General features: G+C 31.0%; 49 protein-coding genes (2 of these 49 cut by a window edge). 30 read left to right on the top strand and 19 right to left on the bottom strand.

The features are described from left to right. Together hydA and HY951_01815 are read left to right on the top strand one after the other, a co-directional pair. Positions 1-893, top strand: the 3' portion of a protein-coding gene (gene hydA / locus HY951_01820; protein MBI5538769.1) for a dihydropyrimidinase. The gene continues 478 nt to the left of window position 1, outside the view; 893 of the gene's 1,371 nt are visible here — the last part of the coding sequence; its start codon lies beyond the left edge, outside the window; the stop codon is at positions 891-893. A gap of 196 nt (positions 894-1,089) precedes the next feature. Further along, positions 1,090-2,316 (top strand): CehA/McbA family metallohydrolase, encoded by a 1,227-nt coding sequence (locus HY951_01815; protein ID MBI5538768.1) that lies wholly within the window; start codon positions 1,090-1,092, stop codon positions 2,314-2,316. Positions 2,317-2,342: 26 nt separating this feature from the next. Here HY951_01815 and HY951_01810 read toward each other — a convergent pair whose 3' ends face one another. Further along, complete coding sequence (locus HY951_01810) at positions 2,343-3,266, bottom strand: M28 family peptidase (GenBank protein ID MBI5538767.1); 924 nt, start codon at positions 3,264-3,266, stop codon at positions 2,343-2,345. Between the two features lie 191 nt (positions 3,267-3,457). Between HY951_01810 and HY951_01805 the strand changes: the two genes are divergently transcribed. The 11 genes from HY951_01805 (at position 3,458) to HY951_01755 (ending at position 11,886) form a co-directional block, all read left to right on the top strand. Next, a complete protein-coding gene (locus HY951_01805; protein MBI5538766.1) occupies positions 3,458-4,021 on the top strand; it encodes a tyrosine-protein phosphatase in 564 nt (187 codons plus the stop codon). A gap of 10 nt (positions 4,022-4,031) precedes the next feature. Continuing rightward, positions 4,032-4,517 carry a GyrI-like domain-containing protein gene (locus tag HY951_01800; protein ID MBI5538765.1) on the top strand — a complete coding sequence of 162 codons (486 nt, stop codon included), beginning with the start codon at positions 4,032-4,034 and terminating at the stop codon, positions 4,515-4,517. 66 nt (positions 4,518-4,583) lie between these two features. Continuing rightward, complete coding sequence (locus HY951_01795) at positions 4,584-5,168, top strand: hypothetical protein (GenBank protein ID MBI5538764.1); 585 nt, start codon at positions 4,584-4,586, stop codon at positions 5,166-5,168. Between the two features lie 175 nt (positions 5,169-5,343). Next, entirely contained in the window at positions 5,344-6,450 is a 1,107-nt protein-coding gene (locus HY951_01790; GenBank protein MBI5538763.1) for a PKD domain-containing protein, read from the top strand. Between the two features lie 231 nt (positions 6,451-6,681). Beyond that, complete coding sequence (locus HY951_01785) at positions 6,682-7,605, top strand: TonB family protein (GenBank protein ID MBI5538762.1); 924 nt, start codon at positions 6,682-6,684, stop codon at positions 7,603-7,605. A gap of 63 nt (positions 7,606-7,668) precedes the next feature. Continuing rightward, positions 7,669-7,992 carry a hypothetical protein gene (locus HY951_01780; GenBank protein MBI5538761.1) on the top strand — a complete coding sequence of 108 codons (324 nt, stop codon included), beginning with the start codon at positions 7,669-7,671 and terminating at the stop codon, positions 7,990-7,992. Between the two features lie 31 nt (positions 7,993-8,023). Further along, entirely contained in the window at positions 8,024-8,650 is a 627-nt protein-coding gene (locus HY951_01775) for a hypothetical protein (protein MBI5538760.1), read from the top strand. A gap of 7 nt (positions 8,651-8,657) precedes the next feature. Further along, positions 8,658-9,155: a hypothetical protein gene (locus HY951_01770; protein ID MBI5538759.1), complete on the top strand. Its 498-nt coding sequence runs from the start codon at positions 8,658-8,660 to the stop codon at positions 9,153-9,155. A gap of 124 nt (positions 9,156-9,279) precedes the next feature. Then, positions 9,280-9,744, top strand: a complete 465-nt coding sequence (locus HY951_01765; protein ID MBI5538758.1) for a hypothetical protein — start codon at positions 9,280-9,282, stop codon at positions 9,742-9,744. 6 nt (positions 9,745-9,750) lie between these two features. Further along, entirely contained in the window at positions 9,751-10,215 is a 465-nt protein-coding gene (locus tag HY951_01760; protein MBI5538757.1) for a hypothetical protein, read from the top strand. Between the two features lie 99 nt (positions 10,216-10,314). Further along, a complete protein-coding gene (locus HY951_01755; GenBank protein ID MBI5538756.1) occupies positions 10,315-11,886 on the top strand; it encodes a T9SS type A sorting domain-containing protein in 1,572 nt (523 codons plus the stop codon). Positions 11,887-11,969: 83 nt separating this feature from the next. On the opposite strand, the gene ygeW is transcribed toward HY951_01755, so the two are convergent. From ygeW to HY951_01700, 11 genes are all read right to left on the bottom strand, one after another. Beyond that, the gene (gene ygeW, locus HY951_01750; protein ID MBI5538755.1) at positions 11,970-13,160 is read right to left on the bottom strand and encodes a knotted carbamoyltransferase YgeW; all 1,191 of its coding nucleotides are present in this window, start codon (positions 13,158-13,160) and stop codon (positions 11,970-11,972) included. 190 nt (positions 13,161-13,350) lie between these two features. Further along, a complete protein-coding gene (locus HY951_01745; protein ID MBI5538754.1) occupies positions 13,351-14,538 on the bottom strand; it encodes a YgeY family selenium metabolism-linked hydrolase in 1,188 nt (395 codons plus the stop codon). Between the two features lie 229 nt (positions 14,539-14,767). Further along, on the bottom strand, positions 14,768-17,095 hold the full coding sequence (xdhB, locus tag HY951_01740; GenBank protein ID MBI5538753.1) for a xanthine dehydrogenase molybdopterin binding subunit: 2,328 nt from the start codon (positions 17,093-17,095) through the stop codon (positions 14,768-14,770). A gap of 7 nt (positions 17,096-17,102) precedes the next feature. After that, on the bottom strand, positions 17,103-18,554 hold the full coding sequence (gene xdhA, locus HY951_01735) for a xanthine dehydrogenase small subunit (protein ID MBI5538752.1): 1,452 nt from the start codon (positions 18,552-18,554) through the stop codon (positions 17,103-17,105). 398 nt (positions 18,555-18,952) lie between these two features. Further along, complete coding sequence (locus HY951_01730; GenBank protein ID MBI5538751.1) at positions 18,953-19,417, bottom strand: aspartate carbamoyltransferase regulatory subunit; 465 nt, start codon at positions 19,415-19,417, stop codon at positions 18,953-18,955. Between the two features lie 15 nt (positions 19,418-19,432). After that, entirely contained in the window at positions 19,433-20,347 is a 915-nt protein-coding gene (gene pyrB, locus HY951_01725) for an aspartate carbamoyltransferase (GenBank protein ID MBI5538750.1), read from the bottom strand. A gap of 26 nt (positions 20,348-20,373) precedes the next feature. After that, entirely contained in the window at positions 20,374-21,288 is a 915-nt protein-coding gene (locus HY951_01720; protein MBI5538749.1) for an aminopeptidase, read from the bottom strand. Beyond that, entirely contained in the window at positions 21,263-21,892 is a 630-nt protein-coding gene (locus HY951_01715) for a YigZ family protein (protein ID MBI5538748.1), read from the bottom strand. The genes HY951_01720 and HY951_01715 overlap by 26 nt, the downstream gene beginning before the upstream one ends. Next, complete coding sequence (locus HY951_01710; GenBank protein MBI5538747.1) at positions 21,882-22,751, bottom strand: hypothetical protein; 870 nt, start codon at positions 22,749-22,751, stop codon at positions 21,882-21,884. The genes HY951_01715 and HY951_01710 overlap by 11 nt, the downstream gene beginning before the upstream one ends. Positions 22,752-22,802: 51 nt before the next feature. Further along, positions 22,803-24,233, bottom strand: a complete 1,431-nt coding sequence (gene dnaA / locus HY951_01705) for a chromosomal replication initiator protein DnaA (GenBank protein MBI5538746.1) — start codon at positions 24,231-24,233, stop codon at positions 22,803-22,805. Between the two features lie 370 nt (positions 24,234-24,603). Beyond that, complete coding sequence (locus HY951_01700) at positions 24,604-29,100, bottom strand: PKD domain-containing protein (protein MBI5538745.1); 4,497 nt, start codon at positions 29,098-29,100, stop codon at positions 24,604-24,606. Between the two features lie 157 nt (positions 29,101-29,257). On the opposite strand from HY951_01700, the gene HY951_01695 reads away from it, so the two are divergent. The 4 genes from HY951_01695 (at position 29,258) to HY951_01680 (ending at position 33,273) form a co-directional block, all read left to right on the top strand. Then, the gene (locus HY951_01695) at positions 29,258-30,268 is read left to right on the top strand and encodes a PorP/SprF family type IX secretion system membrane protein (protein MBI5538744.1); all 1,011 of its coding nucleotides are present in this window, start codon (positions 29,258-29,260) and stop codon (positions 30,266-30,268) included. After that, a complete protein-coding gene (locus HY951_01690; protein ID MBI5538743.1) occupies positions 30,253-32,406 on the top strand; it encodes an OmpA family protein in 2,154 nt (717 codons plus the stop codon). The genes HY951_01695 and HY951_01690 overlap by 16 nt, the downstream gene beginning before the upstream one ends. A gap of 133 nt (positions 32,407-32,539) precedes the next feature. Next, entirely contained in the window at positions 32,540-32,902 is a 363-nt protein-coding gene (locus HY951_01685; GenBank protein MBI5538742.1) for a hypothetical protein, read from the top strand. A 2-nt stretch (positions 32,903-32,904) separates the two neighbouring features. Beyond that, entirely contained in the window at positions 32,905-33,273 is a 369-nt protein-coding gene (locus tag HY951_01680) for a hypothetical protein (protein MBI5538741.1), read from the top strand. A gap of 360 nt (positions 33,274-33,633) precedes the next feature. Here the strand turns inward: HY951_01680 and HY951_01675 are convergent, their stop codons facing one another. From HY951_01675 to HY951_01660, 4 genes are all read right to left on the bottom strand, one after another. After that, a complete protein-coding gene (locus HY951_01675) occupies positions 33,634-34,701 on the bottom strand; it encodes a T9SS type A sorting domain-containing protein (protein MBI5538740.1) in 1,068 nt (355 codons plus the stop codon). Positions 34,702-34,819: 118 nt separating this feature from the next. Continuing rightward, entirely contained in the window at positions 34,820-35,653 is an 834-nt protein-coding gene (locus HY951_01670) for a hypothetical protein (protein ID MBI5538739.1), read from the bottom strand. 5 nt (positions 35,654-35,658) lie between these two features. Next, complete coding sequence (locus HY951_01665; protein MBI5538738.1) at positions 35,659-36,750, bottom strand: NUDIX domain-containing protein; 1,092 nt, start codon at positions 36,748-36,750, stop codon at positions 35,659-35,661. Between the two features lie 78 nt (positions 36,751-36,828). Beyond that, positions 36,829-38,058 carry a peptidase C1 gene (locus tag HY951_01660; GenBank protein MBI5538737.1) on the bottom strand — a complete coding sequence of 410 codons (1,230 nt, stop codon included), beginning with the start codon at positions 38,056-38,058 and terminating at the stop codon, positions 36,829-36,831. 475 nt (positions 38,059-38,533) lie between these two features. Between HY951_01660 and HY951_01655 the strand changes: the two genes are divergently transcribed. Next, entirely contained in the window at positions 38,534-39,169 is a 636-nt protein-coding gene (locus tag HY951_01655) for a hypothetical protein (GenBank protein MBI5538736.1), read from the top strand. Positions 39,170-39,171: 2 nt separating this feature from the next. Then, a complete protein-coding gene (locus tag HY951_01650; protein MBI5538735.1) occupies positions 39,172-40,347 on the top strand; it encodes a beta-lactamase family protein in 1,176 nt (391 codons plus the stop codon). Positions 40,348-40,521: 174 nt separating this feature from the next. Here the strand turns inward: HY951_01650 and HY951_01645 are convergent, their stop codons facing one another. Together HY951_01645 and HY951_01640 are read right to left on the bottom strand one after the other, a co-directional pair. Continuing rightward, positions 40,522-41,421, bottom strand: coding sequence for a pentapeptide repeat-containing protein (locus HY951_01645; protein MBI5538734.1), 900 nt, complete (start codon positions 41,419-41,421; stop codon positions 40,522-40,524). Between the two features lie 207 nt (positions 41,422-41,628). Then, entirely contained in the window at positions 41,629-42,543 is a 915-nt protein-coding gene (locus HY951_01640) for a T9SS type A sorting domain-containing protein (protein ID MBI5538733.1), read from the bottom strand. A gap of 228 nt (positions 42,544-42,771) precedes the next feature. Between HY951_01640 and HY951_01635 the strand changes: the two genes are divergently transcribed. The 7 genes from HY951_01635 (at position 42,772) to HY951_01605 (ending at position 50,266) form a co-directional block, all read left to right on the top strand. Next, complete coding sequence (locus HY951_01635) at positions 42,772-43,431, top strand: 1-acyl-sn-glycerol-3-phosphate acyltransferase (protein ID MBI5538732.1); 660 nt, start codon at positions 42,772-42,774, stop codon at positions 43,429-43,431. A 3-nt stretch (positions 43,432-43,434) separates the two neighbouring features. Then, positions 43,435-45,108, top strand: coding sequence for a hypothetical protein (locus tag HY951_01630; protein ID MBI5538731.1), 1,674 nt, complete (start codon positions 43,435-43,437; stop codon positions 45,106-45,108). A gap of 42 nt (positions 45,109-45,150) precedes the next feature. Then, positions 45,151-45,303 carry a hypothetical protein gene (locus HY951_01625; protein ID MBI5538730.1) on the top strand — a complete coding sequence of 51 codons (153 nt, stop codon included), beginning with the start codon at positions 45,151-45,153 and terminating at the stop codon, positions 45,301-45,303. Positions 45,304-45,642: 339 nt separating this feature from the next. After that, positions 45,643-45,930, top strand: a complete 288-nt coding sequence (locus HY951_01620) for a hypothetical protein (GenBank protein ID MBI5538729.1) — start codon at positions 45,643-45,645, stop codon at positions 45,928-45,930. Between the two features lie 107 nt (positions 45,931-46,037). Beyond that, positions 46,038-46,820 (top strand): hypothetical protein, encoded by a 783-nt coding sequence (locus tag HY951_01615; protein MBI5538728.1) that lies wholly within the window; start codon positions 46,038-46,040, stop codon positions 46,818-46,820. 158 nt (positions 46,821-46,978) lie between these two features. Next, positions 46,979-48,694, top strand: a complete 1,716-nt coding sequence (locus tag HY951_01610; GenBank protein ID MBI5538727.1) for a DUF4139 domain-containing protein — start codon at positions 46,979-46,981, stop codon at positions 48,692-48,694. A gap of 186 nt (positions 48,695-48,880) precedes the next feature. Further along, a complete protein-coding gene (locus HY951_01605; protein MBI5538726.1) occupies positions 48,881-50,266 on the top strand; it encodes a T9SS type A sorting domain-containing protein in 1,386 nt (461 codons plus the stop codon). 95 nt (positions 50,267-50,361) lie between these two features. Here HY951_01605 and HY951_01600 read toward each other — a convergent pair whose 3' ends face one another. Further along, positions 50,362-52,506, bottom strand: coding sequence for a DPP IV N-terminal domain-containing protein (locus HY951_01600; protein MBI5538725.1), 2,145 nt, complete (start codon positions 52,504-52,506; stop codon positions 50,362-50,364). Between the two features lie 290 nt (positions 52,507-52,796). On the opposite strand from HY951_01600, the gene HY951_01595 reads away from it, so the two are divergent. The 4 genes from HY951_01595 to HY951_01580 all read left to right on the top strand — a co-directional run. Beyond that, complete coding sequence (locus HY951_01595) at positions 52,797-53,729, top strand: M15 family metallopeptidase (protein ID MBI5538724.1); 933 nt, start codon at positions 52,797-52,799, stop codon at positions 53,727-53,729. A gap of 133 nt (positions 53,730-53,862) precedes the next feature. Continuing rightward, the gene (locus HY951_01590; GenBank protein ID MBI5538723.1) at positions 53,863-54,777 is read left to right on the top strand and encodes a hypothetical protein; all 915 of its coding nucleotides are present in this window, start codon (positions 53,863-53,865) and stop codon (positions 54,775-54,777) included. 12 nt (positions 54,778-54,789) lie between these two features. Beyond that, positions 54,790-55,218: a hypothetical protein gene (locus tag HY951_01585; GenBank protein MBI5538722.1), complete on the top strand. Its 429-nt coding sequence runs from the start codon at positions 54,790-54,792 to the stop codon at positions 55,216-55,218. A gap of 76 nt (positions 55,219-55,294) precedes the next feature. Then, a protein-coding gene (locus HY951_01580; GenBank protein ID MBI5538721.1) for an ATP-binding cassette domain-containing protein crosses the window boundary here: on the top strand, positions 55,295-57,671 show its 5' portion. The gene runs 743 nt beyond the window's last position; 2,377 of the gene's 3,120 nt are visible here — the first part of the coding sequence; its start codon is at positions 55,295-55,297; its stop codon lies off the right edge, out of view.

The raw sequence follows: 57,671 nt of genomic DNA, 5'->3' as shown, positions 1-57,671 counted from the left end.
GCATTGAAGCTGAAGAATTACGCAACATAATGCAAGTAGCTGCCGCGAATGAATTAATAATTACCGTTCATTGCGAAATGGGAGATGAAATAATAAAGTTGCAAAATAAATATATAACTGAAGGAAAAACAACACCAAAATATCACGCACTATCTCGTCCTGCAAGTGTTGAAGCAGAATCAGTAAAGCAAGTTGTACAAATAGCAAAAGAAACAGGATGCACTGTATATATAGTCCACACATCTGCTAAAGAATCTGTTGAAATAATAGAGCAGGCACAGATCAGCGGACAAAAGGTATTTTCTGAAACCTGCCCCCAATACTTATTACTTGATGATTCAGTATATGAGAATATGTTGCCAGATTCACTAAAATATGTAATAAGTCCACCCATACGATCAAAACAAGACCAAGTTAAATTATGGGAAGCAATAAATAATAACACTATACAGTTTATAGCCACCGATCATTGTCCGTTTAATACAAAAGGGCAAAAGGATAAAGGGGAAAGTGATTTTACGAAAATCCCCAATGGTGCAGGTGGAATTGAACATAGACTTGAATTGCTGTACACTTATGGAGTACTAGAAAATAAAATTTCTATAAACAAATTTGTAGAAATCACTTCAACTAATCCGGCTAAAATATTCGGCATTTATCCTCAGAAAGGTGAAATTACTGTTGGTTCCGATGCCGACATTGTAATATGGAATCCAAAAACAGAATCAACAATATCTGCAAAAACCCATCATCAAAACTGCGACTCAAATATATTTGAAGGAATGCAAACAAAAGGCAAAGCAGAATATGTTATCATAAATGGTGAAATTGCTATAGAAAAAGGAAAATATATTAAAAATAAAAGAAAAGGAAATTATTTAAAAAGAAATTGATAACAAATAAATTTTTTTAAAATATTACTAAACAAAAATAAATTGGCATAATTGATATTATTTCTTTAAATTAGCTAAATCAAAAAGTTACATTCACTATAACTTATTTTTTAAACTTTAAAATTAGAATATTATGTTTAAAAAATTATTTACAAATCGTATACTATTCGCTTTGTTCATAATATACTTATTCCCTTTGAAAACGATTGCCCAAGGAATATTTCAATCTTACTATGGCAATCTTCATTCTCACACATCCAATTCAGATGGCATGAATGAGCCACAGGATGCTTATAATTATGCAAGATATACAGCAGGACTTGATTTCTTAGCTGTATCAGACCATGTAGAGCAAATTGATTTTCTAGAATGGTATTACAATAAAAATGAAGCTGACAATGCAACAGTAAACGGAACTTTTGTAGCTATTGCCGGATGGGAATGGGGATCTCCACTACACGGGCATGTAAACGTTTTAAATACAACAAATATTATTAATGACATTACTGCATTATGGTATTATGAAGACTTTCCTGCTTTTATTAACTGGATTCTTAATAATTCTCCTGCCCTCGCACAATTTAATCATCCCGGAGACGAAGCATATTTCACAAACTGGAACGACTTTGAATACCTTAACACTACAACAGATATTGCCTTCCCTATAGTAGAGTTTCAAAACGTACAACAAGCTACAGACTGGTATGAATTTGCACTAAGAAAAGGGTGGCATTTATCACCGGTATGGAATCAGGATAATCATTCTGCAGATTGGGGAACAAAAAATGATGGCAGAGCAGGAATATGGGCTACAACTCTTTCAAGAAATTCTTTGTTTGAAGCAATAAGCGCAGGAAGAACCTTTGCAACAATGGATAAAAATGCTAAAATATGGATAGATTTAAACGGAGTGCCAATGGGTAGCCAACAACAAATTCAACCCTCTATGGCGCTTCACTTGAACTTATCTGATATGGATAATGAATCATGGTCTTCAATCGAATTAGTTACAAAAAACGGTGTAATAATGAATCTTGGCACACATAATGGAAATATCGATACAACTTTTAATTTAAATCTGACTAATGATGAATGGGTATTTATTCGGGCATTACAGGCAGATAATGATTACTTATGGTCTGCACCGGTTTATGTTACAGGAACTATTTTAAATAATTCAATAACATTACATGATAATGACATTAATATATTTCCAAATCCGACAAGCGATTTCTTTGTTATAAACACCGGCAATAAAGACAGCCACGTAATGATTTATGATGTTTTAGGTAATCTGGTTTATGAAGATTCAGCTAAAAAGCAATTTAATGTAAATTCAAAATATTTTATCACCGGAGTTTATATTGTAAATATTGTTATAGATAAACAAATCTTCACAAAAAAGCTAATAGTTTCAAAATAACAATTCAGCATCTACGCAAAAAAGCATTATAAGGTTAATACTTTTAATACAGATTCAATAACTAACGACATTCGCTTTATATCTAGCTTTTCAATAGTATCAGCTTTGGTATGGTAATTTAAATTTCTATAGAATGCAGTATCGGTAATCATTAACGCACTATAACCAAATATCCAATAGTTTAAATGATCCGAAAAATCAACACCTGGCAAAAACTTTGGACCTGTAAATGTTTTAGTTCTTACTATATTCTGGTGTTTAAATTTTCTATTAAATTTCCTTGTAAACGAACCACTGCAGAATTTCTTAACAACAGTTATGTAATTCCCTTTATTTCCATAAAATATCTTCAAAAATCCAACAGGATAATTCTGGGATTTCTTAATATCGGAAAAATACCCAATCATTTCAAGGCATATCATACCTTTCACAATAACTTTTTTATCATGTAAAGATTTGGCATGTATATAACTTCCCATTGATTCTGTTTTAAAGAATGGAGGCTCTTCTAGAGAATACGCTACAAGATCAATTCTATTTTTTAATTCAACACCTTTTAAATTTCTGGCAATTTCTAATAAACCTACAATACCTGTTGCATTATCATCGGCACCTTTTTGGTTTCCACACACATCGTAATGCGCACCAATTATTGTTCTGGGAGCATCCTCTGGACCAAATGAACAAATAATATTTTTATAAGTATTACCACCCTCAACCTGAAACTCTTGAACTTCTACCCTGGTACTTGTTTTTAGAAATTCAGTTTTAATATAATCTGCAACCTGATTAAGTACCTCAAGATTTACATAGTTTCTGGCATCTTTTGTTTCTACTATTGCTTTTAAGTCAGATTTTATACGCAAAGTATCTACGTTTTCGGCAAAAGAACAATTAAAGCTATATATAAAAACAAATAAACAAAAAATATATTTTAAGAACTTTAACATACTTATATGATACATCTTACAATAATATTATTTTAATTAAAACTTACATCAAATATATAAATTGTTTAAATGAAATATTTACATTATAACTAATAAATTTTTATCGATTTTTTTAATGCTATTTTGCTTTATTTCATCATTATTCTTAATTTTGATTAAGAATTACAATCGTAATTATTTGCAAATTACAAATGAAAAAATATTTAATTTATACCCTTTTAATTTTAATAACAGGCTGTAAAACTACAAATATTAGCATTAATAACAATTTACCAGATTGGGCTAATAAAATAGAAACAAAAGAACTTAACAATTTATACAAGATTGATGATAATTTATACCGATCTGAACAACCAGACAGAAAGGGCATGAAATATCTTGAAAGTGTCGGAATAAAAACAATCATAAATCTAAGAGATAAAAAAACTGATAAATGCGAAGCAAAGTACACAAAACTTGAATTGAAGCATATCCAAATTAACACATGGACAATATCTTATGAAGACATTGTAACAAGCATGAAAGCAATAAACAATTCTAAAAAACCGGCATTAATTCATTGTTTACACGGATCAGACAGAACTGGATGTATAGCTGCAGTATATCGAATGACGAATTGTGGCTGGACAAAAGAAGCAGCTATAAAAGAATTTCTGGAAGGAGGATTTGGATACCACGAAAAATGGTTTCCAAATATCTTAGAATTGCTTAATAGTATTGACATTGAAAAAATAAAACAGGATATTAATAAGTAAAATCTGCAATATGTTACCTACAATAAATATTATTTCAGAAAAAAAGTTAATTGGCAAACATATTACTATGTCATTTGCCGAAAATAAAACCTTTGAACTTTGGAGTGGTTTTATGCCTAGACGTAAAGAAATTAAAAACAACGTAAATAATGAATTAATATCAATGCAGGTTTATGATAAGTCTTTCGATTTTACAAATTTTGACATTCACAAACAATTTGAAAAATGGGCAGCAATAGAAGTTTCTGAATTTAACATTATACCTGACAAAATGGAGACTTATGCATTACCGGGGGGACTTTATGCTGTATTTATTCACAAAGGTGCTGCAAATACAGGTCCCAAAACATTTCAATATATTTTTGGTACATGGCTGCCAAATTCAGAATACATACTTGATAACAGACCACATTTTGAGATTTTAGGTGAAAAATATAAAAACGAAGACCCTGATTCTGAAGAGGAAATTTGGATACCAATTAAGAAAAAAGAATAAATTATTTAATGTCAAATGCTTTATTTAAAAAACAAATACCTTTTACTTCTACTAAATATTTTTATTTTGATACTATTTTCATGCAGTGAGGATAACAAAGCTGACAAGAATAAACAAAAAGACAACAAAAATAGTGAGATAAAAACAAATGATGAATCCCCTATTAAATACCCATTATTAAGCTATTCAATTATAAAAACCAGAAAAACTGACAAATTAAAAAACGATTCACTAAAAACTATTATAGACATATGGCTTGACCAAAATAAAGATGCTGAAATAAATGAAATAATTGATTTTAATCTGGAACAAACTAAGAATATTTTAAATTTCACTTTCGACAAATGCTCCTCCGACCCTCCTACTATTATTAAAACTGGTAAAGCAAATTGTATCGGTTATTCTACTCTGTTTAATTCTTTAATGAATTACAGTTTGTCAAGAAAAAAGCTTAACAACAAATACGAATGTTCTCATTATGTTGGTAAGATATTTTATGCAGGGCAGAATATAAACTCATTATTTAATGACCCATTTTTTAAAGATCACGATTTTAACGTGATTAAAAATATTAAAAACAAAAACAACATTGCAGTTGATCCTAGTCTTTATGAATATTTAGGAATTAAAAGAGTTACTGTAAAAAAATGAAAAAGGCCTTTTACAAAATCACACTCTTATAAAATACTCTAATTTTCCGACACTTACATATTTTCAAAACATTGCCCATTTATAAAATGTTAAAAAAAGTTATTTTTATTTAGAATTATTCTAAATAATTAGCTTTCGCCTTTCTCATATCGTAAATTTATATAAAAAAGTAATTATGAAAAAAATATCTACTCTTGTAATAGTGCTGTTATTTAATATTTTAATAACAAGCGCACAATCTACCTGTCCGGGAAATCAAATTTCAAACCCACAGTTTTCTTCAAACATGACCTCCTGGTCACAATATGGTCAGGTTACAACTGCATTTGTATTAAATTTTCAAAACGGCTGTATTGATACAGCACTAATAATGCAAGCTACAAACAATAGTAGTTGCGGAGTTATACAACCTGTTTCATTTACACGAGATTCGTGTTACAGCCTTTGTTATTGTGTTGAATTTCCTTTTACAGGTTCATTATTTAATACAAAACTAACAATTGCTGCTATAACTCCCGGTATAACTGTAGCTCAATTATTATCTGGTTCCTTTTCACCGGGTCAGGCACAGATAATAGATGTAATTTCAGCAACTAATGGCTTTGTGCCATATACAAATTGTCCGGCAGTTTTTACAGCCACCGGTAATTTTACCGACTTTGTTATTGTTAACGAAACAATTGGTGTTGTAGGTACCGATGTAAGAGTTGATAATCTTTGTCTGACACATCATTTGTGTGCTCCAAGCTGCAACAATGTAAATGCTAACTTCAGCTATACAGTTGGACCAGGATATAATGTTACATTTTCTGATTTGTCAACTTCTAATCCCGGAGATATATTAAGCTATTTATGGGATTTTGGTGATCCTCCATCAGGTGGAAATAACTCATCAACCCTGCAAAATCCTTCACATTTATATCCTGCTCCAGGAGTGTATGTTGTTTGCATGTATTTAACTTCAATAATGACAGATGGAAATGCCTGCAAGGATACTTTCTGTATGGATGTTGTTGTTCCTGCACTATTCTCAATCCCTGAAATTCCTTCTGAGAAAATTACAATATTTCCGAATCCTACCAATAATTACATAATGTTAAACGGAATAAAAGATGACGATATTTTTATATTAATTGATAAAGTTGGAAAAGTTGTTATGGAAACAAAAGTTCCTGCATCATCAAGGTTTGAGATACCTTCATCAATTTCCGATGGGATTTATATAGCAGTTATTAAGAATAAACAACGTGCATATTATCTTAAGTTAACTATAATTAAATAATACATTTTTTGTTTAGGTTAAGTTTAAATTCTCACTTGTTGGTAGCAAGTGAGAATTTTTTATTTTATAATCCTCATTCTCCAAAGCAATATATTATTTACTCAATTTACCAGAACATACACTTTCAGAAGTAATAACAAATCAAAACTATCTTGTTTTATTTTAATTAATTCGTATTTTTGTTTACATTAATAAAGAAATTGCTTAAAAATAAACAACATTAAAATTCTTATGAACACAATAAGGTTACTTCTTATATTTTTTTTAATTGTTACTACTACTCTAAAATCTGAATCGCAAATTAAAAAACTTGCTTTAAAACATAACGGGAAAAAATATGGCTATGTTAACAATAAAGGGAAAAAAATTATTCCTTATAAATATACATATGCCGAACCATTTAGTGAAGGTTTTGCAGTAGTTGAAAATGAAGCTATTTTTCATTTTATAGATACTTTAGGGCAAAATGTTTTTAATAAAACATTTTATGATGCATGGCCTTACTCAGAAGGACTTGCCTGTGTTTCTATAAATAAAAAGTATGGTTTTATAAATAATAAAGGAGAAGTAGTAATTGATTATAAATATGATTATGCAGAAAGCTTTTTGGGCGGAAAAGCTATTGTAAGAAAGTATAATCCTGATACAAACAAATACGGTACTAACGTATTTATTTTTGGAATCATAAACTCAAAAGATGAATTATTGGGAGACAAATGGTTTTCCAGTGTATATAAATCCGACTCCGATACAATTTATGTAACAATTAACAAAGATAATTATATTTTAACATCAAACGGTAGTTTAGAATTCAAATCAACAGAAAATAAATCAAAATATTTAATCATTGATTCTTTAGAAATTAAACCAGAATATCCGGGAGGTGAAATAGAATTATTGAATCGTATTTCTCATTCTGTAAAATACCCTGAGTCACTTAAGTCTGAGGGCATTCAAGGGAAAGTGTTTGTACAATTTATTATTAATAAGAATGGAAACGTGACTGATGTTTCTATTTATAACCCTGCGCATCCATTATTAAATAAGGAATCCATTAGAGTAATAAAAGCACTGCCTATATGGAAACCAGGAATACAAAATGGAAAAGAAGTTAAAGTTAGTTTTATAATACCAATAAATTATAGGCTTTACTAAATAATAAATTCTATAACTCACTTACGACAATTCACAAACAATACTATGAAAAATAATAATATTATGAAAAAAGCTACAATAGGAATACTGCTAGGAATAGTTGCAGGAATTATTGATGTAACACCTATGATAATTCAAAAATTAACCTGGGATGCAAATATATCTGCATTTTCGATGTGGGTAATTATTGGTTTCTTAATATCAACTGTTGAGCTAAAAATAAATTCTATTTTAAAAGGAATTATAATTTCATTTTTAGCACTTATTCCTTGCGCTATACTTATCGGATGGCAAGAACCTAAAGCATTAATTCCTATTTCTATAATGACAACTATTCTTGGAGCATTACTTGGTTTTTTAATACATAAAATAACTGCTAAAAATTAAGGAATATTCTTGAATAAAAAGCATAACTATTATGAGACAAATTTTATTATTAATCAGTTTAAGCCTACTAATATATCAGGATGCATTATGTCAATATAAAATAGATACAGTATATACCGCAAACTCTGACTCAATGATTGTTCGATACAAGAAAAAAAATGAACAAATTAAGTTTGAAGAGTTTTACATTAAAGGTAAATTTGTAAATTATAATGTATGGTATTATAGAAAGAATAAATATGGTTTCAATAAATTAGATGCACAAGATCCATTAAACAATATTACCTTAACAAAAGAATATAATATTGATGGACATATTAATTTTGAAAAGACTACATTACATAATAGATTAAACGGACATTCTAAAACATTTTATGTAAATAACAAAGTTCAACTTGATTGTTACTACAAAAACGATAAAATTGATAGTATTGCTAAAATGTATTTTGAAAACGGACAACTTTGGTCAGAAATAATGTTTAACAAAGATAAATTCTGGGAAGTAATATCAAATTACGATAAAAATGGCAACCCTTTAGAAAAAGGAACACTGGTCAATGGTTATGGTACCAGAATAGTGTATGATCCAAATGCAAATATTTTATATGTTCAACATTTTAGAAATGGTAATCTAAAAAAAACAATTAGAACTAAATAAACATATTATGAAAAGGTTTTTATTAATAGTATTATTTTTTTTGATTATTAAAATTTCTTATGGTCAGGAAATACATATAAATTCTTATCCAAATTCAATAATAGATATTGGAATTGGTGTTGGTCCAAACTATGGAATAATGGGTTTTAAAACTGTACTGGGTTACAAAGGTACAGGTGTAATGGTTGGAGCTGGAACAATTAGCGGAATGTTTGCTTATGAAATTGGACTACAAGCTAGTGCTAAATGGCTATTTATTAATATAGGTTATGGAGTTTACGGTAAATCAACTTATGTAACTTACTATTATAGTTATGAGGATGTTATTTCAGGATTAATAATAAATGCTGGCGGAAAAATAAATTTGGTGAAATCTAAAAAATTATTTCTTGAATTAGGAATAGGTTATGGTACCGGCGGAAAAATTGAATCTCCTTATGGACCACCAAGAACTATTGATGGACCAAGTGCAGTATTGGGTATAGGATATAAAATTGCATTGTAAAATTCATTAACTAAAACAAATAACACTAGATTAATTGCCATGCTCTCACCAATCTAAAAGAGTATTTAAATCATTCGAAATAATACTTAATAAAACCAAACAACCAGAAGAATAAATTTGAATAATGACTGATATTATTTTAAAAATATTATCTAATTCTATCAAATCCTTTTTCGTATTAATAATTGGATCGTTATTATTTGTAACAATAATCACAATTTTTCCTTTGATAGGATCATTAACCATGGATAATTTCCCAATTATGCAGGTTATAAAAGATAATTTCAAATTATTATTTCCACTTATTGCAGTAAGTTTAATAATCTGTCCTGTATTAGGCTGGGCAAGCAATAAAATAAAGAAAAAAAGATTTCTCAAATTATTATTAATTGGTCTTGTAGCTAACTGGATTGCAATATTATTGGTAATGCTTATGTGGTCGAAATTTAACATTAACAAAAACGATATAGACTCATTCCTGTTTTTATCATTATGGGCATTTCTTGCTTACTCAGGATTTTCGATACCTATACTTGTTCCTGCAGTATTAATAATTGAAAAGTGGACAAGAAAAAATAATTTAAATTAAAACAACATGAAAAAAAGTGATTACACTCGCTCCACTGTTGAATGCAGATATAGTGAATTAAACCCCAAATTTATTGAATATTTAAAAAGTTATTTAGATATTCAGAAGCTTGGCGACATTAAAGAAATCGAGAAAGAAGTGATAAATTGTTTTATAACAACAAATCTTAAAAAAAGTTTATTTGGTACGCAAACAAATTACACAATAATATGTATTACAAAAAGATTTTTATTCTGGGGAATAATCTCCGACAAAAAAGATACAGGTATTGGTGCGGCACAATGGACAGATATAGCCGAAATCCGTAATTGGGAAGACACTGAAATGGGTACTCTTGTAGAAGAACATGGCGTAGAAATATTAGGCTTTATGTTTAGAGCAAGCCATAGAAGTAAATGGTTTATCGGGCTTGATGAAAACGATGCTGGCAAACGTTGTAGAACAATAGTTAGTGAAATGATAAAGAAATAGCATTAAATATTATTTAAAAAATATATTATTTTGTTTTTATGATTGTTATTGCATAAATTTGATTAAAATTATTACATTAGATATATAAAAATATATAAAATGAAGAAAAAAATAATCTTTCTATTAATTACCATATTGGTAATTAACACATCTACAAAACTTATTGCACAGCAAAGTGTATATACAAATGTTTATTATGATATAGTTGGAAACGCACAAGCCTATTCAGTAATAAATACATTTGACCATAAATATATGGTAGCTGGTGAAAGAGATGGTGAAGCATTTATTATGAAAATTGACACTTTTGGTAATATATTATTTGGAAAAAAAATTGGCAATAATTATGGCGAAAAATTATTTAATGTAATCTCAACAAATGATTCATGCTATATTGCAGTAGGACAAGCATACAATATTAACAACAGCACTTCTGATGCTCTTTGTGTAAAATTTGATTCATTAGGGAATATAATTTGGTCAAAAACATTAGATTTTGGAGATCAAGAAATAGCCTATACTATACAACAAACATTTGATCATGGATATATTCTGTGTGGTTTTCTTTATCAAACACAAGGAAACTTTATTGCAAAGCTTGATTCAAGCGGAATTCTTTCTTGGTCCCAAATGATAACCTCTGGAAATTACTCTAATGTAATCTACTCAGTAAAACAAACACCTGATAGTAATTTTATAGCTATTGGGAAAACAGAAAATAGTTCACCATACAGAAGTGAAGCATACCTAATAAAATTCTCGCCCACAGGAACAATAATCTGGTCTAAAAAACCTAACCTCCAATACCCAATTAATACTATTGGAGTAGATTTGGTAGTTACATCAAATGGAATTATTTCTTATTTACAAATAGATTATAGCATTGTTATTTTAAAAACAGACTTTTCCGGTAATGCCATATGGAGTAGGAAGTACAGTACATTTTATGGGTATTCAATGAATGGTTATCCATCTTTTAAAATTCTAAAAGCATCAAATAATTGTACAGTTTTCTTAAATTCTAATTCAGGTAATGGTGGACAATTATTTTATATTGATTCAATAGGAACTTTAAAATGGGCATCAGATTTAATGCTAATAGCAAGTGATGTAATAGAAACAAATGACAATGGCTTTCTTGTTATCGGTAATGGTCCTATTATGGGAGTTAAATCACCACCTACCGGAAATCCGCAAATTGGAGTAATGAAAATAGATAGTTTGGGTAATAGTTCTAATTGTATCAATCCTAATTTGGCACCTAATGAATCTGATACAATTAGCTTAATCCCTATTTTATTTACTTCTACTTCAGGCGGCACATCAAGCAATTTTTATCCTATTGTCTCTAATTCTTCATTATTAATAGAACCTGGAGACTGTGTTGCTTTCTTAGGAAATATCAAAGAACAAAAAATATTTAATAATGAAATATTAGTTACACCTAATCCATCAAATGGAATTATTAATATAACAACAAATAACAACAATAACTCAAATATTAGCGATATTATAGTTTATAATGTAATTGGCGATATTGTTTTTGAATCTTCAAATTCAAAAACGTTACAAACCCAAGTAGATTTGAGCATACTTACAAATGGCATTTACTTTATTAAAACAATAATTTCCGAGAAAACATTTTTAAATAAAATTGTTATTAGTCATTAATTTTTTAATATCTTGGTTTCGCTATTATTAAAATAAAAAAGCCGCACATTTTGTGCGACTTTCATTTTTATTAATGTGATTTGTTATAATAATATTCTCTCTCTTTTTTGATTATATAATTTTTCTAAAATTGCACCAGCATTTTTAAATTTGTTATTTAATATCATTGAAGCAATAATATAAGGTTTAAAACCAGCTTCTTTATATGTTTCAATACGGTATCTTTCAAAAACGGAGTCGGCTACCTCGCCCTCTTTACATGAAACATTAGAAATATCAGCTGGCAGACAATGCATGTATAAAGCTTTACCATCTTTAGTAAGTTTCATCTTTTCTTCGGTGCATTCCCAGTTTTTAAATTTCGCATTGTTAGCAAGGCATTCCTGCTCAAGAGATTTTAAACCTGCACTATCATTATTTTGTAAAAGCACAGTTCTGCGTTCCATAACCTTATATGGAGCCCAGCTCTTTGGATAAACAATATCTGCATTTTTAAATGCATCATCCATCGAGTTTACAATATTAAATTTACCACCTGATTGTGCAGCGTTTTTCTTAGCAATTTCAATAACTTCTGGTATTAATTCGTAACCTTCAGGATATGCTAAATCAACTTCCATTCCCATACGAGTCATTAAACCAATAATGCCCTGAGGTACGGATAAAGGCTTGCCATAACTTGGAGAATATGCCCATGTCATTGCAATTTTTTTACCTTTTAAATTCTCTAAAGAACCGAAATAACTTTTAAGATGTAACAAATCGGCCATAGATTGAGTTGGATGATCAATATCACATTGTAAATTCACAATACCAGGGCGTGAAGGAAGTACACCGTTTTTAAATCCGTCTTCAAGAGCTTCGCCAACTTCAACCATGTATGTGTGACCAGCACCTAAATACATATCATCACGAATTCCTATAACATCAGTCAGGAAAGAAATCATATTTGCAGTTTCGCGAACAGTTTCGCCATGTGCAATTTGTGATTTTCCTTCATCCAAATCCTGAACTTCTAACCCTAAAAGATTACATGCTGATGCAAAAGAAAATCTTGTACGTGTTGAGTTATCACGAAAATTAGATATTGCTAATCCTGAATCAAAACATTTTGCAGAAATATTATTATCACGAAGATATTTTAATGCTTCAGCAACTAATAAAGTCTGTTTTAATTCAGCCTCAGTTTTGTCCCATGTAAAAAGGAAATCTTTTTCGAAAAGTCCTGTGTTGAGATTTTTAATCTCTGAAATAAGTTTGTTAAAATCTGACATAGTATTTTGATTTAAAATAGCACTTCAAAAGCCTGTTTTTATTTATGATGCAAAAATAAGGTTTTTATTTTAAATGCAATATGGTTATTTGGCATATAAATTTAATTCCCTTCAGTCATGCTGAGCGTAGTCGAAGCATAGACCCTTCGACTACGCTCAGGGTGACACTCTAGGATAGTGTCATCCAGAGTTAAATCATATACGCATAAGCTGCATAAAATGCTGAAGCTGCAACAAGATCACTAACAGGAACCTTTTCATCAGGGGCATGAGCAAGAACTTCATTGCCCGGACCAAAACCTATTGTAGGTATTTTATACATTCCATTTGTTGCAATTCCATTTGTTGAGAATGTCCATTTGTCTATTAAAGGTTTTTTATTAAACAAACCCTCAAAAGCCTGAACTCCTGCCTGAACAACATGTTCGCCTTCTTCAATTTTCCAAGTAGGATAATATTTTTCCATTCCGTATTTTAAACCGGTATATGCAAGTTCCTCATAATACAAAATCTCGACTGTTGCATCCATACCTTTAACAATTGCTTCAATCTCAGCAACAGCAGATTCTTTAGTCTCTCCCCAGGTTAAACGTCTGTCCAAATGAAACTGAGCATAATCAGCAACAGCGCATAACGAAGGACTACCTGATTTTATTTCGGATATTGTTACAGAACCTTTCCCTAAGAACGGATCAGTTCCTAATTTTTCGTTTAATTTTTCAATTTCGAGAGCAGCACGGGCAGCCATATAAATTGCATTTTTACCTCTTTCAGGTGCACTACCATGACATGAAACACCACGGAATTTTACAACAATTTCCATACGTCCTCTGTGACCACGATAAATATTTAGGTTAGTTGGTTCAGTACTTATAACAAAATCCGGTATAAGTTTTTCTTCTTCTACAATATATTTCCAGCAAAGGCCATCGCAATCTTCTTCCATAACACTACCCACAACATAAACTGTAAGGTCTTTATCAAAACCTAATTCTTTCAAAATTTTTCCTGAAGTTACTGCAGCAGCCGGTCCACCTTCCTGGTCAACGGTTCCACGGCCATGCACAAAACCATCTTTTATCTCACCAGAAAAAGGATCGAAAGTCCAGTTATTAATATTCCCAACATCAACTGTGTCCATATGACCGTCAATAGCCAGAATACGTTTTCCGTTACCAATTCTGCCAATTACATTTCCAAGGCCATCAATTCTCACCTCATCAAAGCCGGCTTCTTCCATCTGTCGTTTAAGTTCTAATTGAACATCTTTTTCGTTCATACTGGTTGATTTTATTTTTACCAGCTTTGATAAATTGTTAGCAGTATAGTCTTTATACTTTTCTGCAAGTGCGTTAATTTTACTAAAAATTTCGTTCATTTCTTTTTATTTAAATGGGTCGCAAATTTATGATATTGTTTTAAATTAAAGTCAAAATTTGGGTAAAAGATTATATTTTGTAATAACTGAATAAACTAAACAAAAATAACATACTATAGTCACCCTGAGCCCTTCCTTCGTCAGGATAAACTCCATCGAAGGGTCTATGGTTCGACTCCGCTCACCATGACCCGAGAATGAACTGGGTGTTGAGAGTATTTGCATATTTCTATTTTCTCAATTTATTTCTTATTTTTTCAGAAGAAAGTAATATTACCTCATAAGTTGCTGGCAAAGTAAACTCAGGCTCAATATTGTGATTTCCAACAGCTGAGATAGCATCCTTTATTGCCAACCAGACAGAAAATGCAAGCATAAACGGTGGCTCACCAACTGCTTTACTTTTTAAAATTGTTCCTGCATTTGGAGCATTTTTAAGTAATTCAACTCTAAAATCTTTAGGAATATCATTTACTGTAGGAATTTTATATGTATCGGGAGAATGAGTTGTAAGATTTCCATTTTTATCCCATTTCAATTCTTCTGTTGTAACCCAACCTACACCCTGAATAAATGCACCTTCAACTTGTCCGATATCTATTCCTTCATTTATTGAATTGCCAACATCGTTCAGAATATCTGTTCTTAACAATTTGTACTGTCCTGTTAATGTATCAATTTCTACTTCCGAAACCGACATTCCATATGAAAAATAATAAAACGGATTTCCCTGCCCTTTTTCTCTATCAAAGAAAATTCCCGGTGTTTTATAATAACCTGTAGAACTTAAGCTGACCTGCTTAAAATAGGCGGTTTTAATTATATCATTAAATGAGATTTTATTCTGTGGATTAGTTTTATCGAAAATAAAGTTATTTTCAAAAACTATATTTTCTTTAAATATTTTGTTTTTGGGGTGCAGTCTATCAAGTTCAGAAATTACAACTTCTAGAAGTCTTGATTTTATTATATCAATAGCATTTTTAACTGCCATTCCGTTAATATCACTTCCTGATGAAGCAGCAGTTGGCGAAGTATTGGGAACCTTTGATGTATTTGTTGCATTTACTTTTATTCTATCTGGTGAAATACCAAATTCAGCTGAAGCCACCTGCAACATTTTAGTATGAAGTCCCTGCCCCATTTCTGTACCACCATGATTAACCAACACAGTTCCGTCAGTATAAATATTAACCAATGCGCCAGCCTGATTCAAAAATGAAGTAGTAAACGAAATTCCAAATTTAACCGGAGTAATAGCCAGACCTCTTTTTATAAATTCGTTCTCTTTGTTAAATTTGTCAATTTCATTTCTTCGTTTCGAATAATCCGAAGATTTAACAAGCTGGTCATACATAACAAATAACCTGTTATTATCTATCTTCTGACCATAAGGAGTAAAATTATTTTTATCTATTTTATAAAAATTCAAAAGTCTGATTTCTGCACTATCTTTTTTTAAGTAACGTGCAATCATGTCTATACAATTTTCAATAACAGCAATACCCTGTGGTCCACCAAAACCTCTATAAGCAGTATTTGACGGAAGGTTGGTTTTCCATGCCTTACCTATAATCTTAACATCGGGAATAAAATATGAACTATCTGCATGAAGCATTGCTCTCTCAAGTATTGCCATTGAAAGATCTGTGGCTGCTCCAGCATCAGTATTTATTTCGACTTTATATGCAAGAATTTTACCTACATTATCAAAACCAATTTCATATTTTGAAAGACAACGATGACGCTTACCTGTCATAATCTGGTCGTCATCTCTGAATAAATGAATTTTGACAGGTCGCTTTGTCGCATTTGCCAATAATGCAGCCCAAGCAGCGACATGATTTCCCTGTGTTTCCTTTCCACCAAAGCCCCCGCCCATGCGCTTAACTTCAACTTCAACTTCATTTTTAGAAATCCCTAGAACTTCTGCAACAATAGCCTGAGTTTCTGTAGGATTCTGACTAGAAGCATGAACCATCATTTCTTTTCCCTCACCCGGAACAGCAAGTGCAGTCTGAGTTTCGAGGTACCAGTGTTCCTGTCCGTTTGTTTTTAATTCACCTTTAAAAGTATGTGGAGAATTTTTTAATGCAGCTTCTACATTTCCTCTTTCAATCTTTCTTTGAGGAGCTAAAATATTATTTTTTGCAATTGAAGTTTCAATATCTAAAATTGCATCTAGAGTTTCATATTCAATTTCTATAAGCTTTTCTGCCTGTAATAAAGCGTCTTTATTTTCGGCAGCAATAAGAGCAATTGCTTGCCCAACAAAAGTCACAATTTTTTCTGAAAGACATGGTTCATCGTGAATAACTGGTCCCATCTGGTTTTCACCGGGAATATCTTTTGCAATTATAACAGCATGTACACCTTTTACCTTTAAAGCTTTCTTAATGTTAATATTCTTAATTTTTGCATGAGCATACTTGCTGAATACAACTTTACCGAGCAAAAGCTGAGAACTCATCAACATGTCGTTAATGTAAACCGATTCACCGGTTACATGTTTTATTGCGCTATCGTGATGTATCTGATCTGACATCTTTAATTTCATTAAATTCTTAATTCTGTTTTGTTTCAAGATAAAACTTGAGCAAAAGATTTTTTGCTGCAGTACTTCTGAACTCAGCTTCTGAACGTGCATCTGACAATGGAGTAAATTCTTTTTCCAGAGTTTTCATAGCAGTTTCAACATTTTCGCGATTCCATTTTTTGCCTGTTAGCAATTTTTCAGTTTCTTTAGCACGTTTTGTTACGGCAGCCATTCCACCAAATGCAAGTTTTATTTCTGTAACACTTCCTCCAGTCAATTTCAAGCTAAATGCCCCACTAACAGTGGAAATATCCATATCTTTTCTTTTCGAAATCTTGTATGAATTTACTATACACGTTTTATCTGATTTTGGAATTATAACTTCAGAAATAAGTTCATCATTTTTTAAATCAGTCTGGCGATAACCTTTAATAAAATCTTCAATTTCAATAATTCTTTCAGAATTTGCTGATTGCAACTTTATTTTAGCACAATGTGCAAATAAAACAGGAAGCGTATCGCCAATCGGAGATGCTGAGCCTACATTACCACCAATAGTTGCAATATTCCTTATTTGCAAAGAACCAAATACATTTAAGATTTTATTTAATGCAGAAAATCTCTCGACTGAAAAGTTTCTTACCTGTTCTATTGTTATACCAGCACCAAAAACAATATTGTTTTTTTCTTCTTTAATATTTTTAAACTCTGCGATACCTGACAAATCCAGTATTTCAGAAAACAATTCATTTTTCTTTGTCTGGCGCAAAGCAACATCTGTAGAACCATTTATGATTATTGCATCTGGATTTTCTTTTCTTAATCTAAGTGCTTCGGACAATGTAAATGGTTTAAAATATTTCTGTATTTTGTTTTTTAATATTATAGTATCAGTATTTGATTTTATTTTCTTTAATAATTCAATTACCTCTTTTTCACTTTTTGAAAATTGGTCTTCGCCATTATTCACACATGCTTTATGGGCAGCTTCAATTATTGGTTGATATCCTGTACAACGACACAAATTTCCAGTCAAAGCATCTTCTATTACTTCTCTGGTTGGATTTTGATAATTTTTATAAATTCCAAATAAAGACATTACAATACCCGGAGTACAATAACCACACTGGCTACCATTAGTCTCAACCATTAATTGCTGAACAGGATGAAGTGCTTTTTCGTTATTTTCAGTAATCGCTAAATTTTCAACAGTAATTAATTGCTTTCCGTGTATCATGGGAAGAAAAACCAAACAAGAATCAAGAGTTTTATAAACCAGTTTTTCGTTCTCACCAATTTCTGCAATTACAATGGTACAGGCTCCACAATCTCCCTCCGCACAACCTTCTTTAACTCCCTTGTGTTCAGGAAACGATCGCAAGTAATTTAAGACAGTAGTAGTTGGATTAAGTTCAGGGTATTTTGAAAAATCAACTTCCCTGATCTTACCATCTAAAACAAAACGAACGGTATTTTTCATAAATATTATAAATCATTAATCCCTTTTGTCAAGCTGAACAAAGTGAAGCATCTATATTATTATATGACCAGATTCTTCGCTTAGCTCAGAATGACAAATTAAAATATTATTAAATATTGATAATAAGTCCAACATAAGCAATACAAAAATACAACATTTCCATTGCTTTTATTCAACAGAAAATTATTCCTTTAACATGTATTTAATGAGTATTAAAGTCGAAAGCTGGAAAGTTTAAAAAATTATTGTCGCCATTCTAAAACCTAATTGTGACTTTTAGGATCAAAAAAAAAGGTTCGTGAAGACACGAACCATTTAAGTTATATAGCCAGTCAGTCTTCGAGTCCTTCTCCGCCGCGGCGGAAAGCTCAGGACAAGCCCTCAGACTGACAAAAAAACTATTTCATTTCAAAATGCTCCTGATCGGTAATTTTTTCGCAATAATTACATTTTAGTGTAACATTCTTTTTTTCTATTACAACAAATTTTGTTTTAACATTTTCCTGGTTTGTAATACACTTTGGATTCATACATTTAACAATACCTTCGATATTATCAGGTACCTGAACATTATCTTTCTCTACAACTTTATAATCGCGTATAATGTTAATTTTTGCTTCAGGTGCAAACAACGCTATTTTGTTAAGATCTTTCTGACTAGGAAATTTATCTGAAATTTTAATAATTCCTTTTTGCCCTAATCTTTTACTTTCAAAATTATAACCAATGGTTATTTGAGTGTCCATTTTTTGTAACTCAAGTATTGAGATTACCTTAAATAAGCTTCGTGCAGGAATATGATCAATAACAGTTCCTTCTTTAATTGCACTTACTTTTAACTCTTTCATATCTTTTGATTCCATAATTTTTCTTTTTATTTATTTTAAACCTAAAATTGATGAAATAATAGCCATACGTGCAAACACTCCGTTAAGTGCCTGTCTGAAATAATATGCTTTTTCGCTATCGTCAACGTCTTCACTTATTTCGTTAACACGTGGTAGTGGATGAAGAATTTTTAAACCAGGTTTTGTTCCTTCTAACATTGCATTTTTAAGTACAAAAGCATTTTTTACTTTTTCATATTCCATTGGATCGGAAAATCTTTCTTTTTGAACCCTGGTAACATATGCAATATCAGAAGTTTTAAGTACTTCCCCTAAATCACGATGCTCTTCGAAAGGAATGTTTTTTTCCTTTAAAAACAACTTATACTCATTAGGCATTTTTAATTCCTCTGGAGAAACAAAATGAAATTTTGGAGAAAAATAAGACATAGCCTGTATTAATGAATGAACAGTTCTTCCATATTTTAAATCACCTACCATAGTAATTGTTAAATCTTCTAATTTACCTTGTGTTTGCTTCATTGTATATAAATCTAACAAACATTGTGTAGGATGTTGATTTGCACCATCACCTGCATTAACAATGGGCACATCTGATACTTCACTTGCCCAACGCGCACTTCCCTCAATAGGATGACGCATAACAATTAAATCAGAATACTGAGATACAGTTTTTATTGTATCTTTTAATGTTTCACCTTTAGATACACTTGATGAACTTGAATCGGTAAAACCAATGATACTTCCACCCATACGTTGAACAGCACTCTCAAAACTCAAACGAGTTCTGGTTGAAGGTTCAAAGAAAAGTGTTGCAATAACTTTTCCGGATAACAAATTACCATAACTACGAGGATTTTTTTCAAACTCCTCGGCCAAATCCATAATTCTCAAATAATCGTTTTTCGAGTAATCGTGGATTGAAATCAGACTTTTGTTTTTCATGTTTTTGTTTGATTTATATATTTAATTTACAATTCTCTCATTAATAATTCGTATGTTTTTTGCATCATTATAACATCAATCACACTAACCTTTTCCTGACTGGAATGGTTTCCTTCTTCTGGAACTCCAATAAAACACCAATCAATCGGATATGCAGATTTTTGCAGATAACCGCCATCACTTGATCCGGAAGACTCAACCTCTGATTGATATTTTATTTTGTTATCAATTAAAATATTCAATACATTATTCACAAATATTTTTCTTGGAATATATTTATCACGCAATGTAACAGCAACACCTTTACCTAAGAATACTCCTTCTGTAGCCCATGTAATATCACAAATTAAGGCTTGCTTTACAGAATATTTCTCATAAATAACTTTTGCAATTTTTTCAACATTTCCTCCACCATGTTCTTCGTTGCAGGAAAAAACCAAGATTCCATCTTTAAGTGTTTTTGCAAGATTCATCAAAACCCATACTCCCAAACGATCATCAAGATAAGGAGCTACAATACCTTTTTCAGATGCATTAAATTCTACTTTATATGTGAGTGTTGTTCCGGCAGGTATAATTTCTTTAAAATCGCAAAAGATTTTATCGTCACCTTTTTTACATTTTAATTTTGTTACAATTTGTTTTCCTGAATAATTCCCAACTAATCTATCTCCGTTTTTATAATGTGGTCCGCCAATTGGAATAATTTCATTTTTATATCTGACAGTAAATCCAGTTGAGTCCATATGTGCAAATACTGCCGTTCTTGGTTTTCCAAAAACCAGCATTACTGCATCCTGTAAACCATCATCTTCAATTATTAAAGGCTTTACCTTCCAGCTTTTCATATTAGTCTTTACCCACGAAAGAATAAATTCTTTCATTGGCAATTCATCAGCCGAAGGCGCATGAATACTACACAGTTTTTTCAGTAATTCCATTATCTAATATTTTACATGAAACTCCCTCAGTCTTATTTAACAAATTTTCAATCTTTGTTGACAAACTTGAGTAAACTTCAAAATTTATAACACAATCCAGTTCAAATTTTTGGTCAATAATTTCAATCCCATCTTCCTTTAAAATATTCATTACGGAATTCATCTGAGGATATTGAAATTTTATTACACCTTGTTTTTTCTCATATGAAGTAATTATTTCAGCTTTATCTAAAGTATCAATAGCAGCTGATCTGAAAGCATGAATTAAACCAGGAATCCCCAATTTAACACCACCGTAATATCTTACAACAACAAGTAGAATATTTGTTAATTGTCTGGAGTTAATCTGTCCTAAAATCTGAACCCCAGCTGTATTTGCCTGCTCGCCATCATCGCTTGATCGATAAATTTCTCTCGATTTACCAATCATATAGGCATAGCAACGATGTGTTGCATCAAAATAATCTTTACGTATTTTTTTAATTATTTCTTTAACAGAATCTTCATTATTAACGGGGAAAGCAAGTCCTATAAACCGACTTTTCCGGTCTTTAAAAAATCCTTCGGCAGGACACTTAATTGTTAAAAAAGCATCAGACTCCATGCATTCCCATTAATAACCAGATTGCTATTATTGATAACAAAATACCAATCCAGTTTATAATTTTTAATTTTTCTTTAAAAAATATTAATCCTATAAAAACAGAAATGGTAACGATTCCAATATTATTTAATCCAAATACAACAGAACTCTCAAGTCCGCTTTTATTTAAAGCATTTATCATAAAATAAACCGAACCAAAGTTTGCCATCCCTAACATAATACCAAATACTACAGTTGGAATATTTCTAAACCCCTTTAAAAAGTTTTTTCTTGTTATTCCTGCTATCAATCCTGCTATTAATGAAACTCCAAAAGATATTGCCGTAAAAAACGAAACATCATTTTTAACATAATCCTGCTGCGCATATTTTACAAGAGTATCTATAACACCAATACCTACAAATAAAATCAGGGGAAGAAACATTAAAAATACTTCCTGTTTCTTTTCAGGTTTTCTCCAAATTGTTAATAACAATGCTAAAAGAGCTACACCCAAACCCAATAATTTGACACTTGTAACAACCTCGCTATAAAAAAGTATTGAAAAAGCAACAGGAACAATTACCGACATTTTGCAGGCTACGGTGGTGATTGAGATGCCAGCCTTTTGCGATGAAACTCCAATAAAGAAAAATGTAACAATGAATAGAATCCCAAGTATTAACGCAAGAACAAACCAGCTTTTTTCATATACTTGAGGCAAGTTAACCCAATCGGAAGATAAACTTAAACCTAAAACAAAAGCAACTAAATAATTTATTATTATTGACTGAAAAGTATAAGCTTTAAATTTATCAATAAGTTTAAAAAGAATAAAAATGAGTGCTGATGATAGGATACAAAACAGAATATTTATCATTTAGCACATTTTTGATTAAAAAAAAAGCAGGTATTAAACCTGCTTTTCCAATTATAATTTGAGTTTCTTTTCAATTTCATCAATGTATAATCTAAAACGTTTATCGGTATCGATGAGATTATTTACTGTTTTGCATGCATGTAAAACAGTAGCATGATCTTTACCGCCAATTACTGAGCCAATCGAAGCCAACGAGCTCTTTGTTAAATTTTTTGCAAAATACATTGCAATCTGACGTGCCTGAACTATCTCGCGTTTGCGGGTTTTAGATTTAAGCATATCAACCTGCATATTGAAATAATCGCAAACAACTTTCTGAATATAATCAATAGAAATTTCTCTGCGTGTACTTTTAACAAGTTTATCAATAATTTGTTTAGCAAGATCGAGAGTAATTTCTTTCTTATTTAATGTTGACTGAGCTAAAATTGAAACCAATGCACCTTCAAGTTCGCGCATATTGTTAGTAATATGCGAAGCAAGGTATTCAATTATCTCATCTGGCATTTCAATGCCATCATTATAAGTTTTCTTTTTAAGAATTGCTATTCTTGTTTCAAAGTCCGGAGCTTGTAAGTCAGCAGCTAATCCCCATTTGAAACGTGAAAGCAAGCGTTGTTCCATTCCTTGTAATTCAACAGGTGGTTTATCAGCTGTTATTACAAGTTGTTTGTTAGATTGATGTAAATGATTAAAAATATGGAAGAAAATGTCCTGTGTTTTTTCTTTTCCGGTTAATTCATGAACATCATCAATTATTAAAACATCTATCATTTGATAGAAGTGAACAAAGTCGTTGCGGTTATTATTTCTGATAGAATCCATGAACTGAGTAATAAACTTATGCGCCTGAACATAAAGCACAGTTTTTTCAGGGAAACGTTCTTTTACTTCAATTCCAATAGCCTGACATAAATGAGTTTTTCCTAAACCGTTTGCACTATAAAGGAATAATGGATTAAATGCAGTACCTCCAGGATTACAGGCAACAGCATAACCGGCAGAACGGGCTAATCTGTTACATTCACCTTCAACAAAATTACTAAATGAATTATCAGGATTTAATTGAGGATCGATACTCAATTTTTTAATTCCGGGAAGTATAAAAGGATTTTTTATTGATCTGTCTTCTGAATCTAAAGGAACAGATAAAGGCTGATTTTTTAAATCAGATTTATTTTTAGCTGGAAGTTTTACTGTATAAGGCTTTGTGTTAGATTGTGAGTTATTGTCCATAACAACGTTATATTCCAATTTAACGTCGTCCCCAATTTCTTTTCTAAGAGTTTTGCTAATAATATCAATATATTGCTCCTCTAAGTACTCGTAGAAAAAAGGACTAGGCACCTGAATTGTTAATACGTTGTGCTCCATTTTGAGCGGAACAATAGGCTCAAACCACGTTTTAAAACTAATAGAAGGCACATTGTCCTTTATTACCTTCAAGCAATTATTCCAAACATCAACATGATTCTTACTCATTCTCCCTCAGTGGTATTTTTAATTTTTCGGTTTTATAATTTCAGTCAGCAATATTGTAAAAAAAATAGTTAAAAAAAAAGTGAAATATCTATTGTTTTTTCATTTTATTTTACAAGTATCTGCATAGAACAATTTTACGTTTGTCAAAAAAACACATCTATTTTTTTAGATATATGTAATGTGCTCTTTAACTATTAATTAAAATGTTAATAACTTCAGTTCGATTAATTATTCTCAAAGATACAAAATTGTTTTTCAGAACACATTTTTTATAAAAAAATACTAAAAAAAGGACACAAATATTTATACTTTTAAAATAAGATTTATGACTTATTTTTTAACATGAAAGCATTCAACTTAAAATAAACAATTACCTCAACAAATTAATTAACCCATTTTTTGTTAAGATTTTTCCGCTGTACGTTGCAGCTTTAGCAGTATAAGCATAAGTATCAATATTCTGCTTTATCCCTTTAAATGTACCATCCCAACCTTGTTGCATGTCATCAGTTTCAAAAATACATTCTCCCCAGCGGTTATATATTTTAAATTCTACAAGATTCTTAATACCCCATCCGCGTACATAAACAAGGTCATTATCACCATCATTATTTGGAGTAAAAGCAGAAGGTACATCTAGCGAATACTCTTCTTTAACTGTAATAGTTATCTGACCTCGAATAGTATCACATTTCATTGAATCAACAATTTCAACAGTATATGTTGTAGTTTGCAATGGTTGTGCAACCGGGTTTGAACAAGTTGTGCATGACAAACCATATGAAGGTGTCCAATTATAAGTTACAGTAGACTGGTCTGAACTTGCCAACATATCAACATACTCACCTATAATAATAGTAGTATCTGAATTATGATTCAATTCAGGAATCTGCTGAACAAATACAAAAACTGAATCTGAATTTACACATTGATGACTATCTGTAATTGTTACATGATACAAGGTTGAACTATCAGGCGTTGCCCATGGATTTGCTGAAGTAATGTTTGAAAGACCATCAGATGGCGACCACACCGGGTTTGTATTTGTAACCGAAAGTTGTACCGCATTTCCTGCACAAATTGAGACATCATTACTAACAGTCATTTGTGGCAAAGAATATACAGTATAATGTTTGGTAATACTATCAACACATCCAACCTCACTATTATATACAGTTAAAGTAATATTGTAATCAATGTTATTTGGCGTTGTATTATAATATGTGTGCGTTCCCGGAACTACAGCAGAATCGGTACTTGTAAAATACTGCCCATCACCTAAATTCCAAATCATACTATCAGCACCCAGTGAATAATTATAAAAATCAAGTATTCCTGGCTGACAAATAACAGAATCATTACTTCCGGTTAAACTATTTAAATAATTAAAATTAGCCATTACCTGATATATATTAATATATGCAGAGTCTTTTTTCTGACAATTGACATCACTCTGATAAATTAGATATACTTTAGTAAGACCTGTAGGAGGTACATAATTAAATTGATATGTAAATGGAGTGGTATTACCACCTCCTCCATCTCCGAATGACCAATTAAAAGAAGTTACACCAACATCATTAATTAAAGCAAATGTAACTGACTCGCCTTTACAAATTGAAGTATCGGAATATGAAATCTCTGCATATGGACCACCAACCTGAATTAATACACTATCTTTACTTGTACAGCCAAAAAGAGTTTCAGGTGTTGTTGTTGCATTTAAATACAACCAGTAATTTCCGGGTAAAGTATAATTATGAATTGGCTCAAACTGATTACCTGTACCTCCATCGCCAAATGACCAGTTCCAATTTGGAGAATACAAAGTATTTGTTTGATTTGTTATATTAATCATAAAAGGATAACAGGTAGATATTGAATCTGTAACAGTCATTTTAGCAACAATATCCTGAACGCGAATAAATGAAGGCTTAATAACAGATCCGTCACAACCTAAAAGTGTACTTTGATTTAAAAGAGAAACAGTATAAGTACCTGTATCAGCATATAAATGAACAAAATTTGGACTTGAAGTACTTGCTGTCATGCCATCTCCAAAATCCCATGAAAAGCCCGTTGTATATGGTACTGTAGAATTAAAGTAAACCGAATCGCCCAAACAAATTGTACTATCTATAGCAGAAAAATCAGGGGGTAGATTTAACACAGTAATCATTTGAGCTGGTGCAAGTGAGATACAACCAATAGAATCTGTAAGCTGTAAACTTGCACTATATGTACCCGGATTAATATAGTTAAAATCAGCAGACGTACCTGTAACAGAACCAAGTCCACCTGAAAACCATGTTAAAGTATAAGGAATATCAGAATGACTTGTATCAGTAAAATGTACTGGAAGCGGAGAACATCCTGAATCCTGACTCATGGTAAAACCGGCAACAGGGTAATATACCTGAATAGTAGTTGTATCTGAATCAACACAACCCAATCTGTTTGTCATTGTTAAGATAACATTATAAACACCTGACTGAGTAGGAAAATTATGCACTTGATATGGGCTGAATGTATTAAAAAAAGTATAAGGAATTATTTGCCCATCACCATAATTGATTGAATAAATTGAATTCTGAGGCAACTGACCCGGATTTTCCCAATCAACAGAACCGGCCATATTAATAGCATTATTATTATAACAATTAGGAGTAGTTGCATTAACAAACGCATCTATAACTAATAGCTGAAATGTTAAACTATCCTCATAAAAGCAACCGGTTGTATCATTATATGCCTTAAGCCGGACTTTATATGTTCCTCTTGAAGGGTAATCATACCAAACCGTATCATTATATACATAAACCGGATTTGCATATACAGCTGAATTATAATCTGCAACCCCATCATCATTAAAATCCCATTCCCATCTGGTTGCCTGTTTTATAAAACCAACCGTAAATCCCATATGTAATGGAGTTTCACATGAAAATAATGTATCGAGATTTCTAAGATATGGACCATCTAATAAAAATGCATTAGTATCAATTAAAGTATCCTTACACTCTAAAAAGCCAACTATTAATTGAATTGAAATAGAATCGTTGCCATGAAAATCGACAGTAGGATGCGTTTCACTACTTGATGCAATATCAAATGCAGAATCGGTATCAAAATGAGAAATAAAAGTCCACTGCCAGAAATCGATTAAGTTTGAATCAGTAGACATACTAATAAAATGAATACTGGTATCATTAGCACAACCTCCAGTATATGCATAATCAATTATTGGAATCTGGTGAGAACCTATTTTAATTTCAATAGAATCTTTTGCAGTACATCCAACATCAGTAATTACAGTAAGAGTAATTGTATATTCACCGGTATCATTAAAAATGTGAACAGGTTCTTGTAACTGAGAAGTATTTAGCAATCCTGAAATTGTGTCGCCAAAATTCCAACTATACCCTCCATTTACAGATATACTATCCAAAGCCCAATAGCAATTTCCACTTCCGGTAAAATCTACAGGAAAAGGAATACAGTGATTTGGCAATGAATCACTATCCCATTCAATATTTGCTTCAGGAAAATCCACTTTAACAGGAACAGTATCAGTAAATTCACCAACACAGCCATGACTATCAGTAATAGTTAATGAAGGATAATATGTTCCTTCGTGAATATAATCAACATATGGATTTGGATTATTTGACGAGAGCTGATCGCCAAAATCCCAACTAAAATAAACAGCATCAGGCGATGTATTATTAAAAATAATAGAATCTCCCCCGCAATAATAATGGGAAGACAGTGAAAAAGAAACTAATGGTGCGACTCTTACTATAACTGTATCATGAATAATCGCCTGACAAGCACCACCAGGATCAGCAATTAATGTAATAACATACAATCCAGATGCAGCAAAGCTATGTGTAGGGTTTTGTAAAGTTGAACTATTATTTCCACCTGATGTTGGATCGCCAAAACCCCAAAGTACATTTATTCCACCAGCATCACTAAAAAAATTTACAACTTCATTCTGACAAACACTATCTCCTGGTAAAAAATGAAATGCAGCTGTAACCGGTGTAATTTTTATATAATCATCAATAATTAGTGAGTCTTTACAACCATTTGCATCAGTTACAACTAATTTAACAGTATAAGTTCCAGCAACGGTATATGTATAAGCCGGAGCCTGAAGATTTGAAGTACCACCATCACCAAAATCCCAAGAATATTGCAAAGCTCCGTAACCGGTAGAAGTATTACTAAATGTTACAGGAAAAGGAACAGTACAATTAATGGTAGAATTTGCAGTAAAACCGACAATAGGCGGATTAGAAACATTTACATAATTATTAAGTGTATCCCAATCAGTACAACCATGACTGTCTTCAACCTTTAAATAAATACTCCATATACCAGCATTTGCAAAAGAATGGGTTGGGTTTTGCATAGCAGAACCATATCCATCACCAAAGTCCCATGCCCAACTGTTTATAACACCATCACCATTAACAGACTGATCGGTAAATGCCACATTTAATGGAACACAACCATGTAAAGGAGGAGTTCCTATAAAAATGGCATCGGGATTTCTCCAGATATTTATAGTTTTCGAAACACTATCACGTGAGCTACCATTAATTGCTACTAACGTAACAGTGTATGTTCCAACATTAACATAATTCTCAGTAACAGTTGGTGCTGAAGATGTAGAAATATTACCATCACCAAAACGCCAGATATAAGAAGTTGCACCGGTTGATTGATTTGTAAAATTAATTGTTTGCTGTCCACAACCCTCTAATGTATCCTGTGTAAAAGCAGCAACTTGTCCAAATGCATTAACTGCAAACGGAAATGTAAGTAAACAAATCAGAAAATATTTTAGTTTTAAATTCATCTCAGATTAATTTAATCGTGCAATATAGAGAAAAACCATTAAACTCAAAAATTACAGATCAAATCTTTTTCTAACAAATCACTTAAATATAAATTTTGACACTATTATTATTAGTAATCTATAAAAAATACTATTTTTGCCTGATTATAGAATCACTGTGAAAAAGATATTATTAATATTATCGGCTATAATACTGACAGTTACTTCTTCAAAACTAACTGCACAGGATATTCATTTTTCGCAATTTTATGCATCCCCTTTATCTCTTAATCCTGCAAATACAGGTAATTACGATGGCGATTGGCGCATAATGAATAATTATCGCTCACAATGGAGAGCTTTATCAATTCCATTCAGAACAATTTCTATCGGATTAGACAGGCAAATTTGGATACATTCTGAAAAATTCAGTGCCGGTTTTTATGTAATTAATGATAAATCGGGTCCCGCAGGACTAACTGTAAATAAACTATATTTATCTCTTGCATGGCATAAAACAATTAATGGTCACAATATACACACAGGTATTCAGGGTGGAATGGTATTCAAAAAATTCTCAATGGATGCTCTTACTTTTCCAAGTCAGTTTGATATGACTTCAGGATATTTCAACAGTCAATTGCCGGTAAATGAAGACAACACTAATTTAAATACTAATTATCCCGATTTAAATTTCGGTTTTGGCTGGAGTAAAAAACTCAGATATTTTGAACCAGAAGCTGGTTTATCTTTATTTCATTTAACTATGCCAAAAGAATCATTTCTCGAAAATAATAATCACCTGCCAATTCGTGCCGCATTAAATTTAGGCTTAAATATTCCTATAAAAAACTGGTTTGCCCACCCTATGTTTCTTTATATGAAACAAACAAGAGCAACTGACTTTTTAGGAGGACTGGAATTTGGTTATAACATTCCAAAATCAAATCTAATTAAACAAATTTTTGCAGGATATTTTTTCAGAAACGATTTTTCTACAGCCTTTGATGCATCAATTGCTGTTATTGGTCTTCAGTTTAAACAATTAAGATTGGGGTTTAGTTATGACATAAATTCGTCACCATTAAAGGTTGCAACTAATCGTAAGGGTGCTTTTGAATTTTCATTGATTTATATTTCAAAAAGCACTATTCCACAAAAAGTAACACTTCCATGCGACAGACTATAAATAAACAACTATATAAAAAACTTATAAGAAACTTTGTTTCTGTTATTATATTGGTTGTTTTTTCGGCACATTGTTATTCGCAGCCTTCAGAAACAATGAAGTATTTGAATAAATGGAAAATAAAAGGCTTTGCAAAAAATTCACAGCGACTTGGAGACACATATTCTGCAATTGAATATTTTGAACAACTTCATAAAAACCAACCAAAGAATACCGACTACTGCAATACATTAGGACACCTATATTATAAAGCTCGCAATTATCCTATGGCAAAAGAATATTTTTCTATTGCATATGATAATGATAAGGACGTATTTACTGATGCTTTATTTTTTCAAGCTTTAATGGAAAAAATGATGGGTGACTATGATAAAGCAAAAGAAGATTTTCAGAAATTTACAAAAGCTGCAAAGGGAACCACTTTTGAACAGGATTATAAAAAAATAACAAAAAACGAAATTGAAGGTTGTGACCTTGCAAAAAGAAAACTGGATTCTGCACTTAAAGTTGTTATCTATCACTTAGACACATCAATTAACAAAGCACACGTTGAAATGTCGCCTTACCCTATTGGGAAAGATAACATTATATACGGATCTTTAAAAGCAGACAAAGTAAAATATATTGACCTACAAGACTCATCGCAAAAAATGCCTGTACGTCAGATTTATGGCGCAAAAAGAGTTGGCGACAAATGGGAATCGACAGGAATATTTGATGGACCATTTAATAAATCAGATGAAAACACTTGTAATGGAGCATTATCTCAGGATGGAAAAAGATTTTATTTTACAAGATGTAAGCAAAACTGGAAAAACAAAACAATCTGCGAAATATATCTAAGTAAAAAAATTGACGGAACATGGAGTGAACCTGAAAAACTAAATTCTGAAATAAATAATCCAAAATTCACTTCAACACAGCCAACAATTGGAACCGACTCAAAATTAAATGCAGAAGTTCTTTATTTTGTATCTGACAGAGATCAGGGACGTGGTGGTCTTGACATTTGGTATTCTGTTTACAACGAAAAAAAGAACCTTTACCGAACTCCACGAAATGCCGGTAACAAGATAAATACTATTGGCGACGAATCTACTCCGTTTTATGATATGGATAGTCGTACTATGTATTTCAGCTCAACCGGTTGGCCTGGAATGGGAGGATATGATGTTTACAAAAATACCGGAGAGTTAAGCACATGGCTAAATCCAATGAATATTGGTTTTCCTATAAATTCGAGTACAGACGATATTTATTTCGTTGTCGGAAAAAATAAAGAGGAAGGGTTTTTAGTATCTAATCGTAAAGGTGGCGTAGCATTATTAAGTGAAACTTGTTGCGATGATATTTACGAATACAAATGGTCGGAATATATACATGTTGGTGTTACCGGAAAAATATTTGCCATTAAAGATAGCGCTATTTATAAACAACTGGAAAGACAGATAGAAGAAACAAAATTCATAAATGACGACGATCCTTTCGAAAAAATTGACCCCCTTCATAAACAAGCTGTCAACTTATTTTTAATTTCTGAAGGAAAAGAAAGAATTTTTATAAAAGCAGACACAACTTCAGAAGAAGGTGAATATTTCTTTGACATTGAACCGGGAAAAGAATATAAAATAGTTGTAGAGAATTATGGAATGTTTAATAAAGAACTTTCTGTTGATACAAGAAAAATTATTAAATCAGATACTATTCGTTTAGATGCTATTTATATTAATATTTTACCTAAAGAACCCATTATAGTAAAAAATATATACTACGACTTTGACGATTGGAAACTTACACAAAGTTCTCAATTAGTAATCGATACAACATTATTCAAAATTTTAACAGCAAATCCAAGAATTGTTGTTGAAATAGGCTCTCATACTGACAGTAAAGGTGAAGATAAATACAATGAAAAACTTTCTCAGCGTCGTGCAGAGAGTGTTGTAAAATATCTGATTGAAAAAGGAATTGACAAAGAACGTTTATTTGCAAAAGGATATGGTGAAAATATTCCTATTGCTAAAAATGAAAATCCTGATGGAAGCGATAACCCTGATGGAAGACAAATGAACAGACGAACAGAATTTCGTATTGTAGGCTCACTTGACCAATACTCTAAGGTTATTTATCAGGAATAAGCATTCATTCCGCCGCTACAATCCAAACATTTATATTAATGTTTTAAGCGTCCACGCTTAAAACCAACCAATATATTGTTTTATATTGTACATTTATATAATATTATTAGAATCATAATTAATACTAGTTATTATGAAAAAAATTATTATTGTTTTTACGTTCATAATCATTGTTGTAAATGGATTCTCTCAGCAAAACATTAAGATACTTGTTGCAGGAAAATCTTTTGGAAACCTTACTGTTAATGAAATTAAAGAGGCGAAAAAGGTTACTTTAAATACAGATACTATAAAAATTATTTCTTTTAATTTTTCAGGAATCGTAACCGGATATACTAAAGATGTCGGTGTAAATGGTGATAGTTTTACTGAAGAATGTTATGATTTACTTTCTAAAATAACTGTAAAAAGAATTTATATTGAAAACGTAACAGGAATTACAAAAAGTGGAAAAGAAATTGTTATTGGAACTGTAAAATATAATATTGTTAAATAATAATGAAAAAGACAACAATAATAGCAACATTTATTTTACTTGCCTTTGTTTTAAAAGGGTTAACTCAGACCAATGTAAAAATAATGATTGCCGGAAAATCGAGTGGAACCATTAGTATTAAAGAATTAAATGATGCTAAAAGAATTACTTTGAATACTGATACAATTAAAATAATTTCATTCAAATTATCATGTATAGTAAATGGTTTTTTTAAAACAATTGAAATAAATAGCGACAGTTTAAATGCAGAATGTTATAATATTCTTAACAAACAGGTAGGAAAAAAAATAATTTTCGAAGATATAAAGGGAATAGTTAAAACAGGAAAGAATATATACATAGGTAGTATTGCATTTAAAGTAACAGAATAATAAAACCTACCTGCTATATTTTGCGTGGACGCTTAAAACCAACCAATATATTGTAGCTTGTGATATATTGTTTTATATTGTACATTTATATAATATTATTAGAATCATAATTAATGCTACTTATTATGAAAAAAATATTTTTTTCATTTTAATTAAAATTGTAAAAATAAACTTAAAATCTATTTGCAAATAATGCTTTTTAAAACATTATTGATTAAAAAAAAACGATTGAAGCTATCCAACACCTTGCAATTACTTGCAGTGGCTGTAGAACCACTAGAGAAACCGAACTTTGTCAAATTATCAATCACTGCACTGTGTTACAGTAAGTGGTGCTATCCACCGTAATTATTGTTATTGTCAATTAAGAACAACTTTTTCAACATGAACTTTGTCACCATTGTCAACTTTTATGAAGTAAATACCTTTTGGCACATTTGATAAATCAATTTCAGATTTGTTTAGTCTATTTTCAGGGATTGTACAATAAATTATTTTTCCAAGTACATTGACTACTTCTATTAATTTAATATTATCAGTTTCAGTTATAGTAAATTTTCCATTAGTAGGGTTTGGATAAACTTTTGGTAGGTTTGATAATTTATTTGTAAATATTTCAGAAGTTGCTGGTGGAATTACATTAACATAAATTACATCATTTTGAGATTTTTGTAAATATGTTGAATCACAATATGATGAACTTGCACAAAAGGCGAACGAACAGTGTAGGCAAATAGTATATGTACCTGCTACGCTATATGTATGAGATGGAAAAGGACCGCTACTAAAAGTCCCGTCGCCCCAACTCCAATAATATGCTAATGGAGGTAAAGTTGATGACACATAGCTTGTTGCTAAGTAATGATGTGGAATTGTATCAGGAACTAGGATATAATTGACTGAACAATCTGTAGTTATAATCATTTCACTACAAGTAGTTGAGCATAAATTTGCATCATAAATAGTAACTTCATAAAACCCTGCAGAAAGATTTGTAGCAGTATCAGTTGTTTGATTTCCAGTATTTGCACTCCAAACAAATGTATATGGTGGAGTTCCACCCGTAACAAAAGTTTCTAATATACCAATACCAAGTCCGTTGGTGTCGTTTTGTAACACATTAACTGAACAGTATGGTTGCAAATTTGAAATGAAATAAGAAGTCAATGTTTGATTATACATATCATCAGTAACTGTGAGATAATATAAACCAGCAGATAAATTTGTTGCGGTTGCAGACGTTTGTGGTGGTGTAGTATTCCAAACATAAGAATATGGTGCTGTGCCACCCGAAGCAGTAACTGTGATAAAACCATTACTACCACTACAATATTCACTACTAGAATCAACTACTGATACTGTAATGAATTGTCCAAATGACATTATTGAAATTGTCATAAGAAGAAAAATAAGGATTTGTCTTTTCATAGTTGTTATTTTTATTAAATATTTGTCAGTATTTAGTCTTTACTTATTATTGTGGGTAATGTAAAAATAATACTTATTGTTTACTAACTTTTTAAGCTCTTCAATACAAATTTTGGAATTATTTAGAATAATATTTCACTAAATTATCCATTGGCTTACCAATAATAGTCTGAATTTTTAAATTATGTTTTTTGCATACTTCAATAAGTTCATCTTTAAAATGCCATGCAATTGAACCTACAAAACCAAATTCACAATTTTCTTTTTGCGGATATTTTATCAAATGGTTTTTTACTAATGATTCGAATGAATCAGATATTATCTTTTTAATATCAGCATTAGTTTCATGTTTCTTAAGAAAAACAGTAAAACCGGCAAGAAAACGATTTGCATATGGCTTTTTATATATATTCTCAAGAATTTCGACTTTTCCAATTTTATATTCCGCAGTAAAATCATCCTGAATTTCTTTAGAAAGATTACCATATAACAATTCTCTGATAAATTCTTTTCCAAGGTATGCACCACTCCCCTCATCGCCAAGAACAAAGCCTAACGATTCAGTTTTAAACGTAATATCTCTACCATCAAAATATCCTGAGTTGGCACCTGTACCAAGTATAACAGCAATGCCCTTTTGTTTCCCGAATAAAGAAACAGCAGCGCCAATTAAATCAGACTGAACCTCAATTTCTGAATCAACAAATATTTCTTTAAATAATTTTTGCATATCACTCCCCTTCTCGGTTGAATTGCAACCTGAACCATAAAAAATTATTTTATCAATATTTCCATCTCCTACCCATTTCTTAACATCGTTCAATATTTTTTTGATATCATCATCAGAAGCAAAGTAAGGATTCATTCCTGCTGAATGAAATTTCCTATTCTCACCATCTTTTATTAAGGCCCATTCGGTTTTTGTTGAGCCTGAATCTGCTATTAAAATCATATAATCTAAGGTTTTCTGTTAATGGATTTTGATTTAAGAACTGTTTTTTGTAACATCTGGAATTCATGCTCAAAATTAGGGGTAAAAATATTCTTCCCTATATTTTTAATTATTTCTGAAACTGTCCAGAATTTACCTTCGTCAACTTCATTTACATCTGGAAACAATTGTTCATTATATATTGTAACAAATGAAAAAACAAGTTCAGATTCTACATCAGATTTCCACACATATTGTGCAAAAGCATTTGCATTTGTTGGGGCAATTCCTATTTCCTCTTTAGTTTCTCTAATTAATGCCTGTTCTATTGTTTCATTTAAAGCCACATGCCCACCAACTGCAGTATCCCATTTTCCGGGTTGTGTATCTTTAAACATAGGTCTTTTTTGCAAATAAATGTTTCCTTTGTTATTAATAACGTGCAGATGAACTACCGGATGTAAAAGTGTTTTATCTTTATGAACAGCAGAACGTGGTGCTTTACCTATTACCATTCCCTTTTCGTCAACCAAAGGTACCCATTCTTCAGATTTTAGTTTATTATTTCTGATTTTAATTTTAATAAATTCAAACAATGCATATACACCAAAAAGAATATAAAACAAACCACCACTTATAAAAATCCAGGCTTCTTTTGACATATAAAAAGCAGAATAAATAACTAAAGCAGTATGTAATGAAAAAATAATAAACATTACCAAAAGACTCTGCTTCATCTGCTTTTCCTGAGCTTTACTAAACTTCATATCGCCCATGTACCTTTTAGACATTGCAAACATTATGTTTGCTGGAGTAAACACAGAAATGCCAAGTATTATACAAAGCACCAGTCCTATTAAACCGGGTTTAAGCTTAAAGAAAATATCATTATCAAATGCAAGCGAAACACCTCCCATTATTACAATCAAACCTGTATCAAGCAGGGTAAACCTATCGAGACGTTTTTCTTTAATAAGAAAATAAACAAGTTGCACAATACCAAATGTAACTGCAACAATAAGACCTACTGTGGTACCCCAAATTTCATCTGCTGCTATAAAAACAAATAGCGGAAGTAATCCTGGTAAAAAGCGTTTAAGTAGGTCTTTGCGATTCATGTTACAAATATTCTATTTTGCTTTTAACCTCCCTTAGTCTATGGTTCGACTACGCTCACCATGACTAAGTAAAAGTGATTATTTAATAATTTTATCTAAAATTGATTTCCCAGCTTCTTTGTAAACCATTATGTTCATCATTTTCAGTTTCACAAAATCATCTCTGAAAAAACGATATCCTTTGCATGCGCCATCAAATGCACCACCATTGCTATCTTTTATTAAAAACCAGTCCTCTCCGTTTTTTTCATAATAACCAACCATATGTATACAATGATCATCAGTAGTGGTTCCGTTACTTAATCTGAATTGTCTTGAATCATCATCAATTGAAGTTTTAGAAATATCAAATGATGGGATAATCGCAACTTGTGTCTGATTGTCATACCCAGGCTCAGAAATATCGCCACAAATACATATTGAATATCCGTTTTTTAATGATGATTTTATTAAAGTCAAAAAATCATCCACCGGAATATTATAATAATTATTACAATGCCACCAGTTATCCGCTTCAACTAATTCGTGCTTTTCAAAAAACTTCACATCACTGGTTGACATAAAATTAAAGTAATCTATCATATGAAGTTTCAAGTAATCATTTAAAAAAGTCTGAGGTGTGTACTCTTTGTTATTAAAACTGAACTTTTCAGGTGGCGAGCCCATTTCCGAATCCAGTATTGCTTTTATTTCCTTAACAACATATTCCTCGTTCCACTGGCAGGTTTCTTTAGTTTTATTTAAAAATGCTGTCATTTGTTCCACCATTTTTCTGTGACTGTTAAAACTTCTTTCTTTGGGTTTTCCATCATATACAGAATAAGGCATTATACCATATTTATCCCAGATTCTTGGAATTGCAGCAGCTTCAGAGCCTTCAGAAAAAGATGTATTTCCACGAGTACGAACAAATTCCTGAGCCCTGTCAACATACTCCCAATAAACTGTGTACATTTCTGATAATTTTATTTCAATATTTGAAATTCTTTTCACTTCACTTTCCATAAATGAAGTTGTGGCATAACACCAACATGTACCTGAATTTCCCTGACAAACCGGCTTTTGATGCCAGATTTCTTTATAAAGTTTTTTATCATTTGGAAAAGTTTGTCCCGATAAATCAACTTTAAAATAAAGTTTTTCATTTTTAGGTTCAGAAACAACCTCTTTTTGCGTTGCATCTTTTAGAATTACATTTTCGAAATAACCGGGTAAATATTTTTCAAAAACAGCTTTATCTTTAGTAGGAACCTGTGATAAACATGTAATAAAAAAGCTGATACATATTACTGATAAAAGATACTTCATAATTTGATTTTTTTCAAAGGTAAAAAGAAAAATTGCAAGATTTAAGTTAACTTGTTTTATTGTTGATGTATTAACTTTCTTTTTGTGTCGACAAAAATGAAAGTTACAAAGAAAAAACTCGCGGCTACATTAGATTTTTTTATTTTCTACGGGATGTTCCTCTACGCGACGTAAGCCGTCCTTTTGCTGAGAATCTTAACTTTTAACAATATTTACACGAAAGGACTTGTGCATCGCTTACACAAACAAAAAAAAATAACTTCCCTTGAAAATTATAAAATTCTAATGAGGCCGCTTAATGCTAATCAGCTGTTCTGCATTATAATTGAAGAACTGTCCATAATACCAGATAACTAAACTGTTAATGTAAAAAAGAAGATTGAAGAAATTAAAATTAGTAAACTTGTTTTAATTGTAAATGTATTAAATCAGATAATATATTTATTTTTGATTCTATTTTCAATTAAAAATTCACATGACCAAGCAAATGAAAAACAGTAATTTAATTACTACAGTTGTAATCCTTACAATGTTTTTATTTTCAAACACTATTTATAGCCAGAACTCAAAATATGGATGTTCTGTTTCTAATAATGTAACATCATTTCCGGCATTGGGTTTTAAACAATTATTATATAGCCAGTTCCATCCCGGTGTTGATGTTTTTAAAAGCTGGAAAATTAATAAAGCAGAAAAAACTCATGTTGAAGTAAAAGCAAATGCAGGATTCTTTTATCATCGCTTTGTTCAGACATTGGTAAGAATTTACCCTTCAATTTCGTATTCAAGAAATCTGGGAAAAAGATTTAATATGGGAGCTGGAATTGGTGCGGGATACGGGCTTTCTTTTGAAGGAAATGATGTTTTTGTTCTTAATTCTGAGGGAAAATACGAAACTAAAAGTAAAATTCTGGGAAGATCTCAATATCTTGTAAATTTTGAAATCGGTGGAAATTATAGCTTTAAAAAAGATGAACCTGATGGTATAAGATTGTTTTTAACTTTAAAAACTTTTGTTCAGGGAACCTTTGTAGCAGGCTATGTTCCTGTATTACCGGTAAACTCATTATTTTTAGGTATATCTGTTCCAATTAAATCAAAAGCCGAATAATTATGAAAAATAAAATAATAACTCTAGTTTTTTTATCAATTATTTTGATATTTGTTACAAGTAGTTGTTCAAAAGAAATTGAAGCAACTGCACAACTGGATTGTAACTATGTTGACTCAAACAGTACTCATCCAAAAGATGCTGCTTTTAATAACATTATAAACAAATATGTAAAAAAGGGATTACCCGGAATATCTGTTTTGGTTACAGATTCTGCCGGAACATGGGTCGGATCTGGTGGTTATGCCGACATAAAAAAAGGCATTGAGTTTACTCCATGCCATATTTCAAAAGCAGCAAGTATTACAAAATTATTAGTTGCTACATTGTTTTTTAAATTGCAGGAAGAAGGAAAAATTAATGCAGATGATCCTATCTCGGCATATATTGACCAAGGTGTGTTAGATAAAATTGATGGTACAGATAATATGAAAATCTCAAATTTAATGAACCATACCACAGGAATTTTTGATGTAATAACTTCTTCAGGTTTTTATTTGGCAGTATTAAACAATCCAAATAAAAGATGGTCGCAATTAGAATTACTGGATTATGTATATAATCAGAAAGCATATGATTTAGGTCAGCCATACCCAGCCTACTACTCTAGCACCAACACCCTATTACTTTCTATGTGTATCGAAAAAGCAACAGGACAAAGACATGATAAACTTTTACGCGAAAAAGTTTTAGAACCATTAGGTATGACCAATACATATTATCAGGGTCGCGAAGATGTTCCCAACTCTGCTGCTCAGGGATATTACGACTTACATAACAACGGAGAAATAATTAATGTTTCAAATTTAATTACAGGCAGTGGTAATGGTTACGGAGGAATTTATTCAAATGTATTTGACCTGAATAAATTTATAAGAGCATTGTTAATTGATAAAACTGTAATATCACAAACCTCACTTGACCAGATGGAAACATTTGTAAAAGAAGACGCTAATTTTTATACAGGACTAGGAATGATAAAGAAATTTACCGAAAAATCTGCATACGGCATTGGCCATACAGGACGCGATTTGGGTTATGTAGCCGACTTATTTTATTTCCCTCAAAGAAATATTACAATGATATTTTTTGTTAATTATGGCACCAATGGAGAAAGCTCACTAAAACAAGTGTTCTTTGATTTTGAAAACGAACTTGTAGATAAAGTATTGGAATAATCTTATTAAACCTTACAATTGGTATTTGGAAAGATGACCATTTAGCTACAGTCAGCGTCCAAATCATTAAAAGTTTTACGTTATGTTATTTTAGTCTCCTCTACAGCAAACTGCACGGTGTTTTATTATGTGGTGTTACCAGCTGTGTTTATTATTCGTCATTGTTTGTCGTTATTACGATAATAATGTGACACCTGTCAAATTTGCTTGATTGTTTTTTAAAAACGCATAAGTTATTTTGTCCACCTTACAGTTAATGAATTGTACTCGTTTGAATTTTTTATTGTTTTTAAAGAAGGTATTTATTAATGTTGCATTCTGGAATTTAACTCCATAAAAGGCGCAGTTTTCAAAAAAACAACCATCAAAATTACCTTCAAAAACTATGTCCTGAATCTGCATTTCAATAAAAGAGGTGCAATTCCACCTTGCATTTGTAATTGTATTTTTAAGGAAGTTACTGGATTTGAATGTTGTTTTTGTAAAATCGGCATTAGAAAAATCACAGGCCTGGATATTGCTTTTAGAAAACTCTGTTTCTTTTAGCGAACAGTTTTTAAATATATTTTTTCCTAAGTTAGAACTCTGAATTTGGCTGTTGCAAATATTGGAATCTGTAAAGTCACAGCCATCAACATTATTACTATTTAAAAGAAGTCCCGACATATTTGAACCAATAAACAAACATCTCTGCATATTGGAGGAACTGAATTTTTCGTGCAGATTTTTCAACCCTGAAAAATCACTATCCACTAAATTCAACTTTGACATATCCCAGTTGAGTTTTCTATTCTGCACACCAGATTTCAATTCAGTCGGTTCTTTTGTTAAAGGCAGATTGTTTGTCACTTCTGTGTCTGCCGATTGGAAGCTCTCTGAAAAATAGTTTAGGTCAACACCCATAATTTCAGCAAGACGGTTTAAAGTCAGGATGTCTGGCATTGATTCTCCACGTTCCCACTTTCCAACTGCTTGAGAACTGATTGATACTTGCTGAGCAAGTTCTGCTTGTGAAAGGTTTAATTTCTTTCTTGCTATGGCAATTTTATTGCCGATTGAATTTGAATTTAGCATCATATTATTTTGTTTTTGATGCTACAAAGTTACTTTGTCCTGTCCCCATAACACAAAATTAATTCGCTACATATAGTTGTAATTACACTACTTTCAGTTGTTTTTTGACATCCAATAGTAGTTAAATAATTGTGCAACTACTGTATTGGTTGTCTGTTCACAATCATTGCCAGTAACATTTAAGAACTCAAACAACAAAATCACAAACTACTCTTTCACGATTTTCTGTTGGCTTACGACTCCCGATTTATTTGAAATTTGCAAAAGATAAATACCGTTTTCTAAAGAACTTACATTAATTGTATTTTTCTGGTTATTTAATTTTTGATTAATAACACAAGAACCTAAAATATTATAAACAGAAATATTATAATCATCAGTTTTTTCAATCTCAATATTTACAATATTTTTAGCAGGGTTTGGGTAAACATTAATATTAAAATCAATATTGTTTTCGTAAACACCGGCAGCAGTATTGCTGATACATCTTACCGAGAAACCAAAACCTTTACTTCCCGAATTTTTATAACTATCTGCAGCATTTGTTCCAAGCCAGCGATACCATGCATTTAAACTTCCTTGTTCTGTTGATGTCCATAAGAAACCAGCACTTCCAAAATTACCAAATGTGCCGCTACTTATTCTCATACCACCAGGTAAGAAAGTAAAATTACTTGAGTTTGTTGCTCCAGTATTTGGGCTGGTCCAATGTGTTGTACCTGCTTCTTTCATTTTACCCCCTGCTACAGTTGCACCACCAAGATTATTTTCTAAATTAGTCAACTCCCAGTCTTCAGGTGCATGCCAACCTGTAGGGCAAATTTTACGACTATCAACTAATGCATAAAAATTATATAACCTACCATAAGTTGCAACATTGGCAACATCATTATTAAAGTTACAATAAGCTCCGCTTGAAAGGCTGCTCCATGCTGTATTATCAGTCACATTTGAAATAGCATCTCCATTATTATAATGAGTTACTTTAAGGTTTTGTTTCATCCAAACTTGCGTGCCAATTGTTACAGTATTATAAACATTACCATCATAATCTGTTACGGTTTGTGAAAATACAGGTAAAAAGGAAATGATAATTAAAGAAAAAAGTATAGATTTTTTCATATGGTTATTTTTTTAATTAAGAATTATATCTTCAAAGATAAACGTTTAAATATAAATTCAAAAACAAATAATTTATTCAAGAATATTATTTATTAATGCAAAAACCGATGTTTTATTTATTTTTGCATTTTAAGGCAAAAAATAAAAATGCTAAAGCTCTTAAATTCAATATTTATTTTAATAAAAGGAAGTTTTGCCTTTTTGCTTTTCATTTTTTTTTCATTACACATGACAATTCTGGCTCTGATCCCTGTTCCTACAAAAAATCCTAAAATTAAAAGACTATATACTAATCATTTCAAACAATACTGTAAGCTTTTAACCAAAACACATTTTAATATTAAAGTCGAAAAGATTAATCCTTATAACGAAGATTTCTCGCATCCTGCAATAATTGTTTGCAACCACCAGACTTTATTTGATGTTCCGCTTACACTTGGATTTTTTCCTAACTTATTCGTTGTTACTAACAATTGGCATGGAAAATCAACCATACGATTTATTATTGAAAAATATGTTGATTTTATTCCAAATTCCAATGGAGTTGAAGTAGTATTAAAAGAATCTGAAAAAAGAATAAAATATAATTCGAACGGACTTTTCTTTCCTGAGGGAAGCAGAACTAATTTGCAGTCGATTTCACGATATCATAAAGGAGCATTTTTATTGGCTGCAATGCTAAAAATTGATATAATTCCGATAGTAATTCACGCCTCTGAAGGAATTTGGAAAAAAAAGTGGTATTTTTACAAAACCGGAAAAATTAAGATCCATATTGGAAAAAGAATTGTACCTGTAAATCCCGAAAATAACGAAGAAATTAAAAATCAAACTAAATTTGTTTGTAATTTATCAAGAGAAATTTATTTAAAACTGCAACAACAATAAACAATGCTTCTGGTTATATTAAAAATATTTCTTTTTATAGTTGAAGCATTAATTATTCTTGCAATAATTATCTATTCATATATTACCATTTTTCCACCCCGCATAAAAAATAAGAAACAGGCAAATCATCCAAGAATTAAAATTGGTGAAAATTCATATAATTGTGGTAAGGGTTGGATAAGAAAGAATAGAAACAACCTTATGGAAATGTATATTGAGGGGGATGCATATGAAAGAGGTGTAATTACAGGTAAACTAACAAAAGAGCTTTTTAATTATCAGGAAGAAATTTTTGTATTCGATTTAAAAAAGAAAGTACCCAGCGGAATAAAAAGATATTTATTAAAACTTGCAATTGGAATTTTTAACAGAAGAATAAGTCAGCATATAGGCAAAGAATTCTCGACTGAAATTTACGGAGTATCAAAATCAGCATCACTTAAATATTATTTCATCGCACCTGCTTTTATTAGAATCATGAATTATCATGCTGCACACGATATTGGCCATACTTTGCAGGACATGAAATATGTGGGTTGTACAGCTATTTCATTAAAAGGTGAATACACAAAGAATAAAAAATTATTAATCGGAAGAAATTTCGATTTTCATATTAATGAGGAATTTAGCAGAGATAAAATTGTTGCATTTTATAAACCAGCTAAAGGTCATGCATTTGCAATGGTAAGCTGGGCTGGTATGATAGGTGTAACATCGGGTATGAATATGCGGGGAATTACAATTACAATTAACGGGGCAAAATCTGCTATCCCAAGAAAAACTGCAACACCAGTTTCAATAATTGCTCGCGAAATACTTCAATACGCTGGTAATTTAAAGGAAGCAGAAGAAATTGCCAGAAATCGCAAAATGTTTGTTTCAGAATTATTAATGGTTAGTTCGGCAGAAGAAAACAAATCAATAATAATTGAAAAAACACCTTTAAAAACCGATGTATTCGAAACCGATTCAGAAGCAGTTATTTGCACTAACCATTTTCAGGGTAAGGTTTTTAAAGATGACCCTTTAAATATTTCAAATATTGAGGACAGTTCAACAATGTACAGGTATAATCTGGTTAAAGAGCTCATTGAAAAAGGTAAACCATTTGATCCTGTAGAGATGGCAAAAATGCTTCGCGAAAAAAGAGGACGAAACAATTCCGACATTGGCTTAGGCAACGAGAAAGCAATTAACCAATTAATAGCACATCATTCTGTAATTTTCAACCCACATGAACTCATTATGTATGTTTCATCACCACCATACAATATTGGTGAATATATGGCTTACGATTTAAATGAAGTTTTCGCAATGGCTGCAAATGGATGCCCAGTAAAAGAAATCGACAACCAGAAGTTGAAAATTGATGCCGATGAATTTTTGTTTTCGGGTAAATTTAAAGAGTATGAAAAATACAAACACATGCTCGAAACTCTTATCAATTCGACCATTAATAAAAACGAAGAACAAGATTTCTTTAATGAAATTTGTTTGCGCAACCCTGAATTTTATTTATCCTATTCTTCAATTGGCGATTATCTGAAAAATAAAAAAAGGTATAAAGATGCATCTGAATGGTATTCTAAAGCATTGTTAAAAGAGTTTCACCATAAAGCTGAATTTAAAATCGTACAAAAAAATCATGACGATTGTTTATTAAAATTAAAACTGTAGAATGATTATTGTTACTCCATTAACAATCAATTAAAATTTATCATGAAAATAAATTCAGTAGTTTTTTTAGCGATTTTAATAATTACATTTTGCAGTTGCAAAAAAGATTCTAACTCAAATAATACAACCGGAACTTATTGTCAACTTTCTCAGAAAATCGAATCAACATCTGGTTATTCGGATACAACTTACTAAACTTACAACTTATTAAACCAAGTAATTAACGTTATCTACCAACATTCATTACTTAAAGACAGTTTATATTATAACACATCAGGTAAGATAGATTCTATTAATACTTTCCAAAATAATATATTAACAAATACTACTCATTTCTATTATACAAATAATAAATTAACTATAGTTGATGGTACCTGGGCTGGATTTATTATTTTAAATTATCCTTCCGGGTCATTACTACCTAATTCCATTTCAAGCACTTTATTTTTTTCAGAATTTAGTATTAATTCAATTACAGATATTGTCTGGTCTAATGGTAATATTGTTTCAGCAACTTTTAACTATGGCACTAACATGAACTGGGAGGTATCAGTATTATCAGATACTAAAAAAAATTATAAAAGATTTGATACTCCCTACTACGTAGAAGATTTTATTTATTTTTTCAATAAAAATAATATTATATCTATTTCTCTTGTTAACGAAGAAACAGATGGAAATAATATTTTTCCGGCAGGAACAAAAATTCTGGACAAGGCATACACATATACCTCAAATAGTGAAGCAAATACAATTATTGAACATCCAGGTTATTTTAATTCACTTGCAAAAACAACAACTTGCACTTATAACTGCAAATAATAAAATTTGCAGCTTATAATATTGACAACAATTATTACGACTTTTTATCATAAATTGTAAATGCTAAAATGATTTATTTATATTTGTAGTAATCAATTTTAATTATTATGAAAACAAATTCATTTATTATTCTGGCAATTTTATCAATTGCATTTTTTAGCTGTAAAAAAGATAAAAATACTACAAGTGCTCCGGCAGTTACTTGCCAATTAACACAGAAAGTTGAAACTCAGGGTGGATATTCTGACACCTCAAAGTATACATACAATTCAGCAAAAAAAGTAATAAAAATTATTTCTGGCAATTCATACAGAATGGATACTATTATTTATAATACTGCCGGAAAAATCAGTGAAGTAAACAGCTATCAAAATTCGACATTATACAGTTCAATAGCATATAATTATACAGGAAGTATTTTAACCTCATCTGTAAAAACAAGAAGCGTATATACAACTACAACAAATTTCACATATACAGGTTCAGTACTTACAGCTATAACAATGACTACAAACGACCCACAGGAACAGGCAATGTCAATAATTGATCTTGTTTGGTCAAATGGTAACGTAACTTCAGGAACAATTGATTTTGGAGGTGGAGCACTATGGGAAGTTGTTCTTGTTGCTGACGGTAAAAACAATATAAGCAGATTTGATTTTCCAAATACTGGTGGAGATTTTATTGATTTTTTCAATAAAAATAATATTATTTCAGTTTCATTAGTTAATCAGGAAACCGATGGAGTAAACACATTCCCGGCAGGTTCAAAACTAGTGGACAATACTTTTACTTATACATCAAATAATGAAATAAGCACAATTAATTCTCAGGCTAGTATATTTAATACACAAACAAGTACAACAACTTGCACATATAGTTGTCAATAATATTTAAAAAAAATATTTTTAAAGAGAGGCTTTTTGCCTCTCTTTTTTTGTTCTGTATTTTAGTAAGTTAACCTATTACTTTGTTTTTTCATATGGAATTTTCGTGTTTAGTGAATCATAAATTCAAATTCAAAAAAATAAAACTAAAAAACACGATTATGAAAAAGACATTTTTTTTAAACAGAACAAAGAAGCAAAATTATTATTCAATAAAATTTATACTTCTTGCAACTACTATGTTTTTTCTTATTAATGTAACAAAAGCAGAAAACAAAGAAGTAGTTATTAAATCTAAAATAGATAAAGTAACTGTATTTACCTCATCGGCACAAGTGTACAGATCGGGTAATTTTTCTATTGGCGCAGGCACATATGAAATTATTTTTGATGCTGTATCGCCATTAATTAACGAAGCAAGTATTCAGGTAAATGGCTCAGGTGTTTTTACTATACTTGATGTTAAACACAGAATTAAAAACCCTGAAGCAGTTTTACCACTGGATAATGTTATTCCAATTAAAATAATAAAAGACATCAACCTTTTAGAGGATTCATTATCAAATATTCAGTTTGAAATTGATGATTATAATGGTCAGGCTGATATTTTAAAATTCGAAAAAAGATTAATAGAAAACAACAAATTAATTACAGGAGGAAGCGATACAATTCCCGAAATTAAAGATGCATTCAGTTATTTCAGAACCCAACTTTTTGATATTAACAAAAAACTTCTTGAAATATCAAAAGCCATATTAAAATTAAACAATAGAAAAAATAAAATGAACGAAAGGCTTGCTAATCTTAAATCATATAATTCACAGGTAAATCCAGTTAAAGTTGAAGAGCCAAAGAATCAAGTTGTTGTAACAATATCCGCACAAGCACAAACTAATGGTAAGTTAGAAATAAGCTATCTGGTAAACTCGGCTGGCTGGACATCTACCTATGATATTCGTGCAGAAAGCAGCGACAAACCATTAAAACTTATACAAAAAGCAAGTGTATATCAAAACAGTGGCGAAGACTGGAAAGACGTTAATATTACTTTATCTACAATAACACCTAATTCAAATAATGTTAAACCATATTTACCAATATTGTATTTAAGTTACAATTATTATCAGAATTCATACAAAAAAGATCTTGCAAAACAAGCCAGAGAAGAAGACAGAGCCCTTTCATCAGAATCTTCACGTCCTTCAACCACCGGTGGATTTTCACAAGCTTTAACTTCAGCTGATTTTGTACAAACTGCAGAAACTATGACAAATATTGAATACAAAATACCACTTGAATATACAATACCTTCTGATGGTGAAACACACATGATTGCAGTTCAAAACATTAATTTAAAAACCGAATATTCATATTACCTAACTCCAAAAGTTGATAAACAAGCATTTTTAATTGCAAAAATTACTGATTTTGAAGAATATGATTTATTACCTGGTCAGGCTAGCATTTTTTTTAATGGAAGTTATGTAGGAGCAACAGCCTTAAATACTTCTGAGCTATCTGACACTATTGAACTTGCTTTAGGTCGCGACAGAAGCATTATGGTTGAAAGAAAAAAACAAAAAGAAGACAGTAAAAATGTATTAATGGGTACAAATCAAATTAAAACAATTGCTTACGAAATTAACATAAAAAATAACAAATCAACAACTGTTAACCTTATTGTTAACGATCAGATTCCGGTATCTAACGATAAAGAAATTATAGTAACTCCTTTAATAACAAAGGGTGCAAATCTTGACGAATCTACCGGATTATTAACATGGAAAGTAAAACTTACAACAAATGAAAGTAAAACTTTAAAATTTACATACTCAATTGAAAGCGACAAAAATAAGCCACTAGCAAATTTGAATTAAATTTTAATTAAGTAATTAAGCCGTGTAAATCCACTTAGATTTTACACGGCTTTTTTTGTATAATTACAGGCATCACAAATTAACATAATATCTTAATGATCAGCGATTATACAAAATATAACTTAATTGATTTTGCTTTATAAGTAAAAAAATTATAATTTTGACAATTAACTAAATATTAAAATTATGAAAAGAAATTTACTTTTTATTGCATTATTTTTAATGAGCATTGGAATGTATGCTCAAGAATGGTCGCAACAGAACACAAATTTACCCGGAACAAGTAGTGGTGTTAATGATATTTGGGTTGTTGACAGCAATGTAGTTTGGGTTAAGGGCTTTAATGGCTCAGGAACCGGAGTTGACATCAGAGCGTTTTCAAGAACTCAGAATGGTGGAACAACATGGACTGCAGGCGCATTTACAGGAATGGGTACGAATGTAATGCCAAGACTTATTTCTGCTGCTGCTTACGACACATGCTTTGCTGTTGCAATGGACACAGTTTCAAATGCTCCTTCATTTTGGGGAACTTTTGATGGTGGCACAACATGGACTGTTGTTACCGGAGTAATTAATAGCGCTTCTTCATTTGCAGATGGCGTTAAATTCTGGGATCGTACTAAAGGTTTTTGTTATGGTGACCCAGTAGGCGGTAGTTATGAAATTTTCACAACTTCAAATGCCGGTTTAACTTGGACACCTGCAACAACAAGTGTTACTCCTGTTCCTGCTTCTGAATATGGATTTAACGGTGCTGACTGCGCTGCAATAGTTCCAGGAGGTATTGGTTTTATTATGACTGACCATGGACGTATTTTAAGAACAACTGACTTTGGTGCAACATGGGCAGTTACTGCTACAGCTCCATTCACATCAGCAGCTTATGGAAGTGTAAAAGTTTATGCTTCTAGTGCTAATTATATTATTTGTGCTACTTACGTAACAGCTACAACAACATGGACATGGAAATACACTACCGATGGCGGAACTACATGGTTAGCATATGTTCCAACAGGTGCATTTTATGACTATGCAATGTGTTATGCTCCTGGATCAGTAAACACTTTCATTGCTACCTCTCCTGATTTAGCAACTGCTGCAGGTGTTTCACACAGCGAAGATGGTGGCTTAACATGGAATGATTATAATGATCCTTACTTCTTACAACCTACAGGTTCAAATATTCAATGCTTAGCAGTAGGTTTTTATAATGAACAAATTGGTTGGGTAGGTAATTATGATCAGGCTCAAACAATAAATTCAATTTTAAAATATCGTTATATCGCACCTACCGGTGTTAATATGTACCAACTTGTAAATGGTAACGATTTAAATATTTTCCCAAATCCAGGTAAAGATGTTGTTAATTTCTCTATTAATGGAGCTAACAATTCTGACATGAATATTTCTGTTATCGATGTTACTGGAAAAATAATTTTTAACCAAACATTAAATGTTAATGGTATTTCTAATACATCATTCGACTTTTCAAAATTCAATAAAGGAATTTACATTGTTAATGTAAAATCAGGTAATGAAAACTACAATAAAAAGTTAGTTGTGATGTAATAACAAATTGTCATAAATAAAAAAAGGCTGCTCAGATTTGAGCAGCCTTTTTTTATAACCATTTTACTAACCTGAGTTTTCAACACATAACCAAATTACAAATTATCATCAAAATATTTAGTAATTTTTTTCATTAAATGTATTCTATCCATACCGCGAACATTATGCGGATGCTCAGGATAAAGGAAATAATCAACTAAAATACCATCGATAATACATTGCTGCAAAAATGCCAGACTATTTTGCAAAACAACAGTATCATCAATATATCCATGAATAATTAACAAATCTCCCTTAAGATTTTTTGCTTTGTGAATTAAACTTGTTTTCTGATAGCCTTCAGCATTTTCCTGAGGAGTATCCATATATCTTTCGCCATACATTACTTCATAATATTTCCAGTCAATTACAGGTCCGCCTGCAACTCCTGCTTTAAATACATCTGGAAAGGTTGTCATTAAATTTATTGTCATAAAACCTCCATAACTCCAACCATGAACTCCAATTCTTTTTTCGTCAACATAACCAAGATTCTTTAGGTACTTAACTGCTTCCATCTGATCAAGAGCTTCTGCTTCTCCACAATTTCTGTGAATAACACTTTCAAACTCAAAACCACGATTTGCTGATCCTCTATTGTCTATTGTTATCACAACATATCCTTTTTGGGCCATATAAAAATCCCATAATGGTGCTCCACCAAGCCATGAATTTTCTACAAGTTGTGCATGTGGTCCGCCATATACATAAAGTATTGCAGGATATTTTTTTGTTTTATCAAAATTTAAAGGTTTAATTACTCTCCCATATAAATCGGTCTTACCATCTGCAGCTTTAATTTTAATCATTTCCATTTCTGGCATCGAAATTTCCTTTAATGGATTTGGTGCATTTAGCAATTCTTTAACCTTTTTGCCATCAGCATCATTTATATTAAAAATATTTGCATATTCTACTGAACTGTATTGATCTAAAACATATTTTTTCGAATCGCTTAACATTGCAGAATGATAGCCCTTCTCAGTTGTTAAACATACAGTTTTACCAGTTTCAATATTTACTGAATACAAGTTACGTTCCAACGGACTTTTTTCTGTTGATACATAAAACAATTCAGTTTCTGAATCATTAAAACCTTTAAATTCTATAACAGCCCAATTACCTTTTGTAATTTGTTTTAACAATTTACCATTGATATCATATAAATATAAATGATTATATCCATCACGCTGACTTTCCCAAATAAATTTTCCGGATGATTTTTTTAGAAATACAGCAGGTTTTAACGGCTCTACATATTTATCGTTCTTTTCCTCAAAAAGAGTCTTAATATAGTCACCTGTAACAGCATCATACTGATTAAATTTCATATGATTCTGCTGAGGATTAAGCACAGCAATAAAAATATATTTCTCATCATTACTCCATGAAATACTTGTAAGATATTGTACTTTAGGTTCACCAGTTTTTAAATAAATTATTTTCCCGTTATCAACAGAAAAAACTCCAACGGTAACTTCGTGACTTTGCATTCCTGCCATTGGATAACGCAAGTTTCGTAATTCTGCAATTCTTGGTTCAATATCTACTAATGGATATTGAGTTATCATACTTTCATCCATTCGATAAAATGCAAGCTTTTTTCCTGATGGACTCCAGAATGTTCCTTTTTCTATTCCAAATTCATTACGATGAACCGTTTTTCCATATACAATTCCTGTATTTTTTTCATTTGATACTGCAGTTATTTTTGAATTTACATCTGCAACATACAAGTTGTTTGCTTTTGTAAAAGCAAGCATTTTACTTTCCACAGAGAAGTCCTGATTTTCTATAGAGTCATCTATTTTAATATATGATTCAATTTTTTTAGTATCCACATTAAATAAAGCAACACCATCAGGTCTTTCAACTTTTAACATTGATGGAAATATCCATGAAAAAGCTCCGAATCCGGTAACATCAGTTACTTTAACTTCTTCAAATGCAGTAGTAAATTCTTTTTTTGTTAATACTTCCTTTTCGGAATTATCTTTTGCAGAACTTTGAAACAAACCACCTTTTTTAATAAATGTGTAATTTTCGCCACCAGGTCGCCATTCTGGAGAATATATCGATTGAGGATAAAATTGACGATATTGTCCAATTGTTGCTTCATCAATTGTAAGTAATCTTGTTTGCGAAAACAAAGTTACAAAACAGATTATCTGAAAGATAAACAAAATAGAAATTTTTTTCATATACAAATTGTTTTGATTTATTGACTAATTATTCTATTTTCACGCCCAAAGCCAAAGCCGTGTTAGTTATAATTTCAAAGATATACTTTTTAAGTAAAAACTTTTTAATAGTTTTATCATTATTTAAATTTTTAATTAGTTTACCTGTTCACGTTGTTAATTTTCATAATACTGAGAATAAAAAAAACAATTATTTTTTATCTGATTGTATAAAAGGTAACAAAACAATCAGTTTTAAAAATACTAAAACTAAATACTTCAAAAGAAACATAGGCGAAATCGAGCAGATTATGCAACATTATGGATTGGTTGATATTAGCAGTATCGATTCAAATATTATTGTTAGTCTGCAATATGCTACGACTTCAAACTTTCTTAAAAAAAACATATATGGCAGTTTAACACATGCCTATCTTCAAAAAGATGTTGCTGCAAAGTTAGTAATAGCTTCAAATAACTTAATTAAATTAATGCCTCAATATCGCATTGTAGTTTTAGATGCCGCAAGACCACTATCTTTACAACAAATAATGTGGAATGAAGCTCAGGTTCCCGAGAATGATAAAGATAAATTTATAGCAAATCCAATTTATCATAGTCTTCATAATTATGGCGCAGCAGTTGACATAACACTCTCTGATACAGCAGGTAATTGGCTAGATATGGGAACAGGTTTTGATTCTTTTGACGATCTCGCCTATCCATCACTGGAACCTGAATTTTTAAAACAGGGAAAACTTTCACCATTACAAATAAATAACAGGTTAATCTTAAGATCTGCTATGGCTTTTGCAGGATTTTCGAGTATTTCAACAGAATGGTGGCATTTTAATGCATGCTCAAGAAACTATGCAAAAAAGCATTATTCATTAATTGTTTCGCATATATTAGCTGATAATCCGGCTTTTTCGATTACGCCTATAACAAATAACACAATAAAAGAGATAAAGGAACCTAAAGCAAACGATATAAACTTCAGGATACAGATAATGACTTCTGAGAAGAAATTAAACCCTTCATCAACAATACTTAAAGGCAAAAAAGTTGATGAATACATTCATAAAGGTTTATATAAATACACCTACGGAAAATACAAAACGCTTGAAGATGCCTTAATTCAGTTAAGTAAGATTAGAAATGATGGATTCTCTGATGCATTTGTAGTTGCATTTAATAAGAATGAAAGAATTGGAATAAAAGACGCATCTGAACTACTACAATAAGACTGTATTTCACATATTTACATATGTAGTCAAAAAAAATATTCAATAAAATTATTGAAAGTAGGATCAAAACTTTTGATAATTCAACTTTTTTTTTCTTACTTGCATATTCAAATTAATTATATGGATTATCATGTTAAGCAATAAATTACACACACAAATAAAATTCATTCCAGCAATAATTTTTATGGTATTCGCCATAAATGGTTGTAATTCTAATGGAAATAGCGAGGAAAGTATTGAGGAAAATATTGAATCAAAGATAGATTCAACTTCAAGCACATTAATTAAATTTGACAATACACTTTTTAGTATTCCTTCACCTTACGAAGTTGCTTTTTTAATTAAAAACTCAAAAGCTGATTTTGATAAGAACCTTTTAAACCCATATAATAAGTCTCACAATTATACAAGTAGTTACCAGAAAGCTTTAAACCTTGGTATTTATGGTGCTAACCTTGGTTATTTAAATGTTTTTGAACAAAATTCAGAAGCAATTCAATATTTCTCGGTAATAAAAATTCTTTCTCAGGAACTTGGAATCGAAAATGCTTTTGATAAACAAACTGTAAATCGTATTGAAGGAAATTTAGGAAATAAAGATTCATTAATGTTTATTATTTCTAACTCCTATCGTAAAGCCGATCAGTATTTGAAAGACAATAACAGAAATGATGTTGGAGTTTTAGTATTAGCAGGTGGCTGGTTAGAAAGCACATATATGATGACTGAACTTGCTAAAACAAATAAGAGCAAAGAGATACTTACCCGAATTGGAGAACAAAAACATCCTTTGGATAATTTAATTAAAATTTTATCTCCATTCTATAATCAATCAAAAGAATACGGTGAATTAATTGACGCACTTATTGACTTAGCTTATGATTTTGATGGTATTGATATAAATTACACTTATGCAGCACCAACTGTTGACGTAAAAAATAAATTAACAGTAATAAATAGTAAATCTGAATTAATAATGACCGATCAACAGATTAAAACTATTTCAGAAAAAATAACTGCAATTAGAAAAAAGATAGTAGAATAAAAAGTATTAATAATGAAAAAGATAACAACTGTCATTTTAGCTTCAATAGTAGCATTGGTTTTTTATTCTAATAAAACCATGGCTCAGGCCGATGTTACTACTGCTTTATGTACAAAGTACATTGTATCTCCATTTATTTCTGATGGACAGCAATATAAAGCACTATTAAACGGTGAAGAAATTGCAGAATTTCACGCTACTTTTTACGGTGGAACAACATACAGAATAATTGCAGCTTCCGGACAAACAGAAGGTAATATAGTTTTCTCACTTTACGACAAAGAAAGAAATCTTTTATTCACAAACCGCGATTACCAGAACTCACCTTATTGGGATTTTAAATTTACTTCAACTATTGATTGTATTATTGAAGCTGAACTTGATGGTTCCGACAAAAACGCTTCAGGTTTTGCAATTATGCTTATTGGATTTAAACAATAATTAATTGATGTAGAATTATCTTATAAAGAGAGGCATTATTTACAATGATAATGCCTCTTTCATTTGAAAAAAAGAAATGAGCGAAAGAATACTAAAAGCCCTGATGCAATTGTTTGCAATCATTGCCCGACCAGAGAGCAATGCCGAAGAACGCAGGTCTATTGTAGGCTCATTCTTATTACAACAATTAAACAGCGAGCTGGTTAATGAATATTTAAAAGTATTTAATAATTACTACGAACAATATCAGGCGAAACAATCAGATAGTACTTTAAGAAAGAAAAGAATTGCAGGAAGCTCTGTTAAAGTTTTAAAGATTTGTACTGAAATTAATGAGGAACTAACACAAAAACAAAAAATTATTGTTGTTGTACGTTTACTCGAATTTATTAAATCCGATTCTGAAGAAATCTCTGAACAGGAACAAGAATTTGTTGAAACTGTTGCAGATACTTTTCATATTGTTTCAGAAGAATACGTTAGGTTAAAAGCGTTTATACTTTATACTTTTGATGAAATACCCAATTCTACCAGGATGTTACTTGTTGACAGTCAAAAAGAATTTAGTCATCAAAAAGTAAAACATCTGTTCCGTGCCGGATTAGAAGGGCAACTACGCTTATTCCATGTAAGAACTGCAAATATGTTCCTTTTGAAGTATTTAGGCGAAAAGGAATTATATTTAAATGGTCAGCTAATTCACCTTCAGAAAGTTTATGTACTTACAACCGGAAGTTCCATACGTTCTGCCAAAATTGCTCCTATATACTATTCTGATATTCTCAGCATTTTTAATGAAGACAAAATAAAGTCAAAAATCGTTTTTGAAGCTAGAAATATAGAATTCGCTTTTAAGGGTGGTGGCATTGGACTTCACAACATGAATTTTCAGGAAGAATCGGGACATCTTGTTGGAATAATGGGTGCCAGTGGGGCTGGAAAAACAACTTTATTAAACGTTTTAAATGGTTCATACCCGCCAACCAGTGGAGAAATTTTAATAAATGATATTAATATTTACTCTAAGGATGAAGCTACCGAAGGATTAATAGGATATGTTTCTCAGGACGACCTACTTATTGAAGATTTGACTGTTTTTCAAAACTTATATTATAATGCTAAACTCTGCTTTGATAACCTTAGTCACTTTCAGATTTTAAGGATTGTACTTAAAACCTTGCAGAATTTAGGTTTGTATAAGATTAAACACATGAAAGTTGGTAGTCCAATGAATAAAAAAATCAGTGGAGGCCAACGAAAACGTTTAAATATTGCTCTGGAATTAATTCGCGAACCCTCTATTTTATTTCTTGATGAACCAACATCGGGATTATCTTCAAGAGACTCAGAAAACATTCTTGACCTTTTAAAAGACCTTACTTTAAAAGGAAAATTAGTATTTGTTGTAATTCACCAACCATCGTCAGATATTTTTAAAATGTTTGACAAATTATTAATACTCGATACAGGTGGATATCTTATTTACGATGGCGATCCAGTAGATTCAATTATTTATTTTAAATCAAGAACACATCAGGCTAACTGGAGCGAAAGCGAATGCCCTACTTGCGGTAACGTTAATCCTGAGCAGATTTTTAATATAGTTGAAGCAAATGTTCTTGACGAGTATGGAAACATGACTCACACGCGCAAATTCTCACCAAACGAATGGCTGGATAGTTATGATAAATACCATGTTAAACCAGAAGAAAAAACAAAAGAAGAAAAATTACATTACAAGCTTCCCGAGATTTTCTTTAAAGTACCCGGAATAATAAAACAATTTAAGGTATTTGTTATCAGAGATGTACTTTCAAAGTTATCAAATACACAATATTTACTGATTAATTTATTAGAAGCTCCATTACTGGCGTTGCTACTTTCTTATATTATTAAATATTATAATGTAGATGCTGCAAATGAAACAGGCTATTCATTTAGTGATAACAGTAATATTTCTATTTTCATCTTCATGGCAGTTATTATTTCAATTTTTATTGGTTTAACAGTAAGTGCCGAAGAAATTTTCAGAGACAGAAAAATCAGAAAACGCGAAAAATATCTAAATTTAAGTTGGGGTAGTTACTTATTTTCTAAAGTTGCCATTCTAACTGTATTATCAGCAATTCAAGCTGCTATTTTTGTTGTCATTGGAAATACTGTTTTGGAAATTCAGGGAATGTACTGGCAATATTGGCTTGTTTTATTTAGCGCCTGGGTATTTTCTAATATTTTAGGACTTAATATTTCAGATGCGTTTAATTCTGCAGTTACCATTTACATATTAATACCTTTTCTTGTAATTCCTCAACTAATTTTAAGTGGTATTATTTTTAAATTTGATAAGTTAAACCCAGATATTAGCAGTCCAAGTCATATTCCATTATACGGACAAATTATTACTGCAAGATGGGCTTATGAAGCACTTGCGGTTTATCAATTCCGTGAAAACA

Source organism: Bacteroidia bacterium (assembly GCA_016218155.1).
Taxonomy (GTDB): domain Bacteria; phylum Bacteroidota; class Bacteroidia; order Bacteroidales; family GWA2-32-17; genus GWA2-32-17.
This window is presented reverse-complemented; position numbering and strand designations above follow the sequence as displayed.

Excerpts from the sequence above, each read along its gene's own strand:
- HY951_01810 (MBI5538767.1), bottom strand. The coding sequence starts at position 3,266 with ATGTTAAAGTTCTTAAAATATATTTTTTGTTTATTTGTTTTTATATAT.
- HY951_01805 (MBI5538766.1), top strand. The coding sequence starts at position 3,458 with ATGAAAAAATATTTAATTTATACCCTTTTAATTTTAATAACAGGCTGT.
- HY951_01800 (MBI5538765.1), top strand. The coding sequence starts at position 4,032 with ATGTTACCTACAATAAATATTATTTCAGAAAAAAAGTTAATTGGCAAA.
- HY951_01790 (MBI5538763.1), top strand. The coding sequence starts at position 5,344 with ATGAAAAAAATATCTACTCTTGTAATAGTGCTGTTATTTAATATTTTA.
- HY951_01785 (MBI5538762.1), top strand. The coding sequence starts at position 6,682 with ATGAACACAATAAGGTTACTTCTTATATTTTTTTTAATTGTTACTACT.
- HY951_01780 (MBI5538761.1), top strand. The coding sequence starts at position 7,669 with ATGAAAAAAGCTACAATAGGAATACTGCTAGGAATAGTTGCAGGAATT.
- HY951_01775 (MBI5538760.1), top strand. The coding sequence starts at position 8,024 with ATGAGACAAATTTTATTATTAATCAGTTTAAGCCTACTAATATATCAG.
- HY951_01770 (MBI5538759.1), top strand. The coding sequence starts at position 8,658 with ATGAAAAGGTTTTTATTAATAGTATTATTTTTTTTGATTATTAAAATT.
- HY951_01765 (MBI5538758.1), top strand. The coding sequence starts at position 9,280 with ATGACTGATATTATTTTAAAAATATTATCTAATTCTATCAAATCCTTT.
- HY951_01760 (MBI5538757.1), top strand. The coding sequence starts at position 9,751 with ATGAAAAAAAGTGATTACACTCGCTCCACTGTTGAATGCAGATATAGT.
- HY951_01755 (MBI5538756.1), top strand. The coding sequence starts at position 10,315 with ATGAAGAAAAAAATAATCTTTCTATTAATTACCATATTGGTAATTAAC.
- ygeW (MBI5538755.1), bottom strand. The coding sequence starts at position 13,160 with ATGTCAGATTTTAACAAACTTATTTCAGAGATTAAAAATCTCAACACA.
- HY951_01745 (MBI5538754.1), bottom strand. The coding sequence starts at position 14,538 with ATGAACGAAATTTTTAGTAAAATTAACGCACTTGCAGAAAAGTATAAA.
- xdhB (MBI5538753.1), bottom strand. The coding sequence starts at position 17,095 with ATGAAATTAAAGATGTCAGATCAGATACATCACGATAGCGCAATAAAA.
- xdhA (MBI5538752.1), bottom strand. The coding sequence starts at position 18,554 with ATGAAAAATACCGTTCGTTTTGTTTTAGATGGTAAGATCAGGGAAGTT.
- HY951_01730 (MBI5538751.1), bottom strand. The coding sequence starts at position 19,417 with ATGGAATCAAAAGATATGAAAGAGTTAAAAGTAAGTGCAATTAAAGAA.
- pyrB (MBI5538750.1), bottom strand. The coding sequence starts at position 20,347 with ATGAAAAACAAAAGTCTGATTTCAATCCACGATTACTCGAAAAACGAT.
- HY951_01720 (MBI5538749.1), bottom strand. The coding sequence starts at position 21,288 with ATGGAATTACTGAAAAAACTGTGTAGTATTCATGCGCCTTCGGCTGAT.
- HY951_01715 (MBI5538748.1), bottom strand. The coding sequence starts at position 21,892 with ATGGAGTCTGATGCTTTTTTAACAATTAAGTGTCCTGCCGAAGGATTT.
- HY951_01710 (MBI5538747.1), bottom strand. The coding sequence starts at position 22,751 with ATGATAAATATTCTGTTTTGTATCCTATCATCAGCACTCATTTTTATT.
- dnaA (MBI5538746.1), bottom strand. The coding sequence starts at position 24,233 with ATGAGTAAGAATCATGTTGATGTTTGGAATAATTGCTTGAAGGTAATA.
- HY951_01700 (MBI5538745.1), bottom strand. The coding sequence starts at position 29,100 with ATGAATTTAAAACTAAAATATTTTCTGATTTGTTTACTTACATTTCCG.
- HY951_01690 (MBI5538743.1), top strand. The coding sequence starts at position 30,253 with ATGCGACAGACTATAAATAAACAACTATATAAAAAACTTATAAGAAAC.
- HY951_01685 (MBI5538742.1), top strand. The coding sequence starts at position 32,540 with ATGAAAAAAATTATTATTGTTTTTACGTTCATAATCATTGTTGTAAAT.
- HY951_01680 (MBI5538741.1), top strand. The coding sequence starts at position 32,905 with ATGAAAAAGACAACAATAATAGCAACATTTATTTTACTTGCCTTTGTT.
- HY951_01675 (MBI5538740.1), bottom strand. The coding sequence starts at position 34,701 with ATGAAAAGACAAATCCTTATTTTTCTTCTTATGACAATTTCAATAATG.
- HY951_01670 (MBI5538739.1), bottom strand. The coding sequence starts at position 35,653 with ATGATTTTAATAGCAGATTCAGGCTCAACAAAAACCGAATGGGCCTTA.
- HY951_01665 (MBI5538738.1), bottom strand. The coding sequence starts at position 36,750 with ATGAATCGCAAAGACCTACTTAAACGCTTTTTACCAGGATTACTTCCG.
- HY951_01660 (MBI5538737.1), bottom strand. The coding sequence starts at position 38,058 with ATGAAGTATCTTTTATCAGTAATATGTATCAGCTTTTTTATTACATGT.
- HY951_01655 (MBI5538736.1), top strand. The coding sequence starts at position 38,534 with ATGACCAAGCAAATGAAAAACAGTAATTTAATTACTACAGTTGTAATC.
- HY951_01650 (MBI5538735.1), top strand. The coding sequence starts at position 39,172 with ATGAAAAATAAAATAATAACTCTAGTTTTTTTATCAATTATTTTGATA.
- HY951_01645 (MBI5538734.1), bottom strand. The coding sequence starts at position 41,421 with ATGCTAAATTCAAATTCAATCGGCAATAAAATTGCCATAGCAAGAAAG.
- HY951_01640 (MBI5538733.1), bottom strand. The coding sequence starts at position 42,543 with ATGAAAAAATCTATACTTTTTTCTTTAATTATCATTTCCTTTTTACCT.
- HY951_01635 (MBI5538732.1), top strand. The coding sequence starts at position 42,772 with ATGACAATTCTGGCTCTGATCCCTGTTCCTACAAAAAATCCTAAAATT.
- HY951_01630 (MBI5538731.1), top strand. The coding sequence starts at position 43,435 with ATGCTTCTGGTTATATTAAAAATATTTCTTTTTATAGTTGAAGCATTA.
- HY951_01625 (MBI5538730.1), top strand. The coding sequence starts at position 45,151 with ATGAAAATAAATTCAGTAGTTTTTTTAGCGATTTTAATAATTACATTT.
- HY951_01620 (MBI5538729.1), top strand. The coding sequence starts at position 45,643 with ATGAACTGGGAGGTATCAGTATTATCAGATACTAAAAAAAATTATAAA.
- HY951_01615 (MBI5538728.1), top strand. The coding sequence starts at position 46,038 with ATGAAAACAAATTCATTTATTATTCTGGCAATTTTATCAATTGCATTT.
- HY951_01610 (MBI5538727.1), top strand. The coding sequence starts at position 46,979 with ATGAAAAAGACATTTTTTTTAAACAGAACAAAGAAGCAAAATTATTAT.
- HY951_01605 (MBI5538726.1), top strand. The coding sequence starts at position 48,881 with ATGAAAAGAAATTTACTTTTTATTGCATTATTTTTAATGAGCATTGGA.
- HY951_01600 (MBI5538725.1), bottom strand. The coding sequence starts at position 52,506 with ATGAAAAAAATTTCTATTTTGTTTATCTTTCAGATAATCTGTTTTGTA.
- HY951_01595 (MBI5538724.1), top strand. The coding sequence starts at position 52,797 with ATGCAACATTATGGATTGGTTGATATTAGCAGTATCGATTCAAATATT.
- HY951_01590 (MBI5538723.1), top strand. The coding sequence starts at position 53,863 with ATGTTAAGCAATAAATTACACACACAAATAAAATTCATTCCAGCAATA.
- HY951_01585 (MBI5538722.1), top strand. The coding sequence starts at position 54,790 with ATGAAAAAGATAACAACTGTCATTTTAGCTTCAATAGTAGCATTGGTT.